At 70.6% G+C, this 55,210-nt stretch carries 56 protein-coding genes and 2 pseudogenes (2 of these 58 cut by a window edge); 17 read left to right on the forward strand and 41 right to left on the reverse strand.

The features are described from left to right. The 6 genes in view from nuoF to AC5L3C_RS15480 are tightly spaced (at most 13 nt apart) and all read right to left on the reverse strand, a layout consistent with a single transcriptional unit that may run on beyond the window. Positions 1 to 710, reverse strand: the 5' portion of a protein-coding gene (gene nuoF / locus AC5L3C_RS15455) for an NADH-quinone oxidoreductase subunit NuoF (RefSeq protein WP_493649485.1). Its footprint begins 637 nt before the window's first position; 710 of the gene's 1,347 nt are visible here — the first part of the coding sequence; the start codon lies at positions 708 to 710; its stop codon lies beyond the left edge, outside the window. Continuing rightward, a complete protein-coding gene (gene nuoE, locus AC5L3C_RS15460) occupies positions 710 to 1,570 on the reverse strand; it encodes an NADH-quinone oxidoreductase subunit NuoE (protein WP_493649486.1) in 861 nt (286 codons plus the stop codon). Before nuoE ends, nuoF begins: the two co-directional genes overlap by 1 nt. Continuing rightward, a complete protein-coding gene (locus AC5L3C_RS15465; protein WP_125504815.1) occupies positions 1,567 to 2,886 on the reverse strand; it encodes an NADH-quinone oxidoreductase subunit D in 1,320 nt (439 codons plus the stop codon). Before AC5L3C_RS15465 ends, nuoE begins: the two co-directional genes overlap by 4 nt. Further along, on the reverse strand, positions 2,883 to 3,632 hold the full coding sequence (locus AC5L3C_RS15470; RefSeq protein WP_493649487.1) for an NADH-quinone oxidoreductase subunit C: 750 nt from the start codon (positions 3,630 to 3,632) through the stop codon (positions 2,883 to 2,885). The genes AC5L3C_RS15465 and AC5L3C_RS15470 overlap by 4 nt, the downstream gene beginning before the upstream one ends. Continuing rightward, positions 3,629 to 4,183 carry a NuoB/complex I 20 kDa subunit family protein gene (locus AC5L3C_RS15475; RefSeq protein WP_006133126.1) on the reverse strand — a complete coding sequence of 185 codons (555 nt, stop codon included), beginning with the start codon at positions 4,181 to 4,183 and terminating at the stop codon, positions 3,629 to 3,631. The genes AC5L3C_RS15470 and AC5L3C_RS15475 overlap by 4 nt, the downstream gene beginning before the upstream one ends. 13 nt (positions 4,184 to 4,196) lie before the next feature. Next, a complete protein-coding gene (locus AC5L3C_RS15480; RefSeq protein WP_007490928.1) occupies positions 4,197 to 4,556 on the reverse strand; it encodes an NADH-quinone oxidoreductase subunit A in 360 nt (119 codons plus the stop codon). Positions 4,557 to 5,330: 774 nt separating this feature from the next. Here AC5L3C_RS15480 and AC5L3C_RS15485 point away from each other — a divergent pair. Continuing rightward, the gene (locus AC5L3C_RS15485) at positions 5,331 to 6,176 is read left to right on the forward strand and encodes a C40 family peptidase (protein WP_125504817.1); all 846 of its coding nucleotides are present in this window, start codon (positions 5,331 to 5,333) and stop codon (positions 6,174 to 6,176) included. Positions 6,177 to 6,424: 248 nt separating this feature from the next. Here AC5L3C_RS15485 and AC5L3C_RS15490 read toward each other — a convergent pair whose 3' ends face one another. Beyond that, on the reverse strand, positions 6,425 to 6,751 hold the full coding sequence (locus AC5L3C_RS15490; RefSeq protein ID WP_493649488.1) for a hypothetical protein: 327 nt from the start codon (positions 6,749 to 6,751) through the stop codon (positions 6,425 to 6,427). A gap of 118 nt (positions 6,752 to 6,869) precedes the next feature. Next, the gene (locus AC5L3C_RS15495) at positions 6,870 to 8,153 is read right to left on the reverse strand and encodes a geranylgeranyl reductase family protein (RefSeq protein WP_493649489.1); all 1,284 of its coding nucleotides are present in this window, start codon (positions 8,151 to 8,153) and stop codon (positions 6,870 to 6,872) included. A 97-nt stretch (positions 8,154 to 8,250) separates the two neighbouring features. Here AC5L3C_RS15495 and AC5L3C_RS15500 point away from each other — a divergent pair, with 97 nt between their 5' ends. Next, positions 8,251 to 8,775 (forward strand): GNAT family N-acetyltransferase, encoded by a 525-nt coding sequence (locus AC5L3C_RS15500; RefSeq protein WP_493649490.1) that lies wholly within the window; start codon positions 8,251 to 8,253, stop codon positions 8,773 to 8,775. Positions 8,776 to 8,858: 83 nt separating this feature from the next. Then, complete coding sequence (locus AC5L3C_RS15505; RefSeq protein WP_493649491.1) at positions 8,859 to 9,218, forward strand: PASTA domain-containing protein; 360 nt, start codon at positions 8,859 to 8,861, stop codon at positions 9,216 to 9,218. Between the two features lie 40 nt (positions 9,219 to 9,258). On the opposite strand, the gene AC5L3C_RS15510 is transcribed toward AC5L3C_RS15505, so the two are convergent. The 6 genes from AC5L3C_RS15510 to AC5L3C_RS15535 form a co-directional block, all read right to left on the reverse strand. Next, entirely contained in the window at positions 9,259 to 9,954 is a 696-nt protein-coding gene (locus tag AC5L3C_RS15510; RefSeq protein WP_493649492.1) for a demethylmenaquinone methyltransferase, read from the reverse strand. Positions 9,955 to 9,984: 30 nt separating this feature from the next. Continuing rightward, a complete protein-coding gene (locus AC5L3C_RS15515) occupies positions 9,985 to 10,584 on the reverse strand; it encodes an imidazolonepropionase-like domain-containing protein (protein ID WP_493649493.1) in 600 nt (199 codons plus the stop codon). Positions 10,585 to 10,591: 7 nt separating this feature from the next. Then, positions 10,592 to 11,791: a cyclic dehypoxanthinyl futalosine synthase gene (gene mqnC, locus AC5L3C_RS15520; RefSeq protein ID WP_125504824.1), complete on the reverse strand. Its 1,200-nt coding sequence runs from the start codon at positions 11,789 to 11,791 to the stop codon at positions 10,592 to 10,594. 69 nt (positions 11,792 to 11,860) lie between these two features. After that, positions 11,861 to 12,595, reverse strand: a complete 735-nt coding sequence (locus AC5L3C_RS15525; RefSeq protein WP_493649494.1) for a prepilin peptidase — start codon at positions 12,593 to 12,595, stop codon at positions 11,861 to 11,863. Positions 12,596 to 12,613: 18 nt separating this feature from the next. After that, positions 12,614 to 13,507 (reverse strand): hypothetical protein, encoded by an 894-nt coding sequence (locus tag AC5L3C_RS15530; RefSeq protein WP_493649495.1) that lies wholly within the window; start codon positions 13,505 to 13,507, stop codon positions 12,614 to 12,616. A gap of 33 nt (positions 13,508 to 13,540) precedes the next feature. Further along, positions 13,541 to 13,966, reverse strand: coding sequence for an ATP-binding protein (locus AC5L3C_RS15535; RefSeq protein ID WP_493649496.1), 426 nt, complete (start codon positions 13,964 to 13,966; stop codon positions 13,541 to 13,543). A gap of 237 nt (positions 13,967 to 14,203) precedes the next feature. Here AC5L3C_RS15535 and AC5L3C_RS15540 point away from each other — a divergent pair, with 237 nt between their 5' ends. Further along, positions 14,204 to 15,055, forward strand: coding sequence for a helix-turn-helix domain-containing protein (locus AC5L3C_RS15540; protein WP_493649497.1), 852 nt, complete (start codon positions 14,204 to 14,206; stop codon positions 15,053 to 15,055). Positions 15,056 to 15,060: 5 nt separating this feature from the next. Next, positions 15,061 to 15,270, forward strand: a complete 210-nt coding sequence (locus AC5L3C_RS15545; RefSeq protein WP_493649498.1) for a DUF397 domain-containing protein — start codon at positions 15,061 to 15,063, stop codon at positions 15,268 to 15,270. A 36-nt stretch (positions 15,271 to 15,306) separates the two neighbouring features. Here the strand turns inward: AC5L3C_RS15545 and AC5L3C_RS15550 are convergent, their stop codons facing one another. Then, a complete protein-coding gene (locus tag AC5L3C_RS15550) occupies positions 15,307 to 17,148 on the reverse strand; it encodes a serine/threonine-protein kinase (RefSeq protein ID WP_493649499.1) in 1,842 nt (613 codons plus the stop codon). Between the two features lie 87 nt (positions 17,149 to 17,235). Further along, positions 17,236 to 18,084: a menaquinone biosynthetic enzyme MqnA/MqnD family protein gene (locus tag AC5L3C_RS15555; RefSeq protein WP_493649500.1), complete on the reverse strand. Its 849-nt coding sequence runs from the start codon at positions 18,082 to 18,084 to the stop codon at positions 17,236 to 17,238. 332 nt (positions 18,085 to 18,416) lie between these two features. On the opposite strand from AC5L3C_RS15555, the gene AC5L3C_RS15560 reads away from it, so the two are divergent. Together AC5L3C_RS15560 and AC5L3C_RS15565 are read left to right on the forward strand one after the other, a co-directional pair. Continuing rightward, the gene (locus AC5L3C_RS15560; protein WP_030778293.1) at positions 18,417 to 18,620 is read left to right on the forward strand and encodes a cold-shock protein; all 204 of its coding nucleotides are present in this window, start codon (positions 18,417 to 18,419) and stop codon (positions 18,618 to 18,620) included. 329 nt (positions 18,621 to 18,949) lie between these two features. Continuing rightward, positions 18,950 to 19,603 carry a class I SAM-dependent methyltransferase gene (locus AC5L3C_RS15565; RefSeq protein ID WP_493649501.1) on the forward strand — a complete coding sequence of 218 codons (654 nt, stop codon included), beginning with the start codon at positions 18,950 to 18,952 and terminating at the stop codon, positions 19,601 to 19,603. A 1-nt stretch (position 19,604) separates the two neighbouring features. On the opposite strand, the gene AC5L3C_RS15570 is transcribed toward AC5L3C_RS15565, so the two are convergent. Continuing rightward, positions 19,605 to 21,524 carry an AMP-dependent synthetase/ligase gene (locus tag AC5L3C_RS15570; protein ID WP_493649502.1) on the reverse strand — a complete coding sequence of 640 codons (1,920 nt, stop codon included), beginning with the start codon at positions 21,522 to 21,524 and terminating at the stop codon, positions 19,605 to 19,607. A 223-nt stretch (positions 21,525 to 21,747) separates the two neighbouring features. Next, positions 21,748 to 23,034 (reverse strand): acetyl-CoA C-acetyltransferase, encoded by a 1,287-nt coding sequence (locus AC5L3C_RS15575; RefSeq protein ID WP_493649503.1) that lies wholly within the window; start codon positions 23,032 to 23,034, stop codon positions 21,748 to 21,750. 86 nt (positions 23,035 to 23,120) lie between these two features. Between AC5L3C_RS15575 and AC5L3C_RS15580 the strand changes: the two genes are divergently transcribed. Continuing rightward, positions 23,121 to 24,443 carry a 3-oxoacyl-ACP reductase gene (locus tag AC5L3C_RS15580; protein ID WP_493649504.1) on the forward strand — a complete coding sequence of 441 codons (1,323 nt, stop codon included), beginning with the start codon at positions 23,121 to 23,123 and terminating at the stop codon, positions 24,441 to 24,443. Between the two features lie 4 nt (positions 24,444 to 24,447). Continuing rightward, positions 24,448 to 25,329, forward strand: a complete 882-nt coding sequence (locus AC5L3C_RS15585) for a MaoC family dehydratase (RefSeq protein WP_493649505.1) — start codon at positions 24,448 to 24,450, stop codon at positions 25,327 to 25,329. Here the strand turns inward: AC5L3C_RS15585 and AC5L3C_RS15590 are convergent. The 9 genes from AC5L3C_RS15590 to AC5L3C_RS15630 form a co-directional block, all read right to left on the reverse strand. Then, on the reverse strand, positions 25,299 to 25,991 hold the full coding sequence (locus tag AC5L3C_RS15590; RefSeq protein ID WP_493649506.1) for a TetR/AcrR family transcriptional regulator: 693 nt from the start codon (positions 25,989 to 25,991) through the stop codon (positions 25,299 to 25,301). The two genes, AC5L3C_RS15585 and AC5L3C_RS15590, sit on opposite strands and share 31 nt — an antisense overlap. A 25-nt stretch (positions 25,992 to 26,016) precedes the next feature. Then, positions 26,017 to 27,342, reverse strand: coding sequence for an SPFH domain-containing protein (locus AC5L3C_RS15595; protein ID WP_493649507.1), 1,326 nt, complete (start codon positions 27,340 to 27,342; stop codon positions 26,017 to 26,019). Continuing rightward, positions 27,339 to 29,012 carry an SPFH domain-containing protein gene (locus tag AC5L3C_RS15600; RefSeq protein WP_493649508.1) on the reverse strand — a complete coding sequence of 558 codons (1,674 nt, stop codon included), beginning with the start codon at positions 29,010 to 29,012 and terminating at the stop codon, positions 27,339 to 27,341. The genes AC5L3C_RS15595 and AC5L3C_RS15600 overlap by 4 nt, the downstream gene beginning before the upstream one ends. A gap of 319 nt (positions 29,013 to 29,331) precedes the next feature. Continuing rightward, entirely contained in the window at positions 29,332 to 30,645 is a 1,314-nt protein-coding gene (locus AC5L3C_RS15605; RefSeq protein ID WP_493649509.1) for a dicarboxylate/amino acid:cation symporter, read from the reverse strand. A 379-nt stretch (positions 30,646 to 31,024) separates the two neighbouring features. Continuing rightward, positions 31,025 to 31,336, reverse strand: coding sequence for a DUF4229 domain-containing protein (locus AC5L3C_RS15610; RefSeq protein ID WP_493653892.1), 312 nt, complete (start codon positions 31,334 to 31,336; stop codon positions 31,025 to 31,027). A 97-nt stretch (positions 31,337 to 31,433) separates the two neighbouring features. After that, entirely contained in the window at positions 31,434 to 31,958 is a 525-nt protein-coding gene (locus AC5L3C_RS15615) for a GNAT family N-acetyltransferase (RefSeq protein WP_125504837.1), read from the reverse strand. Between the two features lie 260 nt (positions 31,959 to 32,218). Beyond that, positions 32,219 to 33,382, reverse strand: a complete 1,164-nt coding sequence (gene mqnE, locus AC5L3C_RS15620; RefSeq protein ID WP_493649510.1) for an aminofutalosine synthase MqnE — start codon at positions 33,380 to 33,382, stop codon at positions 32,219 to 32,221. A gap of 75 nt (positions 33,383 to 33,457) precedes the next feature. Then, entirely contained in the window at positions 33,458 to 33,916 is a 459-nt protein-coding gene (locus AC5L3C_RS15625; protein WP_125504839.1) for an Lrp/AsnC family transcriptional regulator, read from the reverse strand. Positions 33,917 to 34,017: 101 nt separating this feature from the next. Continuing rightward, entirely contained in the window at positions 34,018 to 34,701 is a 684-nt protein-coding gene (locus AC5L3C_RS15630; protein ID WP_493649511.1) for a UbiX family flavin prenyltransferase, read from the reverse strand. Between the two features lie 93 nt (positions 34,702 to 34,794). Here AC5L3C_RS15630 and AC5L3C_RS15635 point away from each other — a divergent pair, with 93 nt between their 5' ends. Then, positions 34,795 to 35,397: a rhomboid family intramembrane serine protease gene (locus tag AC5L3C_RS15635; RefSeq protein ID WP_493649512.1), complete on the forward strand. Its 603-nt coding sequence runs from the start codon at positions 34,795 to 34,797 to the stop codon at positions 35,395 to 35,397. A 115-nt stretch (positions 35,398 to 35,512) separates the two neighbouring features. On the opposite strand, the gene mqnP is transcribed toward AC5L3C_RS15635, so the two are convergent. From mqnP to AC5L3C_RS15650, 3 genes are read right to left on the reverse strand one after another with little or no spacing between them, the layout of a single operon-like run. Continuing rightward, on the reverse strand, positions 35,513 to 36,433 hold the full coding sequence (gene mqnP, locus AC5L3C_RS15640) for a menaquinone biosynthesis prenyltransferase MqnP (protein ID WP_493649513.1): 921 nt from the start codon (positions 36,431 to 36,433) through the stop codon (positions 35,513 to 35,515). Continuing rightward, the gene (locus AC5L3C_RS15645; protein ID WP_493649514.1) at positions 36,430 to 36,897 is read right to left on the reverse strand and encodes a hypothetical protein; all 468 of its coding nucleotides are present in this window, start codon (positions 36,895 to 36,897) and stop codon (positions 36,430 to 36,432) included. Before AC5L3C_RS15645 ends, mqnP begins: the two co-directional genes overlap by 4 nt. Beyond that, on the reverse strand, positions 36,894 to 38,351 hold the full coding sequence (locus AC5L3C_RS15650; protein WP_493649515.1) for a menaquinone biosynthesis decarboxylase: 1,458 nt from the start codon (positions 38,349 to 38,351) through the stop codon (positions 36,894 to 36,896). Before AC5L3C_RS15650 ends, AC5L3C_RS15645 begins: the two co-directional genes overlap by 4 nt. Positions 38,352 to 38,419: 68 nt before the next feature. On the opposite strand from AC5L3C_RS15650, the gene AC5L3C_RS15655 reads away from it, so the two are divergent. Next, positions 38,420 to 38,758, forward strand: a complete 339-nt coding sequence (locus tag AC5L3C_RS15655; RefSeq protein WP_493649516.1) for a PLD nuclease N-terminal domain-containing protein — start codon at positions 38,420 to 38,422, stop codon at positions 38,756 to 38,758. Positions 38,759 to 38,782: 24 nt separating this feature from the next. Here the strand turns inward: AC5L3C_RS15655 and AC5L3C_RS15660 are convergent, their stop codons facing one another. From AC5L3C_RS15660 to AC5L3C_RS15670, 3 genes are read right to left on the reverse strand one after another with little or no spacing between them, the layout of a single operon-like run. Continuing rightward, on the reverse strand, positions 38,783 to 39,862 hold the full coding sequence (locus AC5L3C_RS15660; RefSeq protein ID WP_493649517.1) for a DUF3500 domain-containing protein: 1,080 nt from the start codon (positions 39,860 to 39,862) through the stop codon (positions 38,783 to 38,785). An 11-nt stretch (positions 39,863 to 39,873) separates the two neighbouring features. Continuing rightward, entirely contained in the window at positions 39,874 to 41,256 is a 1,383-nt protein-coding gene (locus AC5L3C_RS15665) for a HupE/UreJ family protein (RefSeq protein WP_493649518.1), read from the reverse strand. After that, a complete protein-coding gene (locus AC5L3C_RS15670; RefSeq protein WP_493649519.1) occupies positions 41,253 to 41,720 on the reverse strand; it encodes a Rieske (2Fe-2S) protein in 468 nt (155 codons plus the stop codon). The genes AC5L3C_RS15665 and AC5L3C_RS15670 overlap by 4 nt, the downstream gene beginning before the upstream one ends. 164 nt (positions 41,721 to 41,884) lie before the next feature. On the opposite strand from AC5L3C_RS15670, the gene AC5L3C_RS15675 reads away from it, so the two are divergent. From AC5L3C_RS15675 to AC5L3C_RS15685, 3 genes and pseudogenes are all read left to right on the forward strand, one after another. After that, positions 41,885 to 42,529, forward strand: coding sequence for a TetR/AcrR family transcriptional regulator (locus AC5L3C_RS15675; RefSeq protein WP_126896643.1), 645 nt, complete (start codon positions 41,885 to 41,887; stop codon positions 42,527 to 42,529). Positions 42,530 to 42,989: 460 nt separating this feature from the next. Further along, positions 42,990 to 43,304 (forward strand): annotated as a pseudogene (locus tag AC5L3C_RS15680) (ABC transporter); the annotation flags it as partial. Further along, positions 43,301 to 43,426: pseudogene (locus AC5L3C_RS15685) on the forward strand (ABC transporter permease); the annotation flags it as partial. The pseudogenes AC5L3C_RS15680 and AC5L3C_RS15685, both read left to right, overlap by 4 nt. Positions 43,427 to 43,523: 97 nt before the next feature. Here AC5L3C_RS15685 and AC5L3C_RS15690 read toward each other — a convergent pair. The 4 genes from AC5L3C_RS15690 to AC5L3C_RS15705 all read right to left on the reverse strand — a co-directional run bounded on the left by AC5L3C_RS15690 (position 43,524) and on the right by AC5L3C_RS15705 (position 47,561). Then, positions 43,524 to 43,712, reverse strand: a complete 189-nt coding sequence (locus AC5L3C_RS15690) for an FCD domain-containing protein (RefSeq protein WP_493653893.1) — start codon at positions 43,710 to 43,712, stop codon at positions 43,524 to 43,526. A 37-nt stretch (positions 43,713 to 43,749) separates the two neighbouring features. Then, on the reverse strand, positions 43,750 to 45,447 hold the full coding sequence (locus tag AC5L3C_RS15695; protein WP_493649520.1) for an amidohydrolase: 1,698 nt from the start codon (positions 45,445 to 45,447) through the stop codon (positions 43,750 to 43,752). A 278-nt stretch (positions 45,448 to 45,725) separates the two neighbouring features. Further along, positions 45,726 to 46,637: a hypothetical protein gene (locus AC5L3C_RS15700; protein WP_493649521.1), complete on the reverse strand. Its 912-nt coding sequence runs from the start codon at positions 46,635 to 46,637 to the stop codon at positions 45,726 to 45,728. 426 nt (positions 46,638 to 47,063) lie between these two features. Then, on the reverse strand, positions 47,064 to 47,561 hold the full coding sequence (locus AC5L3C_RS15705; protein WP_493649522.1) for an ATP-binding protein: 498 nt from the start codon (positions 47,559 to 47,561) through the stop codon (positions 47,064 to 47,066). Between the two features lie 235 nt (positions 47,562 to 47,796). Here AC5L3C_RS15705 and acs point away from each other — a divergent pair, with 235 nt between their 5' ends. The 3 genes from acs (at position 47,797) to AC5L3C_RS15720 (ending at position 51,903) form a co-directional block, all read left to right on the forward strand. After that, positions 47,797 to 49,761 carry an acetate--CoA ligase gene (gene acs, locus AC5L3C_RS15710; RefSeq protein ID WP_493649523.1) on the forward strand — a complete coding sequence of 655 codons (1,965 nt, stop codon included), beginning with the start codon at positions 47,797 to 47,799 and terminating at the stop codon, positions 49,759 to 49,761. Between the two features lie 382 nt (positions 49,762 to 50,143). Then, a complete protein-coding gene (locus AC5L3C_RS15715) occupies positions 50,144 to 50,392 on the forward strand; it encodes a hypothetical protein (protein ID WP_493649524.1) in 249 nt (82 codons plus the stop codon). Continuing rightward, the gene (locus tag AC5L3C_RS15720; RefSeq protein ID WP_493649525.1) at positions 50,389 to 51,903 is read left to right on the forward strand and encodes a sodium:solute symporter family protein; all 1,515 of its coding nucleotides are present in this window, start codon (positions 50,389 to 50,391) and stop codon (positions 51,901 to 51,903) included. The genes AC5L3C_RS15715 and AC5L3C_RS15720 overlap by 4 nt, the downstream gene beginning before the upstream one ends. Positions 51,904 to 52,073: 170 nt before the next feature. On the opposite strand, the gene AC5L3C_RS15725 is transcribed toward AC5L3C_RS15720, so the two are convergent. The 4 genes from AC5L3C_RS15725 to AC5L3C_RS15740 form a co-directional block, all read right to left on the reverse strand. Next, on the reverse strand, positions 52,074 to 52,283 hold the full coding sequence (locus AC5L3C_RS15725; RefSeq protein WP_493649526.1) for a hypothetical protein: 210 nt from the start codon (positions 52,281 to 52,283) through the stop codon (positions 52,074 to 52,076). A gap of 508 nt (positions 52,284 to 52,791) precedes the next feature. Continuing rightward, entirely contained in the window at positions 52,792 to 53,202 is a 411-nt protein-coding gene (locus tag AC5L3C_RS15730) for a RidA family protein (RefSeq protein ID WP_493649527.1), read from the reverse strand. Between the two features lie 460 nt (positions 53,203 to 53,662). Next, complete coding sequence (locus tag AC5L3C_RS15735; RefSeq protein ID WP_493649528.1) at positions 53,663 to 54,442, reverse strand: amino acid ABC transporter ATP-binding protein; 780 nt, start codon at positions 54,440 to 54,442, stop codon at positions 53,663 to 53,665. Beyond that, a protein-coding gene (locus AC5L3C_RS15740; RefSeq protein WP_493649529.1) for an amino acid ABC transporter permease crosses the window boundary here: on the reverse strand, positions 54,435 to 55,210 show its 3' portion. The gene runs 97 nt beyond the window's last position; the window shows 776 of its 873 coding nt (coding positions 98–873); its start codon lies off the right edge, out of view — the gene reads right to left on this strand; its stop codon occupies positions 54,435 to 54,437. Before AC5L3C_RS15740 ends, AC5L3C_RS15735 begins: the two co-directional genes overlap by 8 nt.

Consider the following 55,210-nt stretch of genomic DNA (forward strand, 5'->3'; position numbering starts at 1 on the left):
TTGCCCCGGTTCATGATGGCGGGAACCGAGGCGATCGATTCGACGTTGTTCACCACAGTCGGGCACGCGTAGAGGCCCGCGACGGCAGGGAAGGGGGGACGGAGCCGCGGTTGACCCCGCCGGCCTTCCAGCGAGTCGAGCAGCGCGGTCTCCTCACCGCAGATGTACGCGCCCGCACCCGCGTGCACGGTGAGCTGGAGGTCGAGTCCGCTGCCCAGGATGTTCTCGCCGAGGAAGCCGGCCGCGTAGGCCTCGCGCACGGCCTCGTGCAGCCGCCGCAGGACGGGGACGACCTCACCCCGCAGATAGATGAAGGCGTGGGACGACCGGATGGCGTAGCACGCGATGACGATGCCCTCGATGAGGCTGTGCGGGTTCGCGAAGAGGAGCGGAATGTCCTTGCACGTTCCGGGCTCCGACTCGTCGGCGTTGACAACAAGATAGTGAGGCTTGCCGTCCCCCTGGGGAATGAACTGCCACTTCATTCCGGTGGGGAAGCCGGCACCGCCGCGGCCGCGCAGACCGGACTCCTTGACGTACGCGATGACGTCGTCCGGTGACATGGCGAGCGCCTTGCGGAGCCCCTCGTATCCCTCGTGCCTCTTGTAGACGTCGAGCGTCCAGGACTTGTCCTCGTCCCAGAAGGCCGACAGCACGGGTGCGAGCAGCTTCTCCGGGCTCATGTCCTTGAGTTCGGGTGCCAAGGTCATCACTCCCCCTCCTCGGCAACGGGTCCCGACGGGTGCGCGGGGTCGGAGGCCGACGTCTCCTGCGGCGCGTCGTGCGAGCTGAGGTGCTCGGTGGGCGACGGCTCGTGCGGCGGGGTGTCCCGCGGCGCCTCGCCGCGCGGGTGCACCACGCGTGCGGGCGCGGCCTCCCCCTTGGCCAGCTTCAGGCCGGTCAGGGAGGCGGGGCCCGCGCTTCCGGTGGCCTCCACGGCCCCCTCGCGCCCGTCGGGGAAGCCGGCCAGGATGCGGGCGGTCTCCTTGAAGGTGCACAGGGGAGCCCCGCGCGTGGGGGCGACCGGGCGGCCGGCGCGCAGGTCGTCGACCATGCGCTTGGCGCTCTCGGGGGTCTGGTTGTCGAAGAACTCCCAGTTGACCATCACCACGGGCGCGAAGTCGCAGGCCGCGTTGCACTCGATGTGCTCCAGGGTGACCTTGCCGTCGTCGGTGGTTTCGCCGTTGCCGACGCCCAGGTGCTCCTGGAGCTCCTCGAAGATCGCGTCGCCGCCCATGACGGCGCACAGGGTGTTGGTGCACACCCCGACCTGGTAGTCGCCGCTCGGCCGGCGCCGGTACATGGTGTAGAAGGTGGCGACCGCGGTCACCTCGGCGGTGGTGAGGTCCAGCATGTCCGCGCAGAACTGCATGCCGGTGCGCGTGACGTGGCCCTCCTCCGACTGCACGAGGTGCAGCAGCGGCAGGAGGGCGGACCGGGAGTCCGGGTAGCGGGCGATGATCTCGCGCGCGTCGGTCTCCAGCCGGGCCCGGACGTCGTCCGGGTAGGGGGGCGCGGGCAGTTCGGGCATGCCCAGGCTGACGCCCCGCTCCGAAGAAGAGGTGGTCACCGGTCGACGCCTCCCATCACGGGGTCGATGGACGCGACGGCGACGATGACGTCGGCGACCTGGCCGCCCTCGCACATCGCCGCCATGGCCTGCAGGTTGGTGAAGGACGGGTCGCGGAAGTGGACCCGGTAGGGGCGGGTGCCGCCGTCGGAGACGACATGCACCCCGAGCTCGCCCTTGGGCGACTCGACGGCTGTGTACGCCTGTCCCGGCGGGACCCGGAAGCCCTCGGTGACCAGCTTGAAGTGGTGGATCAGGGCCTCCATGGAGGTGCCCATGATCTGCTTGATGTGGTCCAGGGAGTTGCCCAGTCCGTCCGGTCCCAGGGCGAGCTGGGCGGGCCAGGCGATCTTCTTGTCGGCGACCATCACCGGTCCGGGCCGGAGCCGGTCCAGGCACTGCTCGATGATGTTCAGCGACTGGCGCATCTCCTCGAGCCGGATCAGGAAGCGGCCGTAGGAGTCGCAGGTGTCGGCGGTCGGGACCTCGAAGTCGTAGGTCTCGTAGCCGCAGTAGGGCTGTGCCTTGCGCAGGTCGTGCGGCAGGCCGGTGGAGCGCAGGATCGGGCCGGTGGCGCCGAGCGCCATGCAGCCGGCCAGGTCGAGGTAGCCGACGTCCTGCATGCGGGCCTTGAAGATGGGGTTCCCGGTGGCGAGCGCGTCGTACTCCGGGAGGTTCTTGCGCATCTTCTTCACGAACTCGCGGATCTGGTCCACCGCGCCGGGCGGCAGGTCCTGGGCGAGTCCGCCGGGGCGGATGTACGCGTGGTTCATCCGCAGGCCCGTGATGAGCTCGTAGATGTCGAGAATGAGTTCACGATCACGGAATCCGTAGATCATGACCGTGGTGGCGCCGAGCTCCATGCCGCCGGTGGCGATGCACACCAGGTGGGAGGAGAGCCGGTTCAGCTCCATCAGGAGCACCCTGATGACCGAGGCCCGGTCGGGCACCTGGTCCTCGATGCCGAGGAGTTTCTCCACCGCGAGGCAGTACGCCGTCTCGTTGAAGAACGGCGTCAGGTAGTCCATGCGCGTCACGAACGTGGTGCCCTGCGTCCACGTGCGGTACTCGAGGTTCTTCTCGATGCCGGTGTGCAGGTAGCCGATGCCGCAGCGGGCCTCGGTGACCGTCTCGCCGTCGATCTCCAGGATCAGGCGGAGCACCCCGTGGGTGGACGGGTGCTGCGGGCCCATGTTGACGACGATGCGCTCGTCGTCGGCCTTGGCCGCGCTCTCGACGACCTCGTCCCAGTCACCGCCGGTGACGGTGTAGACGGTTCCTTCGGTGGTCTCCCTGGGGGAAGCGTGCGTGCTCACGAGTACGACCTCCGCTGGTCCGGAGCCGGGATCTGGGCGCCCTTGTACTCGACGGGGATGCCGCCGAGGGGGTAGTCCTTGCGCTGGGGAAAGCCCTGCCAGTCGTCCGGCATCATGATCCGCGTCAGGGCCGGGTGACCGTCGAAGACGATGCCGAAGAAGTCGTACGTCTCGCGCTCGTGCCAGTCGTTCGTCGGATAGACCGAGAACAGTGACGGGATGTGCGGATCGCTGTCGGGGGCGCTGACCTCGAGCCGGATCACCCGGTTGTGGGTGATCGAGCGCAGGTGGTACACGGCGTGCAGCTCGCGGCCCTTGTCGTTCGGGTAGTGCACGCCGCTGACCCCGGTGCACAGCTCGAAGCGCAGGGCGGGGTCGTCGCGCAGGGTCTTCGCCACGCGGACGAGGTGTTCGCGTTCGATGTGGAAGGTGAGTTCGCCGCGGTCGACGACCGTCTTCTCGATGGCGTTGGCGGGGAGCAGGTCCTGCTCCTCCAGCGCGCCCTCCAGTTCGTCGGCGACCTCGTCGAACCAGCCTCCGTAGGGGCGGGTGGCGGGTCCGGGCAGCCGGACCGAGCGGACGAGCCCGCCGTAGCCGGAGGTGTCGCCGCCGTTGTTTGCGCCGAACATCCCGCGCTGGACGCGGACCTCCTCGCCGCCCTGGCCGCGCTGACCGGGGAGGTTCTGGGCGGAGATGTCCTTCTCGGGGTTCACATCGTCACCCGCGGTGCTGTTCGCGTCGCTCATCGCAGCAGCCCCTTCATCTCGATCGTGGGCAGGGCCTTGAGCGCCGCCTCCTCCGCCTCGCGGGCCGCCTCCTCGGCGTTCACGCCGAGCTTGGAGCTCTGGATCTTCTGGTGGAGCTTGAGAATGGCGTCCATCAGCATCTCGGGGCGGGGCGGGCACCCGGGGAGATAGATGTCGACCGGGACGACGTGGTCGACGCCCTGGACGATCGCGTAGTTGTTGAACATGCCGCCCGAGGAGGCGCAGACCCCCATGGAGATCACCCACTTGGGGTTCGGCATCTGGTCGTAGACCTGCCGGAGCACCGGCGCCATCTTCTGGCTCACCCGCCCGGCGACGATCATGAGGTCCGCCTGCCGCGGCGAGCCGCGGAAGACCTCCATGCCGAAGCGCGCCAGGTCGTAGCGGCCCGCGCCGGTGGTCATCATCTCGATGGCACAGCAGGCGAGGCCGAACGTGGCGGGGAAGACGGACGACTTGCGCACCCAGCCAGCGGCCTGCTCGACGGTGGTCAGCAGGAATCCGCTCGGCAGCTTTTCTTCGAGTCCCATGACTTGTGGCCCCTCAGTCCCATTCCAGGCCGCCGCGCCGCCATACGTACGCGTACGCGACGAAGACGGTGAGCACGAAGAGCAGCATCTCCACGAGCCCGAAAAGCCCCAGGGCGTCGAAGGTGACGGCCCAGGGGTAGAGGAAGACGATCTCGATATCGAAAATGATGAAGAGCATCGCCGTCAGGTAGTACTTGATGGGGAAGCGCCCGCCGCCGGCCGGCGTGGGGGTCGGTTCGATACCGCACTCGTAGGCCTCGAGCTTGGCGCGGTTGTACCGCTTCGGACCGATCAGCGTGGCCATGACCACGGAGAAGATCGCAAAGCCTGCCCCGAGGGCTCCCAGTACGAGGATGGGCGCATACGCGTTCACCGCTCCTCGCTCCTCTCAGTCGGCACTGACTGCTGGCGGTTGTGCAGTGGGCCCGACCGACCTCAACCGCCCCACGAACCACGCCCGCCCCGGCGAAGATCGAGAACATGTGAAGCAGGTCACAAGCCCAACCGCTCCGCATCCTATGCCCGAGGGTCTGTGATCTGCGACACGGGGTATTGCACAAGCTTTGTGATCTCCACCACCTGACGAACGATCATGAAGTCGGATGAGCGCTGATCTTCGCACGCCAAGCGTCCGCGTGATCACCAAAGGTGGCATTTTGACTGGTCAGCGCAGCTCAGAGGGGTCATCTCCATATCAAGAGGCTTCTCTTGCATGCAAATTGGCGCTGGACTTGATCTCTTGCTAGACGCCGCGTTCACACCTCCGGGGGGAGCCGCGGCGGGGTGTGGACGTGTGCACGCGTTCACGAAGTCGGAGGGTCACGATCCAGTCACGTTCGGCCACCGGGAACTCCCGCGGGCGGCAGGGGCCGTCGGCCGGGGTGCCGGGAGCCTCCCGGACGCGGGGGTCCGGGTAATCGTTCCGTGACCTCCGCCACATTCATGAGGGCCGCATGAGAGCGGGGATTGGCCAACCACTTCAACCGGTGGTAGGCGGGGAGCAATTCGGGCGTAACGATGAAAGTCCGTGATCACGGGCCGATCACGGGCGCCCGCAATGTCCGTTACGGCGTCAATAAAGAACGACACGCCCGGGATTCGGGCGCCGGATTGAACAACTGTGGCGCAGCACACGTTTCTTGAAGATATGAAGCAGCCCCTGGTACCGGTTGTTCCCATGTCCCACACCGCTCACATACGCAGCCACCGGAAACCCCGCCGCACCGCCCAGAGCACCATGGCGATGCGGGCCGGAGTTGCCGGTGGCGTCCTCAGCACTCTGGCAGTGGCTGGGGCGTCGGGTTCGGCGAACGCTGCCGAGCCGGTGACGCAGACCCTCGAACTGCCCACCCTGACGGCCGACCTGGCCGCTCAGGTCGCCCAGTCCGCGGACGCCACCCAGCAGGCCGCCGCGAACTACCAGCTGCAGGCCGAGCGTGACGCGGCCGCCGCCAAGGCCGCCCAGCAGGCCAAGGCGGACCTCGCCAAGGCGAAGAAGAAGGCCGAGGCGAAGAAGAAGGCCGCGGAGGAGGCCCGCAAGGCCGCCGCGGAGCGCGCCGCGCGCGACGCCGAGCGCACCTCGCTGTCCACCACCTCGACGTCCACCGCCGCCACCCAGACCGCCTCCGCGCCCGCGAGCGGCAGCGTCGCGACGGTCATCTCCTTCCTCAAGGCCCAGCTCGGCGACGCCTACGTCATGGGCGCCTCGGGCCCCAACGCCTGGGACTGCTCGAGCCTGGTGCAGGCCGCGTTCAAGCAGGTCGGCGTCGACCTGCCGCGCGTCTCGCAGGACCAGTCGATGGTCGGCACCGACATCCCGCTGTCGCAGATCCAGCAGGGCGACATCCTGTACTGGGGCGGCAAGGGCTCCGCGTACCACGTGGGTGTCTACCTCGGGAACGGCCAGTACCTGGACGCGGCCAACCCGTCCAAGGGCGTCGTCATCCAGGATCTCTCCGGCTACCCCGCGTCGGGTGCCGTGCGCGTGCTCTGAACCGCGCCTGTACGGGCTGAAGGGCCGCTGCCGCTCAGGGCAGCGGCCCTCCCTCGTGGCCTCACACAGGGCACACCACGGGCAAGATCGCCCGATTGCCCGAATCATCCCGCGTGCGCGGCGGGTTGAGAGTGCCCGCGCGCGCCGCCGGAGCGCCGTGCGGGCCCGTGACGCCCCCTCACAGCGCCTCACGCAGACGCCGACGGCCGCCAGTCCCCTCCGAGGACTCCGGCCGCTCACAGCGCCGTTCAGCGCGCCGGCGCCAGGCGGCGGTACCGCCCGCCGCTGTGCCGTGCGCGCCAACGCCGCAGCACGATCGCGCCCGCGCCGAGGCCCGGCGCCGTCAGCGCCACCCCGCCGATCAGCGCCACCCCGCCGGCACCGGTGAGCGCCGGACCGCCCCCGGCGTCGTGGCCGGCCGCGTCACCGGACGTGCCGCCGGTCGCGTTCGTCCCGGAGGAGCCGGACTCGTCCGGATCGACCTCGCCGGACCCGGGCGGCGTCGGGCCGTCCGGCGCGCCTCCGTCTCCCTCGCCCTTGCCGCCGTCCGTCTCCTCGTCGGAGCCGTCGAGCACGAGCCGGACGAAGTCGTTCGAGGGGCCGGACGCGAAGGGGTCCGGAAGGCTCGCTCGTCGAACGGGGCGTGCCCGGCCGGGCACGCCCCGTTCGACAGCCCTCGCGGGCGGCGAGCTGTCAGGCCTTCGGCGCCACCCTGCTCAGACCGTTGATGACGCGGTCCATCGCGTCGCCGCCCGTCGGGTCCGTCAGGTTGGCGAGCAGCTTCAGCGTGAACTTCATCAGCATCGGGTGCGTCAGGCCCCGCTGGGCGGCGATCTGCATGACCTTCGGGTTGCCGATGAGCTTCACGAAGGCGCGGCCGAGCGTGTAGTAGCCGCCGTAGGTGTCCTTCAGGACGCGCGGGTAGCGGCGGAGCGCGATCTCCCGCTGGGCGGGCGTCGCCCGCGCGTGCGCCTGCACGATGACGTCCGCGGCGAGCTGCCCGGACTCCATGGCGTAGGCGATGCCCTCGCCGTTGAACGGGTTGACCAGGCCGCCCGCGTCGCCGACGAGCATCAGCCCGCGCGTGTAGTGCGGCTGGCGGTTGAAGGCCATGGGCAGCGCGGCACCGCGGATCGGGCCGGTCATGTTGTCCGGGGTGTATCCCCAGTCCTCCGGCATCGAGGCGCACCAGGCCTTGAGGACCTCGCGCCAGTCCAGCTCCTTGAAGGAATCGGAGGTGTTCAGCACGCCCAGGCCGACGTTGCTGGTGCCGTCGCCCATGCCGAAGATCCAGCCGTAGCCGGGCAGCAGCCGGTCCTGCGGGCCGCGGCGGTCCCACAGTTCCAGCCAGGACTCCAGGTAGTCGTCGTCGTGCCGCGGCGAGGTGAAGTACGTACGCACCGCGACGCCCATCGGCCGGTCCTCGCGCCGGTGCAGCCCCATCGCCAGGGACAGCCGGGTGGAGTTGCCGTCGGCGGCCACGACCAGCGGGGCGTGGAAGGTGACCTTCCGCTTGTCCTCGCCGAGCTTGGCCTTGACGCCCGTGATGCGCCCGGTGCGGTCGTCGACGACCGGCCCCGCGACGTTGCAGCGCTCGTACAGGCGGGCGCCGGCCTTCTGCGCCTGGCGGGCGAGCTGCTCGTCGAAGTCGTCGCGCTTGCGGACCAGTCCGTAGTCGGGGAAGGAGGCGAGATCCGGCCAGTCCAGCTGGAGGCGGACCCCGCCGCCGATGATGCGCAGGCCCTTGTTGCGCAGCCAGCCGGCCTCCTCGGAGATGTCGATGCCCATCGACACCAGCTGCTTCACGGCGCGCGGGGTGAGGCCGTCGCCGCACACCTTCTCGCGCGGGAACTCGGTCTTCTCCAGCAGGAGCACGTCGAGTCCGGACCGGGCCAGGTGGTAGGCGGTGGTGGAGCCGGCCGGCCCCGCGCCTACGACGATGACGTCGGCGGTGTGGTCGGAGAGGGGCTCGGTCACGGCGGGATCTCCCCAAGGTTCGAAATCTGCGTGCCGACCGGCACTGGACACGGGCAGTCTATTCAGCGGTATTGATCACCGGCTGAAGGGCTGCCCCGTGAACCGAGCTCTCCCCGCTGTACGGCTGCGCGTCCCCACCCACGAGGACGCCTTCACCTGGCACCGGATCTTCGACGACCCGGACGTCATGGAGTTCCACGGCGGCAAGGCGGCGGATCTGTCGGTCTACGAGGAGCTCACCGCCCGCCAGCGCCGGCACGACGCCCAGCTCGGCTTCTGCCTGTGGACCGTGCTCGACGCGTCCGGCCGGGTCATCGGCTTCACCGGCGCCCAGCCGTGGGAGCGCGACTGGGGCCCCGTCGGCGAGATCGAGATCGGCTGGCGCCTCGCGCGGGAGCACTGGGGCAAGGGGTACGTCACCGCCGCCGCCCGGGAGACCCTCGCGCGGGTGCGCGCGGCGGGCCTCGACGGCGTGGTGGCGATGGTGGACGCCCGCAACTCCCGCTCGATAGCGGTCACCAGGCGGCTGGGCATGCGCCTCGCGGAGACCCTCATGACTCCGGCGCCGCACCGCGAGGCCCACTGCTACCGCCTCAGCCTCCGAGGTGATGACGGAGAGTAGTCAATTGTCACGGAACGCCACGCGACGCTTCCGGCGGGCGCCGTGCCGGTCTACTCTGCCGGTACCGCTGGGGGGTGACGTCCGTGCGTGTGACACCCAAGGGTTTCGGGACACCCGAAGTGCGTGTGCCGCGTCTGGTCGGCCTGATGGCCGTGGACGCGCGCGAGTCGGCCCGGGCACAGGGGCTCTTGGTGAACGCCCCGGACCGGCCGGACTTCCATCTCACCGTCGTCGACTACGTCGTCCGCCAGTATCCGCAGCCCGGCACCGAGGTCCCCCGGGACTCCGTGGTCCACGTGTGGTTCGACTTCGGCGAGGGCGACGGAGGAGGCGGGGGCGTGCGTGAACCCCGGGGGCCCCTGCCTCCCACGGGCGGGCTCCAGCGGGAGCTGGAGGAGCCGCGCGGCGGCGGCCCCTACGCCCTGGCGCTCAGCTGTCCCTGACCCACGCGCCGGTGGCCCGGCCCGGCGCACGCGGCCGTGCTCAGCCGGCTTTGAACCCCCGGTGCAGCGCCACCACGCCGCCCGTCAGGTTGCGCCACGCCACCCGCGACCAGCCGGCGCCCTTCAGCCGGCCGGCCAGCTCGGCCTGCCCGGGCCAGGCGCGGATCGACTCGGCGAGATAGACGTACGCGTCCGGGCTGGACGACACCGACCGGGCGACCGGCGGCAGGGCGCGCATCAGGTACTCGGTGTAGACGGTGCGGAACGGCGCCCACGTGGGGTGCGAGAACTCGCAGATGACGATCCGTCCGCCGGGCCGGGTCACCCGGTGCATCTCGCGCAGCGCCGCGTCGGTGTCCTGCACGTTGCGCAGGCCGAAGGAGATGGTGACCGCGTCGAAGACGTCGTCCTTGAAGGGCAGCCGGGTGGCGTCGCCCGCGGTGTACGGCAGCCAGGCGCGGTCGCGCTTGCCGACCTGGAGCATGCCGAGGGAGAAGTCGCACGGCACGACGTAGGCGCCGGTGCGGGCAAAGGGCATCGACGACGTTCCGGTGCCGGCCGCCAGGTCCAGGACCTTCTGCGCGGGCCGCGCGTCGACCGCCTTGGCGACCTCCTTGCGCCATCTGCGGTCCTGGCCGAGGGACAGCACGTCGTTGGTCAGGTCGTACCGTTCCGCGACGTCGTCGAACATCGAGGCGACTTCGTGCGGCTGCTTGTCCAGGCTGGCTCGGGTCACCGGGCCATTGTGGCAGGCGGCGACGGGCGGTCACGCGCGGCGGTACACCATACGGCCGCCCACGACGGTGACCACGCACGTGGCGGCGCCGGCCCGCACCAGGGCCGCCCGGTCGGGCACGTCGAACACCGCGAACCGCGCGGGCGCCCCGGCCGCGAGTCCCGGCAGCAGCACGAGCGGCACCGGGGAGAACGCCGCGGGCCCGGACAGGCCGGGCGGGCGCTGCGCCAGGGCGAGCCCGGCCCTGCGCACCGCGTCGAGCACCGCGCGGCTGCGCAGTTCACCGGCGACCGCGACCGTGCCGTGCGCCAGCATCCGCTGCACGCCCCGGCGTGCGCTGGCGCCCCGCGCGGAGGGGGCGGCGTCGAGCAGGGCCCGCGCGCGCTCCCCGGTCAGCGGCTCGGTGCCGAGCCGGTCCGCCTCGCGCGGGTCGGGGTGGTACGCCCGCTCCAGCAGTTCCGGGCCGTACGGATTGAGCAGTCCGGGCGTCAGGATGCCGGGCCACCGCCGCAGCCTCGCGTCCGGGTGCGCGGCGGCCAGTTCCTCGTAGGGGCCGACGGCGGCGAGGTGCGCGCCGTCGACCAGCACGGCGGCCTCGGGGGAGGCGTCGGCGGTGTGCAGGGTCGGCACGGCGGCGTCAGCTGGAGGCGAGGAGCTTCAGCTCCGGGTGGGCCGTGCCGCCCTCGATCGCCGTCGAGGAGATGTGGGACATCACGCGGGTGTCGACGGGGTCGTTCGCCGGGTCGTCGTGCACCACGAGGTGCTCGTACGTCGTCGAGCGCTGCGCCGGGACCCGCCCCGCGGAACGGATCATGTCGATCATTTCCTGGAGGTTGGAGCGGTGCTTGGCACCGGCCGCCGAGACGACGTTCTCCTCCAGCATGACCGAGCCGAGGTCGTCCGCGCCGTAGTGCAGCGTCAGCTGGCCCGCGTCCTGACCGGTGGTCAGCCAGGAGCCCTGGATGTGGGCGATGTTGTCCATGAAGAGCCGGGCGATCGCGATCATCCGCAGGTACTCGAAGATCGTGGCCTGCGTGCGGCCCTTCAGGTGGTTGTTCATGGGCTGGTACAGGTACGGGATGAAGGCCCGGAAGCCGCCCGTGCGGTCCTGCACGTCCCGGATCATCCGCAGGTGCTCGATCCGCTCGGCGTTGGTCTCGCCGGTGCCCATCAGCATGGTGGAGGTGGACTCCACGCCCAGGTTGTGGGCGGTCTCCATGATCTCCAGCCAGCGCTCGCCCGACTCCTTCAGCGGCGCGATGGCCTTGCGGGGGCGCTCGGGCAGCAGCTCCGCGCCCGCGCCGGCGAAGGAGTCCAGGCCGGCCGCGTGGATCCGGGTGATCGCCTCCTCGACGCTCACCTTGCTGATCCGCGCCATGTGCTCGACCTCGCTCGCCCCCAGGGAGTGGATGACGAGCTGCGGGAACTCCTTCTTGATGGCGGCGAAGTGCTTCTCGTAGTACTCCACGCCGTAGTCCGGGTGGTGGCCGCCCTGGAACATGATCTGCGTGCCGCCCAGCTCGACCGTCTCGGCGCAGCGCCGCAGGATGTCGTCGAGGTCGCGGGTCCAGCCCTTGGCGGTGTCCTTGGGCGGGGCGTAGAAGGCGCAGAACTTGCACGCCGTGACGCACACGTTCGTGTAGTTGATGTTCCGCTCGATGATGTACGTGGCGATGTGCTCGGTGCCGGCGTACCGCCGCTTGCGCACCGCGTCGGCGGCGGTGCCCAGCGCGTGCAGCGGGGCGTCCCGGTAGAGGTCGAGGGCCTCCTCTGGGGTGATCCGCCCACCGGCGGCGGCACGGTCGAGGATGGGCTGAAGGTCGGCCTTCTCGGTCACCGGCGTCCCTTTCGTAAGGGGTGTGGACGGACTGAATCAGCGTACGTCAGCGGGGTTCGCCGGCCGACGTCAGGCCGCGTACGCACCGATCAGCAGCCCCGTGAACACGCCGCCGATCAGGAACGGGCCGAACGGGATCGCCGTCTTACGCCCCGCCCGCCGCGCGACGACCAGCACGCCTCCGTACAGCGCGCCGAGGACGAACCCGGCCAGCGTGCCGAGCATCACGGTCGGCCAGCCGTACCAGCCGAGGACCGCGCCCGCGCCGAGCGCGAGCTTCACATCGCCGAAGCCCATGCCGCCAGGGTTGATGCGGTAGAGCACGTAATAACCGGCGCCGAGCGCGAGGGCGCCCAGCAGGGCCGTCGTCCACTCCCCCGCGTGCTCCGGGAGGAGGGCGGTCAGCCCCAGCAGCACCAGGGCGGCCGCCGCGAACGGCAGGGTGAGCGGGTCGGGCAGCCGCTGCACCCGGAAGTCCACGACCGCCAGCAGCACGCCGGCCGGCGCGAGCAGCAGCCACACCGCCAGCTCGGGCCGGGTGCCGGTGGCGGCGGCGAGGGCGGCGCAGACGAGGGCGGTCACGACGACGGCGGCGGTGCCCGGCGCGTACGACGGCTTCGCGCACGGTGCGCACCGGGCGGGGCCGAGCCAGCCGTTCACCGGGTGCCCGGCCGGGCACGCCGTCCGCCACGGCTCCCCCGACGGGGCGGAGAACCGGTAGGCCGCCCGGGGCAGCACCGCCCCGGCCGCCACGCCCCACAGCGCGGCGACCACGATCAGCGAGACGCCCAGGTAGTCGCTCATCTCCGGCGGATCGGCCGGTCAGCCCGCGAACAGGTCCTCGGCCCGGGTCGCGTGGACGGCGCGCTGGGCCCAGAGTTCGAGCTGATCGAGGTCGGTGCAGGCCTGGACCCGCTCCCGCACGGCATCGGACACCGGGATCCCCCGCCACTGAAGGATGCGCAGCGTCATCGCGGCACGATCCTCGACCCGGCCCTCCTCCCGGCCCTCCTCCCGGCCCTCCTCGCGCACCTGTTCCGCCACCGGGTGCCGGAAGAAGTAATGAATCGCCGCCATCAGGTCCCTCCAGATTTCCTTGGCGCGGTTATCGATCAGGCATGAGTCGACGAACGCGACGAAGACCGCTGCGCTCTCGGCGTCCATGGTTCTCAGGGCAGCAGCCAGCGGTTCCAGTATGGCGGCAGCCTGCTTCCCCCGGCCATGTGTCATGGCCGAGAGAACCGCGAGCGGTACATCCCGCTCCGCCTCCTGTTCGTTTTTGATCACCGGCACGTTCTCCGGCCCCAGCACGAGTGGCCGAACGGTCATCGAGTGCCAGCCGGGCAGTCCCAGCCTGATCGGTCGAGCCGCCCACCGCGCGGTGGCTCTGCTCTGCGTAATCACGATGAGGACCGGCTCGCAGCGGTACTTCGCATACAAGTACGCCAGGTAGTAGGCCCAGCTACTCCGCTTCGCGTCGTCCACTTTCCCCTGCGCCTCGACAACCAGGAGGTAGGCCCCTTCATCCGTCTCCACACGCATCAGCGTGTCCACGCGCCGCTCGACGGGCTCGATCTCTGTCAAATCCGCGTTCAGCACCGCGAAGTCCCGCGGTTCGGGGAAGCGGACGTTCAGCACACGCTGCAACGCCCGCGTCAACAGCGCGGGATCCTTCTGGAAAACCCTGTGCAGCGCCTCGTGCGACGAGCTGACCATCAGCTCTCCTTCCTGGTCGGTGTGATCAACGAGTCAGGCCGCGACGAGGTCACACCACACGTATTTGCCCAAGCTGCCGCCCCTCGCGTGAGGCTGCCAGCCCCATAGGTCCGCACAAGCCCGCACCAGGGCCAGCCCCCGTCCCTCCTCCGCCTCGGCGAGCTGCTCCCATTTCCCCGGCGGCTCAGGGGGCTCCGGGTCCGTGTCCCACGCGCCGATCCGCAGCACACCGTCGGACCAGCGCACGCGCAGCGCCGCGGGCCCCTTGGTGTGCCGTACGGAGTTGGCGACCAGCTCCGTCGCCAGTAGTTCGGCGGTGTCGACGAGGCCGATCAGGCCGTGCATCGTGAGGATCAGCCGCAGGGTGCGGCGGCAGATGGTCACGGCACGTGCGTCGTTGGGGATGGAGAGGGTGTACTCCCAGGGGGCGGCTGCCTCTTGGACACCGGTTTCAGGCATGCGTGGACTCCTGTCGAAGGGCGGAAAGGAAGCAGGTCGGCGGCAGCGAACGGGCGGTGGCTCCGCCGCGTCCGTCATGACATGACGGAGCGGTGCACTTCCGGTCCTCCGTGTGCCGCAACGTGTTCGACGCATCACTGACCGTAGGGCCAAAATTTGGGCCCACGCAAGCCGTTGTCATACTCTTCACCCCGAACGTGTCACTACCGGTGAGCAGTTGAAGGCGAGGAGCACGGCATGCCGCGCAGACAACAGGCCACCGCACGCCAGGAGCGACTGGGCGCCGAGTTGCGGAAACTGCGGGAGGCGGCAGGGCTCAAGGGCCGCGAAGCCGCCGCGCTGCTCGGTTCCGACTCGGCGCAGGTGAGTCAGATCGAGGCCGGTGTGGCGGGCGTCAGCGAAACCCGCGTGCGTCAACTCGCCGCCCACTACTCCTGCACGGACGACAGGTTGATCGAGGCGTTGGTCGCCATGGCCACCGACCGAACACGAGGGTGGTGGGAGCGGTACAGAGGCCTGCTGCCGCCTTCATTCCTGGACCTCGCCGAGTTGGAGCACCACTGCACCCGTCGGCAGGACATCGAGTTCCTGCACGTGCCCGGCCTCTTCCAGACGGAGGACTACGCTCGCGCGGTCTTCTCCTACCGAGTGCCCGAACTGCTCCGTGAAGACCTCGAACTACGCGTGACCCACCGGATGGAACGCAAGCGGATCATCCAGGAACCCCGATCCATTCCCTACACGGCCGTCATCCACGAGGCGGCACTGCGCATCCGCGTGGGCGACCGAACCGCCACGCGCGTTCAACTCCAACGCATCCTGGAACTCTCCGAGGCACACCACATCACCGTGCGCGTCATCCCTTTCGACCTGGACGGCTTCGCGGGAGCCACCAACGCCATGATGTACGTGCGCGGTGCCGTGCCCAGGCTGGACACAGCCGTACGGGACGCTCCGCAGGGTGCCGCGTTCATCGACTCCGAAGCCCAACTCGGCGCACTTCGGACGCTATTTCATAGGGTGGAGTCCGCATCTCTCGATCCTGCGCGCTCACGCGATCTCATCCACCGCTTGGCGAAGGAGCTGTAGGCACCATGACCGCACCCAAACGCTGGCAGAGGGCGTCTCACTCCGGAAGCGGCGACGGCAACAACTGTGTCGAAATAGTCCGCTCCGACAACCGCACTGCCATACGCGACTCCAAGCACCCCGCCCACGGTCCCCTCTCCTTCCCGGCCGCCGCGTTCGACGCCTTCGTCGAGGGGCTCAAGTCGGACAGCGGGGACGGGCTCGGCGCAGCGTGAGCCGGTGGCGGCTCCACGAGGCGTCCCGTCGGCTCGTCAGCCCTGACCGACCTTCGACAGCCGGGCCTTCGGGCGCCCGGAGGGTTTGCTGTCCGACTCGTAGACGAGGTCGTCGCCGACCGGGGTGAGCCGGACCGTGTGCGGAGCCTGGTCGCAGACGTCACGGTTGGACTCCACCCCGGCGGAGCTCGCGACGAGCTGCTTGTCCGTGACCCGCTTCAGGGTGAGGACGTCGTCGCAGACGCCGCCGAGGATGTCGGTGTGCCGGACGGTGCCGACCCGCTCGCCCACCTCGGCGTCCTCGACCGTCACACGGAACGTGCCGAGCGGGATGGAGAGGGCGTCGCGGGAACTGGCCTGTCCCTCCCAGGTGCCGACGTAGCCGTCGAGGACGGCGGCGGGCGGCTTGCTCCCGGCGCTGTCGCCCGCGTTGTCGCCGGACGACTTGCCCATCCCCGGCAGCAGCTCGAACACGAACGCGGAGCCGACGGTCACGGCCGCCAGCGCACCCGCGACGGCGAGGGCGACCGTGCAGCTCACCCGCCGCCCCTTGCCGCCGGCACCGGGCGCGGCGGTGGCCGCGACGGAGACGGAGATTTTCCCGGGCCCACCGCCCGACCGCTGCGCGGACGTCCGGGTCGGCAGATGGGCACCCGCCCCCGCGGAGGCGTCCGCCCCGGAAGCCTGCGCATCAGGCGCCACGTGCGAGCCCGCGCCCCCGGCCCCGGACGAACCGGCACCCGGAGCCGCGCTCGCACCCGCGTCCGCAGCCACAGGCGGGCCGGCGTCCCGAGCCGCATACGGTGCCGCGACCGGAGTCGCGTGCGGCTCGGGTGCCGGTGTGCGTGGGTCCGGGAGGGCGGAGGCGTCCTGGCGTTCCGGCATGACCGGGGGTGGGCCGAAGGTTCCCCCCGCGGGCGGCGCGGGGTCGCTCACCGAGCGTCTGCTGAAGTCCACCGGGCCCGACGGGGCGTCGCCCGTCGCGTCCAGGTTCAGCAGTCGCACCGCGCTCCTGCTGACCTGCTCCACCAGGGGCCCCGGCAGCCATCCGCCCGCCACCAGGCGGGCCGCGCCGCCCTCGGGGGCGAGACGGCGGGCCACCTCGGCCGGGGCCGGACGGGCGGCCGGGTCCTTGGCCAGACAGGCCAGGGTCAGTTCGCGCACGTCGCCGTCCCACTCCCCCAGCTCCGGCGGCTCGTGCACGACCTTGTACAGCAGCGCCGCCGAGGAGTCCCCGGGGAAGGGCGGCCGGCCGGTCGCCGCGTACGCCATGACCGCGCCCAGGGAGAAGACGTCCGCCGCGCCCGTCACGCCCTTGCCGAGGATCTGCTCGGGCGACATGTAACCGGGCGAGCCGATCGAGACGCCGGTGGAGGTCAGGGAGGCCGTGCCGTCCATGGCGCGCGCGATGCCGAAGTCGATCAGCAGGGGCCCGTCCAGTGTGAGGAGCACGTTGGACGGCTTCACGTCCCGGTGCACCAGGCCCAGCTCGTGCACCGCCGTCAGCGCCTCAGCGAGACCCGCGCCCAGCGTCCGTACCGTGTGCGCGGGCAGCGGGCCAGCGTCGGTGACCGCCGCCGCGAGGGAGGGGCCGGCCGCATACGCGGTGGCGACCCACGGCACCCGGGCCTCGGGATCGGCGTCCAGGACGGACGCCGTCCACGCGCCGCCGACCCGCCGCGCCGCCTCGATCTCCCGGCGGAACCGCGCCCGGAACTCCTCGTCCAGCGCGAAGTGCGGATGCACGATCTTCACCGCGACGGTACGGCCCCCGGCACTGCGGCCCAGGTAGACCCGGCCCATGCCGCCGGAGCCCAGCCGGCCGAGCAGCCGGTAGGGCCCCACGACCGTGGGCTCGTCCGTTTCGAGCGGCCGCATCGCGTCCACCCCTCCCCCGTCACGCCCCTACGCCGGAACCTACCGGCAGGGTAGTGGCCCGGGCCCCCACCTCACGGCCTCACTGCCTCACGGCCGCAGGAGGTCCACCGTGACGTCCGCGGGGAACCCCGTCGTCGGCCCCACCCGGCGGGCGAACTCCGCGACCGCCTCCAGCTGCGGGGCGCCGAAGCTGAAGTCGAGGGTGGTGAAGTACTGCGCCAGGGTCCGCTCGTCGAACGCCTCCCAGCGCGCCGCCTGCTCGGCGACCTTCCCGACCTCCTCGAGGGAGAGATTGCGGGAGGCCAGGAACGCCTCGTGCACCTTGCGGGTGATGGTCGGCTCGCGCTCGGCGTAGTCGCGGCGCGCCGCCCACACCGCGAAGACGAAGGGCAGGCCCGTCCACTGCTTCCACAGCTCGCCCAGGTCGTGCACGTCGAGGCCGAAGCGGGGACCGTCGAGCATGTTCGCGCGCAGGGCCGCGTCGCCGATCAGGACGGCCGCCTCGGCCTCCTGCATCATCACGCTCAGATCGGGCGGGCAGGTGTAGTAGTCGGGCTGTACGCCGTACCGCTCGGCGAGAAGGAGCTGGGCGAGCCGTACCGAGGTGCGGGAGGTCGACCCGAGCGCGACCCTGGCGCCGTCGAGCCGCTCCAGCGGGACCTGCGAGACGATCACACAGGACATCACCGGGCCGTCGCAGCCGACGGCGATGTCGGGGAAGGCGACGAGCCGGTCCGCGTGCCTGAGGTACTCGACCAGGGTGATGGGCCCGATGTCGAGGTCGCCCTGCACCAGTTGCTCGCTGAGCTTCTCGGGGGTGTCCTTCGTCAGCTCGAAGTCGAGGAGCGTGCCCGTTCTCGCAAGCCCCCAGTACAGGGGCAGGCAGTTCAGGAACTGGATGTGGCCGACGCGCGGCCGGGTGCGAGGATTGTCCACATCGCGAGGCTAGCCCTCGCCCGCGCCGGCCAGGCCCCCGCCCCCCTCGTCGCCCCCTCGCCGCGCCTCCCTCGTCCGGCTCTGCACCAACGGACGAATGCGACGGACGGGGGGTGCAAACATTCGGGTGACGTGATCTTGGCCTCTATTGCATTCGGACCCCTGCGTGATAAGCTCGTCGCAAGTTGCAGTTTGGTTTCCCTTGCAGTACAGAGCCTGCGGAGCATGTGACCGCGGGCTCTCGTCGTTCTCAGACGGATGCAGTTGTGCGGAATGGTCTTCACACTTGCTGGTTCTGGAGCAGGGCAACCCTTTGAGCCCAAGGAGGGCTTATGGCTACCGGAACCGTGAAGTGGTTCAACGCCGAAAAGGGCTTTGGTTTCATTGCCCAGGAAGGCGGCGGCCCCGACGTCTTCGTCCACTACTCCGCGATCAACGCGACCGGCTTCCGGTCCCTCGAGGAGAACCAGGCGGTCACCTTCGACGTCACGCAGGGCCCGAAGGGCCCGCAGGCGGAGAACGTCACCCCGGCCTGACCCGATCCTCCGATCCGGGAACGACTAGCAGTACCCAAGGAGCCCCGCGCCGCCAGGCGAACGGGGCTCCTGCCCTTTTCGGCACCGGCGGCCCCTGTTTGATTTCCCGGCGAATTCCCCTCCCCCGCGCCTTATACGTGGCCCTTACATGTCCCGGGTATGTACCGGACATGGCTCGGTCATGGAGCGGTCGTGGATCGGGCGCGGCGCGTACGAGTCCCCACGTGCCGCAGGACCGGCACGAATTCCGCCCCGGCCCCCCGTGCCCCGGAATGCCCCTCGCTCCCGGAGGCCCGCACTGTCAGTGGGCGCGGGTAGGGTCACCCGCCATGACCGCCGCCGACGCCGACCACGTAGTCGCCACCCGTACCTTTTACGACGCCATCGCCGAGGACTACGCCGCCCTGTTCCGTGACGCCCTCGCCGCCCAGCCCCTGGACCGGGCGCAGCTGGCCGGGTTCGCCGAACTGGTCGGCGCGGGCGGCCGGGTGGCCGACGTGGGGTGCGGTCCCGGCCGGGTGACCGCCCATCTCGCCTCCCTCGGCCTGTCCGTCTTCGGGCTCGACCTGTCGGAGGGGATGCTCGCGATCGCCCGCCGGGAGAATCCCGGCCTGCGCTTCGAACAGGGAGCGATGCAGCGCCTCGACCTCCCCGACGGCGCCCTCGACGGCGTGGTCTCCTACTACTCCACCATTCACACCCCGCCGCACGAACTGCCCGCCGTCTACGCGGAGTTCCGCCGGGTCCTGAGCCCCGGGGGCCATCTGCTGCTCGCCTTCCAGTGCGGTGACGAGCCCCGCCGCCACGACCGGCCCTTCGGCCGCCCGGTCTCCCTCGACTTCCGGCGGCTGCGGCCGGAGCGCATCGCCGCGCTGCTGGAGGAGGCGGGCTTCCACCTCGTCCAGCGCACGGTGCGCGCGGCCGACCCGGCGATGGACGAGAGGACGCCGCACGCGTTCCTCATCGCCCGCGCACCGGCGTGACCTACGCCCCGTAGAGCCGCTCCACCTCGTCGGCGAAGTCCCGCAGTATCTCCTCGCGCCGCAGCTTCATCGACGGGGTGAGGTGGCCCGCCTCCTCGGTGAAGTCCTCCGGGAGGACGGTGAAGCGGCGGATGGACTCCGGGCGGGAGAGCATCTTGTTGGCCTCGTCGACGGCCCGCTGGAGGATCGCCAGCAGCTCCGCGTCGTCGGCGAGGAGGTTCGCCGGGACCGGGTGCTTGCCGTTCATCCGGCGCCAGTGGGTGATGCCGTCGAGGTCGAGGGTGATCAGGGCGGAGACATAGGGGCGGTTGTCGCCGATCACCATGACCTGGCTGATCAGCGGGTGCGAGCGCAGCCAGTTCTCCAGCGGCGCCGGGGCGACGCTCTTGCCGCCCGCCGTGATGATCAGCTCCTTCTTGCGGCCGGTGATGGTCAGATAGCCCTCGTCGTCCAGCTCGCCGAGGTCGCCCGTGGGGAACCAGCCGTCGGGGGCGGCCGGGACGACTCCGCCGGCCTGCGGGTCCCAGTAGCCGCGCAGCACATGGTCGCCGGCGACCAGGACCTCGCCGTCCGCCGCGATGCGGATCCGGGTGCCGGGCAGCGGCCAGCCCACCGTGCCCAGGCGGGGCTTCAGCGGAGGGGTGACCGTGGAGGCGCCCGTGGTCTCCGTCAGGCCGTAGCCCTCGAAGATCTCGATGCCGGCGCCGGCGTAGAACGCGGCGAGGTCGCGGCCGAGCGGGGAGCCGCCGCAGATGGCGTAGCGGACCCGGCCGCCCATGGCGTTCCGCAGCTTGCGGAAGACCAGCGGGTCGTAGAGGGCGCGCGCCGCCTTCAGGGAGCGGGACGGACCGGGTCCGCCGGTCTGCCGGGACTCCAGGGCCTCGCCGTAGCGGCGGGCCACGGCCGCCGCGCGGTCGAAGGTGGCGGCCCGTCCGCCCGTTTCCGCCTTGGCGCGGGCGGTGTTGAAGACCTTCTCCAGCATGTACGGGATGGTCAGCAGGCAGGTGGGCCGGAAGCTCGCCAGGCCCGGCAGCAGGTCCTCGGGCGCCAGGCTGGGCGCGTGGCCGAGGCGCACCCTGGCGCGCACGCAGGCGACGGCGACCATGCGGCCGAAGACGTGGGACATCGGCAGGAAGAGCAGGACCGAGGCCTCTTCGCTGGTCCGGGCGCGGAAGATGGGGTAGAGCAGCTCGATGGCGTTGTCCACCTCGGCGAAGAAGTTGCCGTGGGTGAGCGCGCAGCCCTTGGGGCGGCCGGTGGTGCCGGAGGTGTACACGACCGTGGCGAGGGTGTCGGGGCCCAGCATGCCGCGGCGCACCTCCACCTCGGCGTCCGGGACGTGTCCCCCCGCCTCCGCGAGGGCGTCGACGTGGCCCTTCTCCACGACCCACACCCGCCGCAGATCGGGCAGGTGGGGCAGTTCGGGGCCGAGGGCGGCGGCCTGTCCCGCGGTCTCCGTGATCAGGGCGACGGCGCCGGAGTCCTGGAGGATCCAGCGGGCCTGGAAGACGGAGGCGGTGGGGTAGACGGGCACGGTGACCAGTCCCGCCGCCCAGGCGGCGAAGTCGAGGACGGTCCATTCGTAGAGGGTGCGGGCCATGACGGCGACGCGGTCGCCCGGCACCAGGCCCTCGGCGATCAGTCCCTTGGCGACGGCCATGACCTCGGCGGCGAACCGCCGCGCCGTCACGTCGTGCCAGCTGCCGTCCGCGGTCTTCCGGCTGAGCACCACCGCGTCCGGCTCGGTGTTGGCGTTCTCGAACGGCAGGTCGGCGAGCGAGCCGTGCCGTACCGGCCGGGCGAACGGCGGCACGGACGCCTCCCGTACGGCTCCGTCCAGCTTCCGGGTCTCGGGCGCGACCAGGACGGGCGCTCCGTACACCTCGGCGTCGAGGGCGGTGGCGGAATGCGCGGTGGACACGGGCGGCTCCTGGGGCGTGCAGTGGAACTGCTTGCTGCCACGACGTACGTGCCCCGCACGCCGAGGCGCTCACCAGTGAGGGGGGATGCGTCACTGGCCTGTGCGGGGATCGTACGGCGACGACGTGGGGGGTCTGTGCCGGTGGGGAGGTGGTCCCGGGCCGGGCCTGTGCAATCTCGGAGGTTACGTGAGGGTCGCTCACGTACGGCGTCCGAGCGGGTGGTCAGGGCCGTTCCAGGATCGCCGTCACGCCCTGGCCGCCCGCCGCGCAGACGGAGATCAGTCCCCGGCCGGGCGCGTCCCGCTCGGCGAGCAGGGCGGCCAGCGTGGCGACGATGCGGGCGCCCGTGGCGGCGAAGGGGTGGCCGGTGGCCAGGGAGGAGCCGGCGACGTTCAGCCGGGCGCGGTCGACGGGCGCCAGTCCCCGCTCCTCCCAGGCGGCGAGGGTGGCGAGCACCTGGGAGGCGAACGCCTCGTGGACCTCGACCAGGTCGAAGTCCGTCATGGTGAGCCCGGTCCGCTCCAGCATGCGCGGGACCGCGTACGCGGGTGCCATCAGCAGGCCGTCCTCGCCGTCGGCGACGTCCCCGTGCACGAAGTCCACGGCGGCCGTCTCGTGGGCGGTCAGATACGCCAGCGGTTCCAGGCCGCGTTCCCGCGCCCACTCCTCGCTCGCCAGCAGCACGAGCGCCGCGCCGTCGGTGAGGGGCGTGGAGTTGCCCGCCGTCATCGTCGGGCCGGGGTGGCCGAGGCCGAAGACGGGCTCGAGGGCGGCGAGTTTCTCCACGGTCGAACCCGGGCGCAGGTTCTGGTCGCGGGCCAGGCCCCGGAAGGGCACCACCAGGTCCTGGAACAGCCCGCGTTCGTACGCCGCCGCGAGCCGCTGGTGGCTGGTGGCCGCGAGCTCGTCCTGGGCCTCGCGGGTGATGCCCCAGGCGCGGGCGGTCACGGCGGCGTGCTCGCCCATGGACAGGCCGGTGCGCGGTTCGGCGTTGCGCGGGATGTCGGGGACGAGGTGGCCGGGGCGCACCTTCGCCAGCGCCTTGAGGCGGGCGCCCGTGGACTTGGCGCGCCGCGCCTCGAGGAGCACCTTGCGCAGGCGGTCGTTGAGGCCGAGGGGCGCGTCGCTCGCGGTGTCGGCGCCGCCGGCGATCGCGGCCTCCGTCTGGCCGAGGGCGATCTTGTTGGCGGCGGCGATGACGGCCTGGAGTCCGGTGCCGCAGGCCTGCTGGATGTCGTAGGCGGGGGTGCGGGCGTCGAGGGACGAGCCGAGGACGGTCTCGCGGGCGAGGTTGAAGTCCCGGGCGTGCTTGAGCACGGCTCCGGCGACGAATTCGCCCACCGTGCCCGGGCCTTGCAGCCCGTACCGCTCGACCAGGCCGTTCAGCGCGGCGGTGAGCATCTCCTGGTTGGAGGCGGTGGCGTAGGGGCCGCCGGAGCGGGCGAAGGGGACACGGCTGCCGCCGAGGACCGCGACGCGCCGGACGGCAGTCGGCTTCGGGGTGCTCATCTCGACCTGCTCCTCACCGGTGACTAGGATTACCTCCGGTAACCTTACTCTAGAGTAAGCACTGTGCGAGCACTTACGGAGACCCCATGGCCGACCGCTATCTGAGCTTTGCCGGCACCGCGCCGGGCCGCTTCCTGACGCGCCGCCTCGGCCTCCCCCGGCCCGCGCCGCTGCACCGCTGGTCCGCCGCCCGGCCGGCGCTGGAGGGCGGTCTGCTCCACCTCACCGCCGGCAAGTCGGTCCTCGACCTCGCCCCCGTCCTCGCCCGCACCGGCCTCGCCCCGGACGAGGCCACGGGCCGGCCCGCCGCCGTCGTCCTGGACGCGAGCGGGATCCGGGACGTCGAGGGACTCGACGGCGTGCACGCGGCCCTGCACCCGGTTGTGCGGTCGGTCGCCGCCGGCGGCCGGATCGTGGTGCTCGGCGCCCCGCTCGACCCCGACGACCACCATCAGGCCGCCGCCCAGCAGGCGTTGGAGGGCTTCACCCGCTCCCTCGGCAAGGAGACCGGCCGGGGCATCACCGTCAACCTGGTCCGCCTCACCGGTGCCCCCTCCGCCGAATCCACCCTGCGCTTCCTGCTCTCCCCCCGGTCCGCCTACGTCAGCGGCCAGGTGATCGAGGTCGGCGCCCACGACGGCGCCGCCGACGCGACCTCCGCCCCCGACGACGCGGACCGCCCGCTGGCCGGCCGCACCGCCCTGGTGACCGGCGCCGCCCGCGGTATCGGCGAGGCGGTCGCCGAGACCCTGGCCCGGGACGGCGCCCGGGTGGTCGTCCTCGACGTCCCGCAGGCCGAGGAGGACGCCCGCCGCGTCGCCGGCCGGCTCGGCGGCATCGCGCTCCCCCTCGACATCACCGCCGCCGACGCGGGCGCCCGGATCGCCGCGGCCCTCCCCGACGGTCTCGACGTACTCGTCCACAACGCCGGCATCACCCGTGACCGGCGGCTGGTCAACATGCCCGCCGACCGCTGGAGTTCCGTGCTCGAGGTGAACCTGGCGAGCGTGCTGCGCACCACCGACGCGCTGCTCGACGCCGGGGCCCTGATGCCCGGCGGGCGGATCGTCGCCACCGCCTCCATCGCCGGCATCGCCGGGAACGCGGGCCAGACCAACTACGGCGCGAGCAAGGCCGGGATCACCGGACTGGTCCGCTCCCTCGCCCCCCGCGCGCTCGCCCGGCACGGGGTGACGGTGAACGCGGTCGCCCCCGGGTTCATCGAGACCAAGATGACGGCCGCCGTGCCGCTGCTCATCCGGGAGGCCGGACGCCGGATGAACTCCCTCGCGCAGGGCGGACTGCCCGTCGACGTCGCCGAGACCACCGCCTGGCTCGCCCACCCGTCCTCCGGCGCGGTGAACGGCCAGGTCGTCCGGGTCTGCGGGCAGAGCCTGCTGGGGGCGTGAACCCATGACCGCGAGCCCCGCACCCGCCCCCGCCGTCGAGCTCCCCGGGCCCCCCGCCCTGGCACCGCTCCTCGCCCGCGGCGCCCTGCTGTCGCCCCTCAAGCGGCCCCGCCCCGACGCCCCCCACCCGCGCACCCGGCTGGTGCTGCCCGAACTGCGCGTCGACCCCGCCCGGCTCGCCGCGTACGAGCGGGTGTGCGGCTTCGCGACCGGCGCGGACACGCTGCCGGTGACATATCCGCACGTCCTCGGCTTCCCGCTGGCCATGCGGCTGATGAGCCGGCGCGACTTCCCCCTGCCGCTCCTCGGTCTCGTCCACACGTCGATACGGATCACCCGGCACCGGGCGACCCCGTGCGCCGGCACCTACGCCCTGACGGTGTACGTCGACGGACTGGCCCCGCACCGGCGCGGGACGGAGGCGGGCGTGGTCACGGAGCTGCGGGCCGGCGCCGACGTGGTCTGGGAGTCACGCAGCACCTATCTGGCCCGGCACCGGACCACCGCGGCACCGCAGGACCGGAAGGACACGAAGGACACCTCCGAGGAGTACGAGTACGCGTCCCTGCCCGCCGTCGAGGAGTGGCGCCTCGCCGGGGACGTCGGCCGGCGCTACGGCGCCGCGTCCGGCGACCGCAACCCGATCCACCTCCACCCGCTCACCGCGCGGCTCTTCGGCTTCCCCCGCGCCATCGCGCACGGCATGTGGACCGTGGCCCGCTGCCTCGCCGCGCACGGCACCCCGGACGCGGCGCACATCCGGGCCGGTTTCCGGGCGCCGGTGCTGCTGCCCGGCACGGTGACCTACGCGGCCGACGGCCCGCGCTTCGCCCTGCGCGGCACCGACGGCCGGGTTCACCTCACCGGGGAGGTCCGCCCGGCCTGAGCCGCGGTGGCGCGGGCGTCGTCGTCGGGCGGTGTCCAGTGCCGCCCCGCCATCAGGTCGCCCAGCCCCGCCCAGGCGAAGTTCATCAGCGTGGCCGCCGACTGCCGCGCCGTCACACCGGGAGTGGCGTTGGCCCAGTCGGCGAGCGACTCGGCCGCACCGACGAGGGCCTCCGCGAGCCCGGCCACCTCCCGCTCGGGAAGGTCCGGGTCGCGGTGGGCCTCGCGGGCGGCGTCGAGGATCAGCTGTGTCACGAACGCCACGATCTCCGCCCGCATCGCGGCGACCTCGGCGGCGAACACCTCGCCGTGCGTGCGCGCCTGGAGGTGCAGCACGGCCCAGCCGTCGGGGTGCCGCGCGGTGTGCGTGAAGAACGCGGTCAGGCCCGACCAGAGCTGGCGGTCCGCGGGCAGCCCCGGCCGGACCCCCGCGCGCACCGCCTCGGTGAGGGCCCGCGCCTCCCGGCGGATGCACGCGGTGAAGAGGTCCTCCTTCGAGTTCAGGTACAGGTACACCAACGGCTTGGACACGCCCGCCAGTTCGGCGATCTCGTCCATCGACGCGGCCATGTACCCCCGCTGCCCGAAGGTCCGTACGGCGGCGTCCAGCATCTGCTGTTCACGGACCGCACGCGGCATCCGCTTCGTCTTCACGGCACCCATGGGACACAGCGTACGGTCACCGCCGCTACCGCGGGTCGCGGCCGCCGTCACCCGCCCGGTCCGCCAGGTCGCCGAGGGCCGGCCGGTCGCCCGCCGTCAGCCGCGGCAGCAACTGCGCGGTGAACAGCGTCGACAGCGCCGAGGTGTCGGTGCCCGCGTCGGTGCGGACCACCACCGGCTGCGGGGCCTTCCCGGCGAGCCCGGCGCCCACCTCCAGGCGCCTGCGCGCCAGTTCGTACTGGAGCACCGCGCGGTTGTCGCGGTAGGCCTTGGCCAGGGCGCGCTGGGCGCGGGCCTCGTTCTCCGCCGCGATCAGTCCGCTGCGGCCGCGCGTCTCGATCTCGATCCGCACCCGCTGGGCCTCGGTCTCCTGCCGCTCCAGCAGCTGGGCGACCTCTTCACGGGCCCGGTTCAGCGCGGCCCGCACCTCGACGATCCGGGCGTCGCGCACCTTCTTGGCCCGCTCGATGTCCATGCCCAGGCTGTCGATGCGGCGCTTGCGGGTCAGGCCCCACTCCTGCTCGTAGGCGGTGCGTTCCTTGGCGACCCGCTCGCGCGTGGCCAGGTGCTGCTGGTACTGCGCCGGCAGCTGCACATCGGGGATGTTGCAGCCGGTGATGCGCACGCCGTAGCCGGACAGCTGGCGGTTGAGCAGCTCCTGCATGTCGGCCACGTCAGAGCCGCGCAGGTCGTAGGCGCGCTCGGTACGCATCCTGCGGGCCCGCTGCCGGATGGCGTCCTGCACGGCGCTGGAGAGCACCAGGTCGAAGTTGCCGGCGCCGATGGTGCGGACGAACAGCACCGCGTCGGTGATGCGGAACTTCAGGAAGAACTCGATCGAGCGCAGCGGCACGTTCTCCTGCGTGGGGCAGGCCATGACGGGCGCCGAGTACGGGATCTCCGTCGCCGTGTCGACGACGAAGTCGACCCGCGACCAGGGGTGCCACAGGTAGTGCCGGCCGGCGTCCAGGGTGCGGGTGACGGCGCCGTAGCGGGTCAGCACCCCGTTGGTGCCCTGCTCGATCTCGACGATCGAGGAACGCCACCACCACAGCCCGCCGACCAGCAGCAGCACCACGGCCGCGACATAGGAGAGGGTGGCCAGGGCGCCGTAGGCGAGGCCGGACGCCCCGTCGGACTCCGACTCGCCCAGCGTCAGCATCACACCGGACAGCAGGGCGTAGGCGCCGAGCCACAGCGGCAGCATCCACCACAGGCGGCGGCGGTGGCGGGGAATGATGACCGGGATCAGGGTGTCGGCCTCGCCGCCCCGCAGCAGGCGGGCGATGTCGCTCCAGGGGGCGACGGCCTCGGCGATGACCGAACGGCGGTGGATACGCGCGGAGCTCAACTCTGGTCCTCCTCGGCGGACTCGGGCACATCGCTTCCCCGGGCACCCGCGGGCTCCTCGCCCGTCCCGGCGTCCCCGGTCATCTGCGGCACCGTCGGCCGCTCGGCGGCGAGCAGCGCGCCGATCTCCTCCTCACGGGCGGCGATCCGCTCGGACACCTCCGCGAGCCGGCCCCGTACGGCCGCCATGTCGGCGTCGGTGAACAGCTCCGCCCCGCGCTCGCCGACCAGCTCACGGGCGAGTTCCAGGAAGTCGATCCCGGCGGCCCCGGTGCCGTCCGCCCCGCCGATCCGCACCAGCCGCGGCAGGTGGTCGGCGACCTCCTCCAGGGTGTCGAGCACCTGCTGCTGGTAGCGGTACTCGAGGATCTCCGGCGCCTGCGCCGCGGTCACCGCGCGGATGTCGAGGGCCTGCGCCTCCAGCAGCGCCGCGTTGGCCTTGGCCTCCGACTCGGCCTGGACGTAGCGCTGGCGGGCCAGCGCCTCCGCGCGGTTGGTCTCCCGCTCCACGGCGGTGTCCATCTGCGCCTGGTACTGGGCGATGTCGGCCTGGATCGCGGAGAGCGTCTCCTGGCTCGAGGCCAGCTCCCGGGTCAGGTCGCCCTCGTCCTGCTCCTTGCGCAGCTGGAGCGCGTACTCGTGGGTGTACGCCTCCTTCGCCACGCGGACCATCTCGGGCGCGGCGAGGTCCATCCGGTAGCGCCGGTCGGAGGGCTCGGCGTGCGTGATGTTGGCGTTGGTCAGCTCCACCGCGGGCCGGAACTGCTGGTTGAGCTGCTCCAGGAGCCGGCCGCTGTCCTCGCCGACCATGTCGTAGATGCCGGCCGCCTCCTGCTCGTAGATCAGGCTGCGGATGGTCTCGCTGACGGCGTTGCCGAGCTTCTCCTCGAACCCGCGGACCGCGCCGAGGGTGTAGACGAACTCGACCGGGTCGCTGATCCGGAACTGGATGAACAGGTCGATCGACGCCTTCACTCCGCCCTTGGTCGGGGCCTCGCGCACCGGCGCGTTGAAGGGGTACTCACGCGTCGTGTTGACGATGTACGACACCCGCTTCCACGGGCTGAGCAGGGTGACCCGGCCGGGTCCGACGACCTTCTCCAGCTTGCCGAACCGGGTGATCATCGCCTGGCAGCCGTCCGGCACCATCACCAGGCCCTGCCGCCACCACACGAACCCGACGGCGAGCAGCGCGATGACCCAGTAGTGCAGTCCGAACAGCGGGTCGGTCAGGCCGTCGCCCCCGGCCGCCGACACCACCGACGTGCCCACGACGCCGATGACCAGCAGCGACAGCACGGGCAGCATGGACAGCAGGGAGCGTCCCTTGGGCATCACCATCGGGCAGATGGCGTGCACGACCTCCCCGCCCTCGCGCAGCTGCTCGCTGCGGCCGAGCGCCTCCCCGGCCTCGTCCAGCGGCACCGTCTTCTGCCGCATGACGGTGTCGACGGAGCCCCCGTCCTGTTCCCGGGCGGCCGGGAAGTCCGAGGGGTCCATCCCGTCGCCCCCGGCCTCCTCCCGGTCGTGCCGTTCCGTCCCGCCGTCCGCCGTCGTACCGCCGCCTGAGGTGCGGCGGCGCAGTTCGTCCCGCGCCGCCGCGCGCGGATCGGTGCCGGAGACGACCGCCTCGGCGACGTTGCGTAGGCTCTGCGCCCGCGTGCGTGCCACGGGTTCCCCCTTCGCCAGTGGTGCTGATCCTTGCCGGATCATGGAAATGTGCGTCACGTGATGCACGTGGTGCAGGTGATTCCACACCATGCCGGAAGCATGAGGAAGGGGCGCACCCAGCAACGGTCACCGGTCGGTGATTGCCGGAGAGCGCCCCTCGCGCGGCGTCCGGGCCGGGTACCGCACCGGTGTGGCCGATCCCCTCGTCACCGTCCGCCGCACCGGGACGTTCCTCCGCGCATTCACGTGTCGCGGCTGCCGACGGAGTCGCCGTTGGACCTGTCGGCACGGGGCGTCACCGGCCTGCTCGGAGCGGCGGTCAGGCGGTTGCGGCCACCACCCGCGGTTCCTCCGCGTCCAGGGACGCCGAGGACACACTGTTGTACTTCTCGCGGTCGAGGATGTTCTCCCGTGACGCCACAATCAACGGGCATACAACTTGCCCGGCGACGTTGGTCGCGGTGCGGATCATGTCCAGGATCGGGTCGATGGCGAGGAGCAGGCCCACGCCCTCCATCGGCAGGCCGAGGGTGGAGAGGGTGAGGGTCAGCATGACCGTCGCGCCGGTGAGACCGGCCGTGGCGGCCGAGCCCACCACCGAGACGAACGCGATCAGCAGGTAGTCGCCGGCGCCGAGCGGGATGTCGAAGATCTGGGCGACGAAGATCGCGGCGATGGCCGGGTAGATCGCGGCGCAGCCGTCCATCTTCGTGGTGGCGCCGAACGGGACGGCGAAGCTCGCGTACTCCTTCGGCACGCCGAGGCGCTCGGTGACCTTCTGGGTCAGCGGCATGGTGCCGACGGAGGAGCGGGAGACGAAGGCCAGCTGGATCGCGGGCCAGGCGCCCTTGAAGAACTGCACCGGACCGGCCTTGGCGACGGTCGCGAGCAGTGCCGGGTAGACGCCGAAGAGGACGATGAGGCAGCCGATGTAGATGTCGGCGGTGAAGGTGGCGTACTTGCCGATCAGGTCCCAGCCGTAGGTGGCGATGGCGTTGCCGATGAGGCCGACGGTGCCGAGCGGGGCGAGCCGGATGACCCACCACAGCGCCTTCTGGAGGAGTTCGAGGACGGACTCGCTCAGGGTGAGGATCGGCTGGGCCTTCTCGCCGAGCTGGAGGGCGGCGATACCGGCGACGGCGGCCATGAAGACGATCTGCAGGACGTTCAGCTCGGTGAACGGTGTGATGACGTCGGTCGGCACGATGCCGGTCAGGAAGTCGATCCAGGAACCGGACTTCTCCGGTGCGGCGCCGTCCGAGGGGGTGAGGCCGGTTCCGGCGCCCGGGTTGGTGACCAGGCCGATGACCAGGCCGATCGCCACCGTGATCAGCGAGGTGATCATGAACCAGAGGAGGGTCCGCGAGGCCAGGCGGGCCGCGTTGTTGACCTTCCGCAGGTTGGTGATGGAGACCAGGATCGCGAAGAAGACCAGCGGGGCGACGGCGAGCTTCAGCAGGCCGATGAAGGTGCCGCCGACCTTCTCCAGGGTGGCGACCAGCAAGGAGACGTCCTGGCTGCGGGCGAGCCAGCCGAGCAGGACGCCCAGGACGAGGCCGGCGAGTATTTGGGCCCAGAAGGGCGCGCGTATGCGCAGGGGCAGCTTGAACTGCGTGTTCGTGGACACGGACATGGCTCCGTAGTGATCCGTCTGTGGGGGACGCGTGAGGAAGATGACGTGGACGCGGGACGCGGGACGCGGTACGCGGTACGCGGTACGCGGGACGCCGGCGCCGGATGCGGCGCGGCGCAGGGTCGTCAGGGACGACAGTTCGCGGCGGTGATCCGGCAGAGGTCCACGTGCAGGCGCGCCACGAGCGGAACACTCCGGGGCGTGGGGGACACGGCTGCTGACTTCACCCCGAGACCGTAACACCCGAGCTTTGGGATCCTCAAAGCCTTACTTTGACAGGCGGAGGGGCATAAGCATCCGTACAACGCAAAGCACCCCGCGTTTCCAGGGGTTTCGGAAACCGGGGCGCCGAGAACGCGGTGCGCGGATGTGAGGGACGTTACGAGGTCTGGCCCTGTGCCTGCCCCTGCGAGCGGGCGGTCTCGTCGGCCTCGTCCTCCATGGTGCGGTTGGCCTGGAGGCCGGCCTTGGCCCGGCTCACCCGCTCCACGATCCGCTCGGAGGCCCGGTCCCGCTCCTTGCGCAGCACCACGAAGCTGATCGGGGCGGAGAACACCAGCGCGAGCAGCACGATCCACAGGCCGTTGGAGTCGCCCAGGCCGCGCGGGGCGAGGCCGAAGTGGACGAGGCCCCAGACGACCACGAGGCAGCCCGCGAAGATCCCGAGGCGCATCAGCGTGTAGCGGAGCATCTCATCCACTCTTCCGTGCGTACGGTCAGAAAGGTCCCAAAGGGACAACGTCCAGTGAAGCACGACCGGCGGGGGATCTTTCAGCGGGGTACGGGCCTCAGGTCAGCGTCAGCAGCATGATCACGTCGTCCCGGTCGTCGCCGGGGGCCACCCGGATCGCGCCCGGGACCCGGCCGACCTCCTTGTAGCCGCAGGAGGCGTAGAAGCGTTCCAGGCCGAGGCCGCCGCGGCAGGCGAGGCGTATCGCCTCCACGCCGTCGAGGGTGCGGGCGGCCCGCTCGGCGGCGGCCATCAGGCCGCGGCCGTGGCCCTCGCCCTGGTGCCGGGGGTGGACCATCACCGTGTAGATCCAGATCCAGTGGGTCATCAGGGGGTGGGTGTTGAGGGTGAGGAACGCCGTCGCGGCCACCCGGCCCTCGTCGTCGTGCCCGACGACCAGCCGGGAGCGCCCCTCGGCCATGGACGCGAACTGCTTTACCAGCCCGGGACGGATCTCCTCCCGCGTCACCGGCGGCACGTAGCCGACCGCGCCGCCCGCGTTGCTGACGTCGGTCCACAGGTCGAGGATGCCGTCGCGCAGTGCGGGGTCGACTGCGGGATCGAACGTGTAAGTAAGGGGCATGGCTGCATGCTAACTATTACCAAGCGCCCACGCAGCCATTTCCGGACCGGCCTCCGGCTCCGGTACGCCGCCTCAGTGCCGTGCGGCTGCGTGGACGGCTGAGCGCGCAGTTCCCCGCGCCCCTCAAAAGCCGGCAGCCCGCCGTGGGGGCTGCCCACCCGTGCCGGGTGCGGGCCCGTGGACGGCTGAGCGCGCAGTTCCCCGCGGCCCTCAGGTGGGGACGGGTCAGCCTTGTTGCGAGGGGTGGGGGGAGGAGTCGCTCACAGCCTCATCGGCTGGGGGGATTCGCGGCGGGCCGGGTCCGGGCCGGCGTACTCCCGGATGATCTCGTACCGCGTGTTCCGCTCCACGGGGCGGAACCCCGCGTCCCGGATCAGGTCCAGCAGATCCTCCCGCGTCAGCTTGTCCGGCGTACCGAACCCGTCCGCGTCATGCGTGATCTTGTACTCGACGACCGACCCGTCCACGTCGTCCGCCCCGTGCTGCAGCGCGAGCTGCGCCGTCTGCACCCCGTGCATCACCCAGAACACCTTGACGTGCGGCACGTTGTCGAACAGCAGCCGCGACACCGCGAACGTCTTCAGCGCCTCCGCCCCCGTCGCCATCCGCGTCCGCGCCTGGAGCCGGTTGCGTACCTTGCCGTCCTTCATATCGACGAAGTCGTGCTGGTAGCGCAGCGGGATGAAGACCTGGAAGCCGCCGGTCTCGTCCTGGAGTTCGCGCAGCCGCAGCACGTGGTCCACCCGGTGACGAGGCTCCTCGATGTGCCCGTACAGCATCGTGCACGGGGTCTTCAGCCCCTTCTCGTGCGCCAGCCGGTGGATCCGCGACCAGTCCTCCCAGTGCGTCCGGTGGTCGACGATGTGCTGCCGCACCTCCCAGTCGAAGATCTCCGCGCCGCCGCCGGTCAACGACTCCAGACCCGCGTCGATCAGCTCGTCGAGGATCTCGGAGGCGGACAGCCCGGAGATCGTCTCGAAGTGGTGGATCTCGGTGGCGGTGAACGCCTTCAGCGAGACGCCCGGCAGCGCCGCCTTCAACTCCCGCAGCGACCGCGGGTAGTAACGCCACGGCAGATTGGGGTGCAGCCCGTTGACGATGTGCAGCTCGGTGAGGCTCTCCGGTTCCATCTCCCGGGCGAGCTTCACCGCCTCCTCGATGCGCATCGTGTACGCGTCCTTCTCCCCCGGCTTGCGCTGGAAGGAGCAGTAGGCGCAGGAGGCGGTGCACACGTTCGTCATGTTGAGGTGGCGGTTGACGTTGAAGTGCACCACGTCGCCGTTCAGCCTCGTGCGCACCTCGTGGGCCAGTCCGCCCAGCCAGGCCAGGTCGTCCGACTCGTACAGCGCGATGCCGTCCTCGCGGGTCAGGCGTTCACCCGCCGCGACCTTCTCCTCCAGCTCGCGCTTGAGCCCGACGTCCATGCCGCTCCCTCTCTCTTCCGGCCTGTCCGGCCTGTCCGGCCTCTTCAGGCAGACCCCGTCAACCGTACGCTCCGCCTACTGCACCTCTTCGGGCAGCTCACCGACGCGGTTCTCCCACTTGGTGGAGAGCACGATGGTGGTACGGGTCCGGGAGACGCCCTTCGTGCCGGACAGCCGGCGGATGATCCGCTCCAGCCCGTCCACGTCGGTCGCCCGCACCTTGAGCATGAAGGAGTCGTCGCCGGCGATGAACCAGCAGTCCTCGATCTCGGTCTGGTCCTTCAGCCGCTGCGCCACGTCCTCGTGGTCGGCGGCGTCGGAGAGCGAGATCCCGATCAGGGCGGTGACGCCGAGGCCGAGCGAGGCGGCGTCCACGGTGGCCCGGTAGCCGGTGATGACACCGGCCGCCTCCAGCCGGTTGATGCGGTCGGTGACGCTGGGTCCCGACAGGCCGACGAGGCGCCCCAGCTCCGCGTACGAGGCCCGGCCGTTCTCCCGCAGGGCCTGGATGAGCTGCCTGTCCACCGCGTCCATTCGAATCGAAGCCTTCCACTGAAGAGGTACGAAAGTATTTGACATGGGTGGTGCTGTGTCGTGGTCCGAGGATGGGTCGGGCGGGACAGTCTCCGGCGGGCTCAGTCGGCGCGGGGCCCGCCGCCCAGTTCGCCCTCCCAGCGGCGGTAGAGCCGGTGCTCCACACCCGCCGCGTCCAGCACGCGTCCGGCGACGAAGTCCACCAGGTCCTGGATGTGCGTCGCCCCCGCGTAGAAGGCCGGTGAGGCGGGCACCACCGTCGCTCCCGCGTCGTCCAGCGTCACCAGGTGCCGCAGGGTCTGGCCGTTCAGCGGGGTCTCCCGTACGGCCACCACCAGCGGGCGCCCCTCCTTCAGGGTGACGCTCGCCGCCCGCTGGAGCAGATCCTTGGAGAGCCCGAGCGCCACCCCGGCCACCCCGGCCGTGGAGGCGGGCACGATCAGCATGCCCTTGCTCGGATACGACCCCGAGGACGGCCCGGCCGCGAGGTCACCGGCGGGCCAGTACCGTATTGCGCCGAGGTCGACGGCGAAGGTGTCCGGCTTTCCGTCCGCGCCCCGGGACAGCCACTGGCGCAGGTCGTCCCGCCAGTGGGCGTCACGGAAGGCGATGCCGGTCTCGTCCAGGAGGGTGAGCCGCGAGGCCCGGCTGACGATCAGGTCGACGCTCTCACCGGCGGCGAGCAGGGCGCGCAGCACCGAGGCGGCATACGGGGTGCCGGAGGCCCCGGAGACCCCTACGATCCAAGGCGTACGCCGCGTCTCTCCTGGCTTGACTGGGTTCACAGGACCGAGCCTATCCGGAGTCGCAGGGCGGGAACCGGTGGAGGGGCCCCGGGCGTTCTTCTGGGAGAACGGGCCGACGGCGGGGGGTGCACGATGTCGGGTACGCGTCCGCAGTGGTCGCAGGGCGAGAGGGCCAGGACCGCGGCGATGCTGATGGCGGGCTGGGTGGCCCTGCTGTGGCTGCTCGAAGTGGTCGACGTGGCCAGCGGGCACGCCCTGGACGAGTACGGCATCGTGCCGCGCACCCCGTCCGAGCTGGCCGACATCCTCCCGGCCGCCTTCCTCCACTTCGGCTTCGCCCATGTGGCGGCCAACAGCGTGCCGTTGCTGGTGCTCGGCTTCCTCGCGGCGCTCGGGGGCATACGCCGGTTCCTCGCCGTCTGCGCGCTGATCGTGGTGGCCGACGGTCTGGGTGTGTGGCTCATCTCCCCGGCACACACCAACACGGCGGGCGCCTCCGGACTGATCTTCGGCCTCTTCGGTTTCCTGCTGGTCAGCGGCTTCGTCGAGCGGCGTCCGCTCGGCGTCCTGGCCGGGGTGCTGGTCGCCGCGGTCTGGGGCGGCTCCATCCTGGCGGGGCTCGCCCCGACCCAGTCCGGGGTGAGCTGGCAGGGCCATCTGATCGGCCTGGCGGCGGGCGTGGCGGCGGCCTTCGTCTTCCGCCGCCGTCCCACGCCCCGCCAGTCCCTGGTCTAGGGACTGGCGGGGACCACGGGGACCACGGGGACCACGGGGACCACGGGGACCACGGGGACCACGGGGACCACGGGGACTGCGGGGACTACACCGGACTGCTCCGGACCACTGCGGGCTACACCGTCAGCCCGCGCGTCAGCAGGTCGAGCAGCGCGCACACGAACAGGGCGATGCCGATGAAGCCGTTGACGCTGAAGAACGCCCGGTTCAGGCGGCTCAGATCGGTGGGGCGGACGATGGTGTGCTCGTAGACGAAGGCGCCGGCGACGATCAGCAGGCCCAGCCAGAAGAAGGCACCGGCATCGGTGAGGAGGGCGTACCAGACGAACAGGGCCGTGGTGACGGCGTGGCAGCCGCGGGCGCCCCGGACGGCGGCCGGGACCCCGAAGCGGGCCGGGACGGACCGCACACCGGTCCCGCGGTCGCTGTCGACGTCCTGGCAGGCGTAGATCAGGTCGAAGCCGCCGATCCAGATGCCGACCGCCAGTCCGAGGACCACCGCGTCCCAGGACCATGCGCCGGTGACCGCCAGCCAGCCGCCCACCGGCCCCATGGCCTGGGCGAGCCCGAGGATGGCCTGGGGGAAGTCGGTGAACCGCTTGCCGTACGGATACACCACCATCGGGATCACGGCGACGGGCGCGAGGGCCAGGCACAGGGGGTTGAGCAGGGCCGCCGCGCCGAGGAACACGGCCAGGGCGATCAGGGCGCCGGTCCAGGCGTGCCGGACCGACACGGCGCCGGTGACCAGCTCGCGGTGCGCCGTGCGCGGGTTGCGGGCGTCGATCTCCCGGTCGATGATCCGGTTGGCGGCCATCGCGAAGGTCCGCAGGCCGACCATGGCGACGGTGACCAGGAGCAGCCGCCCCCAGTGGATGCTCCCGTCCCTCTCGTACATCGCGGTGAGCGCGGCGATGTAGGCGAAGGGCAGCGCGAACACCGAGTGCTCGATCATCACGAGCCTCAGGAACGCCTTGACGCGCCCCGGCTGCGCGGCCCCTCCCGGCTCCACGATCCCGTCGGCGGTGGTCATCATGCGAGGCTCCCGAGGAACGTGTCGAGATCGGCGAGCAGCGCGGCGACGGGCAGCGGGCCCGTCTCCACGGTCAGTGGCGTGCCGGCGTCGTCGGGCGGGGTGACGTACGCGGTGAAGGCGCAGGTGCCGGGGGTGTCCGGCCGGGCGTCGAGGCGCAGCACCGAGCCGCCGTCGACCGTGAACGGGCCCTCCTGGGTGAGCCCGTCGCGCAGCCGCCGGGCGAAGTCGGCGGGTTCCGCGTCGCGCACGCCGGGCAGTTCGAAGCCGTCGCCCTCGCCGCCGTGGTCGAAGAGCACGGCCCAGGTGTCGCCGGGGCCCGCGAGTTCCTCGGGCGTCACCCCCGCCTCCTCGGCGGCCCGGCGCACTCCCTCGTCGCCCGGGTCGAGTTCGGGGCGCACGAGGGCCACGTAGTCGGTGTCGGTGCCGATGAACAGCGCCGGACCGCCGACGGCCATGGGACTCACAGTCCGTACTCCTTCCAGCGGCGGTCGACCTTCGCCGCCGTCTCGGGGTCGGACTCCACCATGTCGGGCCAGCCCCCGTCGCGCGTGTACCCCTCCTCGGGCCACTTGCGCGTCGCGTCGATGCCCGCCTTGCCGCCCCAGAACTGCTGGTAGGAGGCGTGGTCGAGATGGTCGACGGGGCCTTCGACGACGGTGAGGTCGCGGGCGTAGTCGGTGTTGCCGAGGGCCCGCCAGGAGACCTCGTGCAGGTCGTGGACGTCGCAGTCGGCGTCGACGACCACGATCAGCTTGGTCAACGACATCATGTGGGCGCCCCAGATGGCGTGCATCACCTTCTGGGCGTGTTTGGGGTACTTCTTGTCGATCGATACGATCGCGCAGTTGTGGAAGCCGCCCGACTCGGGGAGGTGGTAGTCCACGATGTCCGGGACGATGATCTTCAGCAGCGGCAGGAAGAAGCGCTCGGTCGCCCGGCCCAGCGGCCCGTCCTCGGTGGGCGGCCGGCCGACCACGATCGACTGGAGCAGCGGCCGCTTCCGCATCGTCACGCAGTCGATCGTCAGGGCAGGGAAGGGCTCCTGCGGCGTGTAGAACCCGGTGTGGTCGCCGAACGGCCCCTCGGGCAGCACCTCGCCCGGCTCCAGCCAGCCCTCCAGGACGACCTCCGCCTGCGCGGGCACCTGGAGCGGAACGGTCCTGCAGTCGACCATCTCGATCCGCTTGCCCTGCACGAACCCGGCGAACAGGTACTCGTCGATGTCCCCGGGCAGCGGCGCCGTGGACGCGTAGGTCACGGCCGGCGGGCAGCCGAAGGCGATGGCGACGGGCAGCCGCTCACCACGCCGGGCGGCGACCTGGTAGTGGTTCCGGCTGTCCTTGTGGATCTGCCAGTGCATGCCGATGGTGCGCTGGTCGTGGCGCTGGAGCCGGTACAGGCCCAGGTTCCGGATGCCGGTCTCCGGGTCCTTGGTGTGGGTGAGGCCGAGGTTGAAGAAGGAGCCGCCGTCCTTGGGCCAGGTGAACAGCGCGGGGAGCCGCTCCAGGTCCACGTCGTCGCCGGTGAGCACGACCTCCTGGACGGGCGCGTCCCCGCTCTTCACCTTCTTCGGCGGCACGTGCGTCATCGCGCCGAGCTTGCCGAAGGCCTCCCGCACCCCGACGAAGCCGTGCGGCAGTTCGGGCCGCAGCAGCCCGCCGATCTTCTCGGAGATCTCCGTGTACGACTTCAGCCCGAGCGCCTTCAGCAGGCGGCGGTCGGTGCCGAACACGTTCATCGCCAGGGGCATGCTCGAGCCGCGCACGTTCTCGAAGAGCAGGGCGGGACCGCCGGCCTTGTTCACCCGGTCGACGATCTCACCGACCTCCAGATACGGGTCGACCTCGGCCTTGATGCGCTTGAGGTCGCCCTCGCGCTCCAGCGCCCTGAGCAGGGAGCGAAGATCGTCGTAAGCCATGCGGTCAAGTATCCCCGAGCGGTTACCCTGGCCCTGTACCGCCCACCGTTTTCGCTGGAGAGGGCCCCATGCTGCGGGTGCTGATGTTCCTCGTGCCACTGGCACTGAGCGTGTACGCGTTCATCGACTGCATCAGCACGAAGGACGAGGACGTCCGTCATATGCCCAAGCCGTTCTGGGCGATCCTCGTGCTGCTGTTCCCGCTGGTCGGATCCATCTCCTGGCTCATCGCCGGCAAGAAGCGCCACCCGGCGGGCGCGGGCGGCGGCTCCGCCTGGGGCGGGGGCCGCCGGCAGCAGTGGGTGGCGCCGGACGACAACCCCGAGTTCCTCAAGTCGCTGAACGAGGACAAGGACAAGGACAAGGACGACCGGCCCGGGGACGGCGACCGCGGCGGGGCCGGCTGACGCTCAGGCGCGCCCGGCTGACGCTCAGGCGCGGCCGTAGTCGCGCTGCTTGTCCCGGTAGACCGAGTGGTAGTGCAGGGAGTCGCCGCTGCCGGTCTGGCTCTGGTTGGAGAACTCGATCCACAGCCGCGGCCCGTCGAACCGCACGTACGCGCCGGGTTCGTCCCGGTCCGTCGAGCCGGCCCAGCCGACGTAGGTCTCGTCGTAGTCGGCCTCGTACTCGGCCATCAGGGCCTCGGCCACCCGCTCGTCGCTGTCGCCGACCCAGGCCCTGATCGCCGTGGTGACCAGTTCCCGCCCCTCGGCGGACAGATCGGAGACGCGGACGCCCTCGGCCGGCGTGGGGAAGGCTCCGTCCTCGCCGGGGCCGACGAGGATCTCGGCGAACTCGCCGTCGATGCGTGCCCGGTCACGCTGTTCGTCGCTCAGGGCGCCGAGGACGTCGAAGACTCCGTCGGCCTCGTCGCGCAGCGGCTCGACGCGTGAGCCGGAGACCTCGAAGGCACGCGGGTCGACGCCGCTGAACGCGGGCGTGGGCATCACCCGGTCGCCGTCGTAGGTGGTGTGCACGGCCAGGTGGTGGCCGCCGATCTGGACGGTGAACCGCTCCGTGGTGCTGGGCTCGCCGAAGAAGGCGAAGAAGAACAGGTCCGAGCCGAAGGAGGTGTCGCCGCCTCCCCGGCGGTCGAGCACGTCCCCGGCCGCGACCACGGCCCGCATCTCCTCGAATCCCTCGTCGGAGAGTACGGCGTCGGCGACTCCCATCGCCGCGGCGCGCTGGTCCTCGGAGAGGTCCCGCAGGCCCACGCCGTTGCGGTCGGCGTCCCGCCCGACCGGCAGGTTGGTCCAGTCCTGGAGGGCGTCGGTGTCGTCCCGGTCGTACAGGGCGCGCTCGCGCTGCTCCTCCGACAGGGACTCCAGGAAGACGTCGGCCGCCGCGACGACGGCCTCGGTGGCGCCGCTCACGGTGGGGCCGCCGGAGACGGAGTTGGGCAGGCTGCTCGGCAGTTCGGCCTCGGCACCGCTGTCCTGGGATCCGGTGCAGGCGGTGAGGAGGAGGGCGGACGCGAGGGCGCCCGCTGTGAACGCGGGGTGGATACGCATGGTGGTTCCGATCAGGAGGCGTCGGCGGGGGAACGGGTGAGGGATGCGGGGGTGGACGGGACGACCGGTGCCGCGGGGTCGGGCGGCGCGGCGGCGCGTCGCGGTCCGCCGGTGCGGGTCCGTCGGCGCAGGAGCAGGTCCAGGGCGGCGACGACGGCCAGGGCGAGGGCGAGTGTTTCGGGCGCCGCGGAGACGGCGTCGAGCGCCGGCCGCAGGGGGGTGGTCAGGCCGGTGGCCCGCTCCAGGGCCCAGGCGAGGGCCGCGACGAGTCCGGCCGTGGCCGCGGTGCGGCGCACGACGTGGTAGCGGGGGCCGGCCGACAGGACGAAGAGGGAGGGCACGACGGCGGCGACGACGAGCAGCTGGGCGAGTTCGACCCCGAGGTTGAAGGCCACCAGGTCGCGCACCGCGCCGCCCACCCCGCCGCCGAACTCCCGCAGCAGTCCGGCGAAGGCCATGCCGTGCACCAGGCCGAAGGAACCCGCCAGCAGCACCTCGCCGCCGCGGACGAGCGGCCGCAGGGCGTGGACGGCGGAGGCCGCCACGGAGAGGGCGATCACGGTCTCCAGCAGCCGCCCGCCGGGCGATGCGCCGGAGAGGGTGACGACGGCCAGGCTCACCGAGTGCCCCACGGTGAACGCGGTGACGACCTGGAGGGTGCGGGTCAGGGCGCTGCGGGCCCGGCGGGTGCCACCCCAGCGGCGGGCCCCGGCCACCAGGGGCGCGGGCAGCAGCAGCATGGCGAGGAAGAGCAGGTGGTCCAGCCCTTCCAGGACGTGGACCATGCCCATGGTGACGGTGTCCGCGAAGCCCTGGCCCGACTCGGTCTCGACGGGCAGCGTCAGCGTCTCGTTGGCGTAGTTGAAGGTCCCGGCGAGCTGGATGCGCGAGGCCTCCACGGCTCCGTCGGACGTGCTGCTGCGGTAGACGTGCACGTCGTGACTGACGACCTCGCGCAGGACCACGTCGCAGTTCAGCGTGAGGGTGTCGCGATCCACCGGCATCAGGGCGTGCAAGGTGAGGGGGACGGTCACATAGGGCTCCCCGCCCAGTTCACTGGTGCGGGGCGTCCCGGTGGTGATGTGCCACGGCCCCTGGGTGCCCCGGGCGCGCATCCGGTCCTGGATGTACTCGGTCAGCCGGGACGCGGCCTCGGGTGTCGTGCCGGACGGCTCGGGGAACGCCAGGCCGCTGGCCTGTTCCAGCTGGTCGACGGGCATGTGGAGCGCTCCGTCCGCCCGGTCGGGGCGCACGGCGAGCACGAGCGCGGTGGCTCCCGGCGTGTGCGCCGAGGCGGGTGCCGGGGCGGCGCCGACCAGGAGGGCGGCGGCGGCCAGGAGGCACAGCAGAACACGTGCCGACAGGGGCGGGCGGTGCCGCGTGCGGGTGTTCACGCGCGGACGACGTTGCCGCCGGAGACCCGGACCGGGACCTCGGTCAGCCCCTGTGGTGAGGGGCCGCCGATCAGGGACCCGTCCGCGTCGCTGAAGGTGGACCGGTGGGCAGGGCAGGTGATGACGCCGTCCTCGGGCGGACCGACCAGCACCCCCTGGTGCGGGCAGGCCGCCTCGTACGCGCGGAACGTGCCGTCGGAGGGCTGGGCGACCACGACGCCCCCGGCCACCACGCCGCCCCCGACCGGGACGTCGGACGTGGCGGCCAGGACATCGCCGCCCGCGCCGCCGGAGTTGTCACCGGCGTCGTCGTTGGAGGGCGCGGACTCCTCCCCGCCGGAGGAGCAGGCCGCCAGTACGGCCGCGACGGCGGCGCCGCCCATCCCCGCGAGGACCCTCCGCCGGGCCGGGCACGGGAACGAGGTCTGCCCGGCCGTGTCCGCCGGGCGCCGAGTGTGCGTCATGAGTGGTTCACCCCTGTCTGCCTTCGTGCCGCCGCGCGTGCTCGCGGGCTCCGCTCCGAAGTGGTCGCCGGTCGAACGACCGGTCCACCACTTCTAATACAGAACGTTTCGTTTTGCAAGACGGTCCGTTTTGCAAGACGCCTCGTTCTGCTTAGGATGGGGGCATGGCTGACCACGGAGCGCGCGAGGCGACCCCCACCGACCTTGGGCAACGCGAGAGGAAGGAGCCGGCCAGGCGCGGACGCGGCAGGACGCGTGACACCGCGACCACGGCCGCGATCCTCGGCGCCGCCATGGACCTCCTCGTGGAGGAGGACCTGAAGAAGTTCACGATCGAGCGGCTGGCCGCCCGGGCCGGCGTCGGCAAGGCGACCATCTACCGCTGGTGGCCCTCGCGGGGCGCGGTCGCGCTCGACGCGTTCCTCAACGCCGTAGACCCGCAGGTGCCGTTCCCGGAGACCCCCGACTTCCTCTCGGCGGTGCGCAGCCAGGCCTCGTCCCTCGTACGCGTCTTCCGCGACACCCCCGCCGGGCGCGTCGTACGGGCCCTGCTCGCCGAGGCACAGGCGGACCCCGATCTGGCCGAGGCGTTCCGCACGCGCTGGGTGGAGGTCCGCCGCGACGCGGGCCGCGCCGTCTTCCGACGCGCCCAGGAGACCGGGCAGATCCGCTCCGACCTCGACCTGGAGACCGCGATCGACCTGGTGTACGGCCCGATCTACTACCGCCTGCTCGCGGCCCACCAGCCCCTGACCGACCAGTTCGTGGACGACATCACTGCCTACGCCTTGCGCGGCCTCGCCCCCTGAGCCGGAGGCTCCCGGCGCGGCGCAGGGCACGACGCTCGCGCTCAGCCGCCGAGCCTCCCCACCGGTAGGGAAAGGGTGGGGTTCGACAACCCCGCCCCGACGTACGGCAATTGCGGCGAAGACCATCGACGAGCGCTGCCGGCGGGCGTCGCGGACCACCGAGACGGCCGGCGCCCTGCTCCGTCCGCCGTGCGTGCCTACGTCGCCGCCGAGGCCGGCGGGCGACGCGTGGCAGCCTTCGCACTCTTCAGACTGTGACTCCAGGTCGGCATGCTCGGTAGCCCGCTCGTCGGCCTTGCCCTGCGGGCCGCCAGCGGCCGGGGCCCGTCCGCACGGTCGCCACAGCGGCCTTCACCCTGCCGACCGCCCTGCGGCACGCAGTGCCCGCACACCGTGGCGAAGCCTTCGGCCCGGCGCCGGGCAGCGTGCTTGCGCAGAGGCGTACGGCGGTGACCCCGGCACGGCCAGGGAGGGCAGCGCCGAGGAACTCAAGCGGATGATCCCCGGCGGACACATCCGCCTGCGTTTCACCGACCCGTCCGCCTACCACATCGCCGCCACCGCGCTGCGCGACGTGCGGCGGGACGACGAGGCGCTGGCGCTGCAGATTCCCAGCGGCGGCAGCCAGCGCGAACTGCGCTCCGCCCTCGACCGGCTGGACGCCGCCGGTATCGATGCCGACGAGCTGACCGTCCACACCCCCGACCTCGACGACGTCTTCTTCGCCCTCACCGGCAACGACGTCGCCATCCCGGCCGAGGAGGCCACCCGATGAGCTCCCTGTCTCTGGCCGTGCGTGACTCCTCCACGATGCTGCGCCGCAATCTGCTGCACGCACGCCGCTATCCGTCCGCGACGCTGAACCTGCTGCTGACGCCCGTCATGCTGCTGTTGCTGCGATCTATCTGATGCGCTGTAGCACCGCCGACCGCGCCCGTGTCGACGCCCTTCCCACCGGTGTCGACGCCCCCTGCCCGGGCTCAGTGGCTGTCGATCAGGCTGATGAACATAGTCGGGTGGGCCTTTCGACGTGGCGACGTGCGGTGTCGGTTGCGGTGGCAGGATCGCTGCGGTGTATGGCATCGACCAGGCTCCGGTGTTCGCAGTTGGACTCGAGGAGAGCCTGGTGATCGCCACAGAGCGCTAATCCGCCGATTGCGGGACAGAGCGGTTGGCCGGACAGACCTCATCCAGTGGCCACGTCATCGGCAGAGGCCGTCTCAGGACTCCTTGATCGGCGGCTGCGAGCGGGGGCCCGTGGGGAGGGAACCTTGCACTGCGGCGCTGTCGAAGGCGGTGTCGGCACCGTGGACACATACGCCGTCCACGAAGGTGGCGAGGACTTTGATAGTGCTGATGCGAGCGCTCCCCAGTTCGACCGGGTCGTCGGAGAGGAGCACGAGATCCGCGTACTTGCCCGGGGTGATGCTGCCGCGGCTGTCCTCGTCGTGACTGGCCCACGCTGCATCAAGGGTGTAGGCGCGCAACGCCTGCTTCGCGCTAACCCGTTCGTCGGGGGCGAGCACAGTGCCGGCGGAACTGAGGCGCTCGACCATCGACTGCATGCCGAGCAGAGGGGCACCCGCTGCGACCGGCCGGTCGGAGCTTCCTGGCACCCGTATCCCTCGCTCGAGGAAGGACCGGTGCCGGTACATCCACGGTGTGCGTTCGGGTCCGAGAGCCTGGGCCATGGTGTCCCCGACCGCGTGCAGGAAGTGCGCCTGCGGCACTGGGACGACACCGAGTTCGGCGTAGCGGTCGAGCTGGTCGGGCCGTACGACGCCGGAGTGCTCGATGCGGTGCCGCACGTCCGGCCTGGGCATTGAGGATTGGGCCTCGGCGAACGCGTCTAGGGCGAGATCAACCGCGCTGTCGCCGATCGCGTGTGCTGCGACCCGCCAACCGGACCGATGGGCCTCAACGACGAGGTGGCGCATCGCGTCAGGGCTGTCTTGGTACACGCCGCTTGTGTGGTCGTGGCCGCAGAGAGGCTCCGAGACGGCCGCGGTGCGGCCGATGAGTGATCCGTCGAGCCACATCTTCATCGGCCCGATCCGCAGCCGGTCGTCACCGAATCCACTGCGTAGCCCCAGGTCGATCCCGGTGGTGATGGTGTCGCTGGCGTGCGCGCGCAGGACGTGCAGGTTGTCGGCGGCCACCATGAGCTCAACGCGTGTGGTCAGGGTGCCGCGCTCCCGGGCCAACTGGTAGGCGGCGGCCTCGACCGGGCTGCGCCCGATCAGGCCGAGGCCGATCCCGGCCTCGACGACGTGGGTGAGCCCCTCCGCCGCGTAGACGGCGCTGGCGCGAGAAATGGCATCGGCGAGATCGGCCACCGGATACGGCAGGACGAGCGCCGAAACGAGACTCTGGGCGCGTTCCTGCAGCAGCCCGGTCGGCGAGCCGTCGCCGTCGCGTACGACGACGCCGCCATCAGGCTCCTCGGCAGTGCCGGCGAGGACTCCTGTCAGCCGCAGAACCTCGCTGCTGACGGCGCACATGTGGCCGGAGCGGTGCTTGAGCCACACGGGTCGCCCGCCTGAGGCCCGGTCCAGTTGGAGGCGGTGCGGGTGGTGCCCCATGACTGTGTCGTCGTAGCCGGATCCGACGATCCACGCGTCGGCGGGCAGGGCCGCCGCACGGCGGGCCACAGCCTCGTACACCTGGTCCGCCGTGACTGCGTTGGCCAGGTCGAGCTCGCCGAGGGACTGCCCGAACCAGGCCATGTGGTTGTGGGTGTCACCGAATCCGGGCACAACGACGGCTCCGTGGCAGTCGACGGTTGCGCGGGCGGAAAGATCCTTCACCGTGTCGTCGAGTCCGACGACACGGCCTGCGAAGACACCGATGGTGTGGGCGCGAGGATGGCTGTCGTCCATCGTGCGGACGCGCGCATTGCGGAGTTTGAGATCGAGCATGGCTGGTGTTCGTTACCGTTCAAGCGGGGTTCGGGAGCGGGGAGCGTGGCAGTTCCACGGCGGCGGGATGGTGTCGACGGAGCGGCCATCGACCAGCCCTGCGGCACGTGACGCCGACGCGAGGACAGCACGTACGGCGGTGTGGGCAGCAACTATGTCGATACGAGTCAGAGGGCGGCTGTTCCGCAGCGCGGATCACTAGGCGATGTCGGCGGTGCACCGAACGTCAGTGAGTCCAGTCCTGCTGCCCTGTCGTGGGCAGTCATAACGACGACGGATCATTTCCTGTGTCGGGTGTAGAGCTCGACAGGGTCACCGTCGTGCTGCCACGGCCATGCAGTGACCAGGCCGGATGTGCCCTGCAGAACAGTGGCCGCCTCTTTGAACCGACGGGCCTGGACCAATGCGTAGGCGAACAGGTTGAAGTCGGCGATCGCTGAGGCGTGGCGCAGGGCCCCGGGCTGCAGCCAGCGTTGTGCGGTGTGGTCGAGCAGCTCGCCGATGTGATCCTGCGTCCAGTAGAGCCCGGCACCCATACCTTGCAGACCCTGGGCGGCCCGCTCGCGATGAAACTGCCGCACCGCGGCCTCGAGTGGCAGGCAGGCGGCCGGCGCTGTGGGCGGCATGGCGGTGCGCAGATCGTCGATGAGTTCCCGCAAGGCCCACAGGCTGCCCTGCTCCTCGGGTGAAAGATAGCCAAGGATTTCCAGGTACGCCTGGCGGTGCCACCTGGTGCGTGCGTTGATCTCGGCCCAGACAGCATTGAGTTCACCAGAGGGGCGGGCGAGAGTGCGCAGACACCCGAGCATGGCCACCCACGGGGTCGGATCCTCGGGCCATGCCCGGGCGGCCTTGTGGCACAGGGCCAGTGCTTCTTCGGCATGAGTCATCCGACCGGTGGACCGGGCAGCGAGCAACAAGGTCCAACTGCGAAGCGTCAGAGCATGGCAGTTGTCAGGGTGCAGCTGCTGCCAGCTGTGGGCGAACGTCGGAAAGGCCTTGGCCAGCACCCTTATTCTGTGGCAACGCCGTTCCCAGTCCGAGCCGGTTGCGTGAAGGAGCTGGTGCATTTGAGCAATGGCGGGGTGATAACCGCGAGTGCGGGCCAGAGTCTGGAGGGCCTTGCCGAGAGCCTCGTCGTCCAGCTCTGGCTTGAGGCGGGCAGAAGAACGCGTCAGTCGTGAAAGCATGGTGTCGGTCTCTCAATGGCGGAAGGCAGAGCTTGTTCGGGGAGTGGCTGAGTGGAGTGACGCGTGTTCATAGCTACGCCCAGGCCCGCTTGTGCACGGCTCAATTCACGCAATGGCACGTCAAGCTCATGTGGTGGGCGTGGAGGCAATCCCGAGGACCAGGGTCGACAAGGACGTTCGTCTGCAGGAGAGTTGAGCCGATTCAAGGAGCGCCGGGGACAGCAGCACACTGAGCCGCGGGTTAGAAACGCAGAACCATCACCCGAGGCGGGAAGCTTCCCGTGAGGGCGCCAAGCGGGCATAGAACGGGTGGCCGACATTTTGCTCTGGCCGTACCTGCGGGTCAACAGACCGCATTCCGTCTCCCACCTCGAGCTTCTACCTGCGCGCCCCAGTTTGCGCGTGCCTCCACCTTGGTCACTCACGTCATGCCGCCCTGAGCCGGAGGTTCGAGGCAAGGGCAGCAGCCGGCACGGCGAAAGTGACGTCCATGCGTGCCCGCGCGCACCATCCCGTCACTGTCTGGTCGATGCTCAGGCTGCGCGTGAGACCTGCGACGATGGCCAGCCCGCGGCCGTGCTCATCGGGATCGCTGGGCGTGCTGAAGTTCTTGGGGGAAGGCCCCTTCCCGTGATCGGTGACCGTGATCTCCAGCTCCGAGGCCATGAGCGCGATCGTGAGCGTCATCTCGTCGAGCCCGTGCATGACGGCGTTGGTCAGTAGCTCGCTGATCACCAGTGCTGCACTGCTCTGGCCATCGGCGCTCATCGCCCACCCGGCGAAGAGCGCGGAAGAGCGGCGTCGCAGAAGGCCGACGGAGCCGGCTTCTGCCTGTGCGGTGATGCTGACGCTGCAGATCTTGGGAACCAGGCGGCCCCGCGTATCAGGTGCCGTCTCGGGGGTGGAAGTGCTTTCAACGTACATGGCGTGCTTCCCGGGCGGTCGGGGCGTATGCACTGCTTCGGTATGAGGAGCTCCATCTTGCCGGAAGGTTCCGGCACCGCCTAGCCTAGGCCCTGCCGGAAGGTTCCGGCAAGGCTGGAAACAGATAAATGGGAGAAATGTGTGTGAGCGCAGGAGTGAGTCACACGCATTGGTCTTGGGAGCGTCTCGTGAGCAACGAAAGTCTGGCCAACCTGCTGAAGGAGGAGATGGGGCGATGAGCGAGAGTTCTTCCCTCTCCAACCTGCTGAAGGAAGAGCGCAGGTTCGCACCGCCCGCCGACCTGGCCGCGAACGCCAATGTCACGGCGGAGGCGTATGAACAGGCCAAGGCTGACAGGCTCGGTTTCTGGGCCGAGCAGGCCCGTCGGCTGACCTGGGCCAAGGAGCCGACGGAGACGCTGGACTGGTCGAACCCGCCGTTCGCCAAGTGGTTCAAGGACGGCGAGCTGAACGTCGCGTACAACTGCGTGGACCGGCATGTGGAGGCCGGGCTCGGCGACCGGGTCGCGATCCACTTCGAGGGCGAGCCCGGCGACAGCCGCGCCGTCACCTATGCCGAGCTCAAGGACGAGGTCTCCAAAGCCGCCAACGCCCTGCTGGAGCTTGGCGTGCGCAAGGGCGACCGGGTCGCCGTCTACATGCCGATGATCCCCGAGACGGCGGTCGCGATGCTGGCCTGCGCGCGCATCGGCGCCGCGCACTCGGTCGTCTTCGGCGGCTTCTCCGCGGACGCGCTGGCCACCCGCATCCAGGACGCGGACGCCAAGGTCGTCATCACCTCCGACGGCGGCTACCGGCGCGGCAAGCCGTCCGCGCTGAAGCCGGCTGTGGACGAGGCGATCGGCAAGGTCGACAACGTCGAGCACGTGCTCGTCGTGCGCCGCAACGGCCAGGACGTCGCCTGGGACGCCAGCCGGGACGTGTGGTGGCACGAGATCGTCGAGCGGCAGTCCGCCGAGCACACCCCCGAGGCCTTCGACGCCGAGCACCCGCTGTTCATCCTGTACACGTCCGGTACGACGGGTAAGCCCAAGGGCATCCTGCACACCTCCGGCGGCTACCTCACCCAGACGTCGTACACCCACCACGCGGTCTTCGACCTCAAGCCGGAGACCGACGTGTACTGGTGCACGGCCGACGTCGGCTGGGTCACCGGCCACTCGTACATCGTGTACGGGCCGCTGGCGAACGGCGCGACGCAGGTGATGTACGAGGGCACGCCGGACACCCCGCACCAGGGCCGCTTCTGGGAGATCGTGCAGAAGTACGGGGTCACCATCCTGTACACGGCGCCGACGGCGATCCGTACGTTCATGAAGTGGGGCGACGACATCCCCGCGAAGTTCGACCTGAGCAGCCTGCGGGTGCTGGGCTCCGTGGGCGAGCCGATCAACCCCGAGGCGTGGGTCTGGTACCGCAAGCACATCGGCGCCGACCGGACCCCGGTCGTCGACACCTGGTGGCAGACCGAGACCGGCGCGATGATGATCTCGCCGCTGCCGTGCGTCACCGAGACCAAGCCCGGCTCCGCGCAGAACCCGCTGCCCGGCATCTCCGCGACCGTCGTCGACGACGAGGCGAACGAGGTCCCGAACGGCGGTGGCGGCTACCTGGTCCTGACCGAGCCGTGGCCGTCGATGCTGCGCACCATCTGGGGCGACGACCAGCGCTTCATCGACACCTACTGGTCCCGCTTCGAGGGCAAGTACTTCGCGGGCGACGGGGCGAAGAAGGACGACGACGGCGACATCTGGCTGCTGGGCCGGGTCGACGACGTCATGCTCGTCTCGGGCCACAACATCTCGACCACCGAGGTCGAGTCCGCGCTGGTCTCCCACCCGTCCGTCGTCGAGGCGGCCGTGGTCGGTGCCGCCGACGAGACGACCGGGCAGGCGATCGTCGCCTTCGTGATCCTGCGCGGCACGGCGAACGCCGACGACGAGAACCTCATCGCCGACCTGCGCAACCACGTCGGCGCCACCCTCGGCCCGATCGCCAAGCCGAAGCGGATCCTGCCGGTGGCCGAGCTGCCGAAGACGCGCTCCGGCAAGATCATGCGCCGGCTGCTGCGGGACGTCGCCGAGAACCGTCAGCTCGGTGACGTGACGACGCTGACCGACTCGACCGTCATGGACCTCATCCAGTCGAAGCTGCCGACGGCTGCATCAGAGGAACCCTGATAGGGCGCGGGCGTCTGGTTACCGTGTGGCGGGTCCGTGGTCTTGCCGGGAACTCGTGCTTTTCCTCCGGGCGGCCGGACGCGGGAAAGTCGTCCGCCGGGTCCTGGACTGGGCGGTGTGGCGGAGCCCGTGGGCATGCTGAGGGAATTGGGCCACTGGGCCTGGGTGGCCCGCCTTGGTTTCCGCGTGATGCCCTCCTCCACCCGTCAGTACATCTCTTTCATCTCGTACCCATTCCACATCTCCGAGCCCCTTGCCGGAACCTTCCGGCAGGCCTTACGGTACCTCCGCGCCGGAACGTTCCGGCGCGGAGCCGTCCAGAGAACGTCGCGGCTCTTCCGACTCGACGCACGCGTCGCGCCTGATCGAAGGTGTGCTGGCCATGAGTGAGACCTATGCAAGAGACGGCCGTCGACGGCAACCGTGGAAGACCGTATTGCTCGGGACGCTGCTCGCGCTCGATGCAATAGTCACCCTGCTCCCGCAGCTCTACTGGGCTGCAGGCTCCAGCGGACGGGCCGCAACCGTATTGCTCTATACCGTGGGAGGCAGTCTCTTCGTACTCGCGAGCCTCATGGTCATGTACGCGATCGACCGCCCCGGATCGTGGAGCCGGGAGGGCCACTCATGAACATGATCATCGGATACGGCGTGATCGCCCTGTTCTTCTCCATCGTCGTGGTCGTCCTTGAGCGCATGCGACGCACAGACGACGGCTTCTCCGATTACGCGGTGGCCGGACGCGCCTTCGGCCCTGGGTACCAGACGATGTCGTTCTTGAACACGTGGCTTCCCGGCGCCGTGTTCACGACATTCGCCGGCCTGGCTGCGAGCAATGGTGTCATCGGCTTCTACTGGGTGCCCTACAGCCTGCTCACCGTCGTGCTCATGTTCTTCATGGCACAGCGGGTTCACCACTGGGGCCGGGCATGGGAACTGATCTCGCAGGCAGACCTCCTCGGCAAGCGCTACGCATCCCGTACGGTGCAAACCGTTGCGGCGCTCGTCGGGGTGATCTCCTCGTTCCCATGGATCGTGCTCGGTATGCAGTCCCTCGGGCTCGTCTTCTCCTACTTGTCCTTCGGCCGGGTCTCGGACAGCGCCGCCGTTCTGATCGGCGTCGGTGTACTGGCCATCAGACAGGTGTGGACGGTGCGGATGGGTATGCGCGGCATCGTCGTCAGCGACATGGTGCAGAGCATCGTGGCCTACTTCCTCGGCCTGTGCCTGATCCTTGGCCTGCTGATATGGCTGCTCACCAACGGCCACACGATGAGCCAGGTCCCCGCCACCCACTTCACCCTCCCCGGACCCGGCAGCTCCCTCGGTCCTCTGTACCTGATGTCGCTGGTTCTCACCGGCGCCTTCGGCGGATGGTGCTGGCCGGACATATTCGCGCGCCTGTTTACGGCCCGCAGCGCGGCCACGATCAAGAAGTCCGCGGTTCAGGCCGCTCCCATCCTGATGGTGTTCGCCACGGCTCTGACGCTGCTGGGACTGCTGGCATCCTCGATGCCTCAAGTCGCGGCCTCGCCCTCGGAGGTGTGGTTCATCGTGGCCGGAGTCGGTGGCACCCTCGTGATCGCGCTCGCTGGTGTCGCGGTACTCGCCGCGACCATGGGCAACGTCGACGCCAACCTCCAGGCCGCTGGCATCCAACTGAGCCATGACGTGAGGTTCCGCCAGCGCGTGCGCATGCCTTCCGGGGAGACACGCACCGCCAAGGTGGCCGTAGCAGCGCTCACCCTCCTCGCAGCGGTAGTCGCCGCTGGCAGTCTGCACAGCACGGGGCTGAATGAACTTGCGATTCTCTCCTACCAGGGCATCGTCCAGCTCGCCCCCACCCTGCTGCTCGGCATCTTCTGGCGCCGGGGCAATGCCGTCGGAGCGGTAGCCGGCATGGTCAGCGGCCTCCTGGCCGCCAGCGTGCTTCAGGTGCAATACCCCCTCTCCGTGCCGTGGCTCGGCGGCCTCACGTCCGGGGCCGCCGCGCTGATCGTCAACACCGTCGTCTACGTGGCAGCGGCCTATCTGATGCCTCACAGCGCTACCGAACGCGCCCGTGTCGACGCTCTCTTCACCGGGATCGAGGACCGCAGGACCGACCGATTCCCCTCGCCTGCTCGTCTCCCGGCTGCCTGATTACCGGGCCTACGAGTCGCGTCGCGGCCACAGAAATACCGCTTCGTCACGAAATCAAGCAGATCGTAAGGAAGCGGTGTTTCGCAGCAGCCCGGATCCTGATCGCTCCACCCAACGTGGCGTCGATCGGCCGTGTACTCCCGTCAGGGGCGGTGCCAGCCGCCTCTGGCTCAAGGCGCACTCACCCTATTCCGCAGGTTCTGATAGCTGGACTTACCGATACTGTCGTCCCAGCCCAGGCCCTCGAACCGCTTCTCGCCGAGATAGCAGAAGCCGCAGTCGTGGTCACAGCCGAGGTTGATCTCCCATGACGCCTTCGCGTACCCGTAGGTGGAGCGTTCCCGGACAAGGAGGGTCTCCCACAAGGGCCCGGTGGGCATGGGCATCTGCCATGCGGCGTGGTCGCCTCGGCGAGCCAGGCCGGGGCCGACCGGTCTTCGGTGACCGCCGTGCGCAGTTCCTCGAACCGGGACTCGGGAATGGCTACTCCCTTGGCGTGACCGGGTCGGAGGAGGAGGTACTGGCAGGATGAGAGAAGATGCAGCGGCAGGCACGGGCCACCTCATGATCGTTGAGCTTCGACACCCCAATGATCACGAAGCCCGTGCCTGCTCTGCTATGCACCCCAACCGGTCACGGCCCGACCAACCGCCCGACCCCGGAACTCGCCCAAGCCCTGGCTGTGGGCACCAGATGGGTCGCTCCGTATAGACGATCAGCACGGCGTGCCCGGTCGTGGGACTGCCGAGCCTTGGCGCGGAGAGGGGTATGTGGGCAGGCTGGCGACCGAGGCTCTCTTTGGACCTTGGGATGCGGTCGTCCGGCAGCAGGCCTTGCAGGGGCTCAGTGCTGAGTTCGATCGCTCTCACAGGACCGTCGAGTTCAGGGTCAGTTGATGACGGCGAGGGCGTCGATCTCGATCAGCAGCCCTTCGGGGAGACCGACGTAGATGGTTGCGCGGGCGTGGCGCTCGTGCAGGTCGGCGAAGTAGGCGTTGTAGATCTCGTTGAACTCGGCGCTGTGGGCGCTGTCGGTGAGGTAGACGCGCATCATCATCACGTCCTCCCACGTTGCGCCGCCGGTTTCGAGGACGGCCTTGACGTTGGCGAGGGTCTGCAGTGCCTGTTCCGGCAGGGTAGGGCCGGCGAGAGTGTAGGGAGGGGCGGCATCCGTAGGCAGGAACCCTACTTGTCCTCCGACCTGGAGGATGTTGCCCTTGCGTACGCCGTGTGTGAACGAGGCAGACGGGGCGGAGTGGGTGGGCGGCGTGATGGCCGTCTTGGCAGGCGTGTTGCTCATAGGGCTGCATCCGTTGCTGTGGTGTCGGTGACGCTGTCGCAGGGCTGGCGGTCAGCGGTGGAAGTCCGTGGCGTGCGGCGCGGGCGGGCCCTGGTGCGGGCGGCGGCGTAGGGTGGCGGGCCACGGTGAGCACGCCTGCGTGGAGCCGGTGGGGTGCCGTGGTTCCGTAGGTGCGCCAGATGATGTGCCGTCGTGTGGCACTGGCCGCAGGGGGCTAGCTGCGCCGAGGGCAGCAGCGCGCGGGTGCCGCTGCAGGCGATAGCCTCGCGGTGATGGCCGGGAGCCCGGTGACCGGGTGGTGGTGGTCCCATCCGGGCCCGAGGCCGTACAGAGCGGCGGCCCGGCAGCGTGTGCGAGGGGATGACCCTCTTCAAGAGGTGGGCCGACCGCGGATACTTGCCGGGTGCGGGTGAGACCCCCAGCGGCAGAAGCCGACTGCCCGATGCTGGGGTCGGCGCCTTTACAGGACCTTCGACAGAAACGTGCGGGTGCGTTCGTGTTGCGGGTGAGCGAGGACCTCGCGGGGGTGCCCTGTCTCCACGACGAGGCCGTTGTCCATGAACACCAGATCGTCTCCGACCTCGCGGGCGAAGCCCAGCTCGTGGGTTACCACGATCATGGTCATGCCGGAGAGGGCAAGGTCTTTCATGACGGCCAGGACATCGCCGACGAGTTCTGGGTCGAGTGCGGAGGTGGGCTCGTCGAACAGCATGAGCTGCGGTTTCATGGCACATGCCCGGGCGATGGCGACGCGCTGTTGCTGGCCGCCGGACAACTCCGCCGGATAGGCCGAGGCCTTGTCGGACAGGCCGACACTCTCAAGGAGCTGCCGCGCGTGCTCGACGGCAGCCGGGCGTTTCTCCCTTTGCACCTTGATGGGTGCTTCGATGAGATTCTCCAGCACCGTCATGTGCGGGAACAGGTTGAAGTGCTGGAAGACCATGCCGATCCGGCGCCGTTGAGCGGCAAGCTGCTTATCCCGCAGTTCGCGCAGTCGTCCGTTGTCTTCGCGGTAGCCGATGAGCTCGCCGCCGACGCGGATCTTGCCGCCGTCGATCGGCTCCAGGTGGTTGATGCAGGACAGGAGCGTGCTCTTGCCGGAGCCGGAGGGGCCGATGACGCACATGACCGATCCGGCGTTGACGTCGAGGTCGATGCCGCGCAGCACCTCGTGACGGCCGTAGTGCTTGCGCACTCCCCGGATCTGGACCAGGGGGTCGCCTGTGGTGGTCTCAGGCATGGCGGTACCTCCGCTCGAGGAAGTGCTGTCCGACCGAGAGCACGGAGACGACGGCCAGGTACCACAGGGACGCGACGATGAGCAGCGGGATGGTTTCGTAGGTGCGTGCGTAGATCAGCTGGGCGGAGTACAACAGTTCCGACAGCGCAATCACGCTGACCAGCGAGGTGCCCTTGGTCGTGGAGATCACCTCGTTGCCGAGCGGCGGGATAATGATCTTCATTGCCTGTGGCAGCACGATCCGCTGGAAGGTCAGCCGGTGGGACATGCCCAAGGCGAGGGCGGCCCGGGTCTGGCCCTTCGGCACCGCCAGTATGCCGGCCCGGATGACCTCACCGGTGTATGCGGCCTGGCTGAGCCCGAGCCCGGCGAGCGCGGCCGTCATCGGTGTGATCAAGGCGTTGGTGCTTCCGGAGACGAATTCCGGCCCGAACGGAACACCCAGCGACAGGTGCGAGTACAGCGCGCCGAAGTTGTACCAGAAGATCAGCTGGACCAGGACCGGGACGCTTCGGAAGAACCAGATGTAGGCCCAGCTGACGGAGGAGAGCAGGAGGTTGCCCGAGAGCCGCATCAGCGCGAGGACCGTGCCCAGGACCAGGCCGATCACCATGGTGATAAGCGTCAGCAGGGCGGTCAGGCCGAGGCCGGCGAGGATTTCGGAGTTGAACAGGTAGCGCCCGACGACATTCCACTGGAACGCCTTGTTGGTGACCAGGCCGTGGAGGAGCATGGCGGCGAGCACCAGCACGATCGCGGTCGCGACCC

The organism is Streptomyces speibonae (assembly GCF_984686075.1).

Coding starts and splice junctions, on each gene's coding strand:
- AC5L3C_RS15695 (WP_493649520.1), bottom strand. CDS start 45,447: ATGCTCGATCTCAAACTCCGCAATGCGCGCGTCCGCACGATGGACGAC.
- AC5L3C_RS15635 (WP_493649512.1), top strand. CDS start 34,795: ATGTCGGGTACGCGTCCGCAGTGGTCGCAGGGCGAGAGGGCCAGGACC.
- AC5L3C_RS15525 (WP_493649494.1), bottom strand. CDS start 12,595: ATGAGCGACTACCTGGGCGTCTCGCTGATCGTGGTCGCCGCGCTGTGG.
- AC5L3C_RS15475 (WP_006133126.1), bottom strand. CDS start 4,183: ATGGGACTCGAAGAAAAGCTGCCGAGCGGATTCCTGCTGACCACCGTC.
- AC5L3C_RS15610 (WP_493653892.1), bottom strand. CDS start 31,336: ATGCTCCGCTACACGCTGATGCGCCTCGGGATCTTCGCGGGCTGCCTC.
- mqnE (WP_493649510.1), bottom strand. CDS start 33,382: ATGGACGTCGGGCTCAAGCGCGAGCTGGAGGAGAAGGTCGCGGCGGGT.
- AC5L3C_RS15725 (WP_493649526.1), bottom strand. CDS start 52,283: ATGCCCACCGGGCCCTTGTGGGAGACCCTCCTTGTCCGGGAACGCTCC.
- AC5L3C_RS15655 (WP_493649516.1), top strand. CDS start 38,420: ATGCTGCGGGTGCTGATGTTCCTCGTGCCACTGGCACTGAGCGTGTAC.
- AC5L3C_RS15565 (WP_493649501.1), top strand. CDS start 18,950: ATGACCGCCGCCGACGCCGACCACGTAGTCGCCACCCGTACCTTTTAC.
- AC5L3C_RS15590 (WP_493649506.1), bottom strand. CDS start 25,991: ATGGGTGCCGTGAAGACGAAGCGGATGCCGCGTGCGGTCCGTGAACAG.
- AC5L3C_RS15625 (WP_125504839.1), bottom strand. CDS start 33,916: ATGGACGCGGTGGACAGGCAGCTCATCCAGGCCCTGCGGGAGAACGGC.
- AC5L3C_RS15540 (WP_493649497.1), top strand. CDS start 14,204: ATGCCGCGCAGACAACAGGCCACCGCACGCCAGGAGCGACTGGGCGCC.
- AC5L3C_RS15485 (WP_125504817.1), top strand. CDS start 5,331: ATGAAGCAGCCCCTGGTACCGGTTGTTCCCATGTCCCACACCGCTCAC.
- AC5L3C_RS15675 (WP_126896643.1), top strand. CDS start 41,885: ATGGCTGACCACGGAGCGCGCGAGGCGACCCCCACCGACCTTGGGCAA.
- AC5L3C_RS15530 (WP_493649495.1), bottom strand. CDS start 13,507: ATGGTCAGCTCGTCGCACGAGGCGCTGCACAGGGTTTTCCAGAAGGAT.
- AC5L3C_RS15720 (WP_493649525.1), top strand. CDS start 50,389: ATGAACATGATCATCGGATACGGCGTGATCGCCCTGTTCTTCTCCATC.
- AC5L3C_RS15535 (WP_493649496.1), bottom strand. CDS start 13,966: ATGCCTGAAACCGGTGTCCAAGAGGCAGCCGCCCCCTGGGAGTACACC.
- AC5L3C_RS15715 (WP_493649524.1), top strand. CDS start 50,144: ATGAGTGAGACCTATGCAAGAGACGGCCGTCGACGGCAACCGTGGAAG.
- AC5L3C_RS15615 (WP_125504837.1), bottom strand. CDS start 31,958: ATGCCCCTTACTTACACGTTCGATCCCGCAGTCGACCCCGCACTGCGC.
- AC5L3C_RS15605 (WP_493649509.1), bottom strand. CDS start 30,645: ATGTCCGTGTCCACGAACACGCAGTTCAAGCTGCCCCTGCGCATACGC.
- AC5L3C_RS15575 (WP_493649503.1), bottom strand. CDS start 23,034: ATGAGCACCCCGAAGCCGACTGCCGTCCGGCGCGTCGCGGTCCTCGGC.
- AC5L3C_RS15650 (WP_493649515.1), bottom strand. CDS start 38,351: ATGGCTTACGACGATCTTCGCTCCCTGCTCAGGGCGCTGGAGCGCGAG.
- AC5L3C_RS15670 (WP_493649519.1), bottom strand. CDS start 41,720: ATGACGCACACTCGGCGCCCGGCGGACACGGCCGGGCAGACCTCGTTC.
- AC5L3C_RS15560 (WP_030778293.1), top strand. CDS start 18,417: ATGGCTACCGGAACCGTGAAGTGGTTCAACGCCGAAAAGGGCTTTGGT.
- AC5L3C_RS15730 (WP_493649527.1), bottom strand. CDS start 53,202: ATGAGCAACACGCCTGCCAAGACGGCCATCACGCCGCCCACCCACTCC.
- AC5L3C_RS15585 (WP_493649505.1), top strand. CDS start 24,448: ATGACCGCGAGCCCCGCACCCGCCCCCGCCGTCGAGCTCCCCGGGCCC.
- AC5L3C_RS15660 (WP_493649517.1), bottom strand. CDS start 39,862: ATGCGTATCCACCCCGCGTTCACAGCGGGCGCCCTCGCGTCCGCCCTC.
- AC5L3C_RS15550 (WP_493649499.1), bottom strand. CDS start 17,148: ATGCGGCCGCTCGAAACGGACGAGCCCACGGTCGTGGGGCCCTACCGG.
- AC5L3C_RS15580 (WP_493649504.1), top strand. CDS start 23,121: ATGGCCGACCGCTATCTGAGCTTTGCCGGCACCGCGCCGGGCCGCTTC.
- AC5L3C_RS15470 (WP_493649487.1), bottom strand. CDS start 3,632: ATGAGCGACGCGAACAGCACCGCGGGTGACGATGTGAACCCCGAGAAG.
- AC5L3C_RS15735 (WP_493649528.1), bottom strand. CDS start 54,442: ATGCCTGAGACCACCACAGGCGACCCCCTGGTCCAGATCCGGGGAGTG.
- AC5L3C_RS15705 (WP_493649522.1), bottom strand. CDS start 47,561: ATGTACGTTGAAAGCACTTCCACCCCCGAGACGGCACCTGATACGCGG.
- AC5L3C_RS15545 (WP_493649498.1), top strand. CDS start 15,061: ATGACCGCACCCAAACGCTGGCAGAGGGCGTCTCACTCCGGAAGCGGC.
- AC5L3C_RS15700 (WP_493649521.1), bottom strand. CDS start 46,637: ATGCTTTCACGACTGACGCGTTCTTCTGCCCGCCTCAAGCCAGAGCTG.
- acs (WP_493649523.1), top strand. CDS start 47,797: ATGAGCGAGAGTTCTTCCCTCTCCAACCTGCTGAAGGAAGAGCGCAGG.
- mqnP (WP_493649513.1), bottom strand. CDS start 36,433: ATGATGACCACCGCCGACGGGATCGTGGAGCCGGGAGGGGCCGCGCAG.